Annotated in this window: 51 protein-coding genes, 1 tRNA gene and 1 riboswitch (1 of these 53 running past the window's edge); of the genes, 24 read left to right on the top strand and 28 right to left on the bottom strand. The window is 68.3% G+C overall.

Features of this window, described 5'->3' with window-relative positions; translation table 11 throughout:
* Together NQ034_RS13245 and ribD are read right to left on the bottom strand one after the other, a co-directional pair.
* Positions 1–367 carry the start of a riboflavin synthase gene (locus tag NQ034_RS13245; RefSeq protein WP_257049397.1) on the bottom strand. 380 nt of this gene lie to the left of the window's left edge, so only the first 367 of its 747 coding nucleotides appear in the window; it begins with the start codon at positions 365–367; the stop codon falls past the left edge of the window.
* Positions 367–1563, bottom strand: a complete 1197-nt coding sequence (gene ribD, locus NQ034_RS13240; RefSeq protein ID WP_257049396.1) for a bifunctional diaminohydroxyphosphoribosylaminopyrimidine deaminase/5-amino-6-(5-phosphoribosylamino)uracil reductase RibD — start codon at positions 1561–1563, stop codon at positions 367–369. The genes NQ034_RS13245 and ribD overlap by 1 nt, the downstream gene beginning before the upstream one ends.
* Before the next feature lie 192 nt (positions 1564–1755).
* Positions 1756–1898, bottom strand: a riboswitch (FMN riboswitch).
* A 65-nt stretch (positions 1899–1963) separates the two neighbouring features.
* Here ribD and NQ034_RS13235 point away from each other — a divergent pair.
* The 4 genes from NQ034_RS13235 (at position 1964) to NQ034_RS13220 (ending at position 4713) form a co-directional block, all read left to right on the top strand.
* The gene (locus NQ034_RS13235) at positions 1964–2371 is read left to right on the top strand and encodes a hypothetical protein (protein ID WP_257049395.1); all 408 of its coding nucleotides are present in this window, start codon (positions 1964–1966) and stop codon (positions 2369–2371) included.
* Positions 2372–2403: 32 nt separating this feature from the next.
* Complete coding sequence (locus tag NQ034_RS13230; protein ID WP_257049393.1) at positions 2404–2898, top strand: nucleoside deaminase; 495 nt, start codon at positions 2404–2406, stop codon at positions 2896–2898.
* On the top strand, positions 2895–4187 hold the full coding sequence (codB, locus tag NQ034_RS13225; protein WP_257049392.1) for a cytosine permease: 1293 nt from the start codon (positions 2895–2897) through the stop codon (positions 4185–4187). The genes NQ034_RS13230 and codB overlap by 4 nt, the downstream gene beginning before the upstream one ends.
* Positions 4188–4266: 79 nt before the next feature.
* Entirely contained in the window at positions 4267–4713 is a 447-nt protein-coding gene (locus tag NQ034_RS13220; protein WP_257049390.1) for a MarR family winged helix-turn-helix transcriptional regulator, read from the top strand.
* Positions 4714–4734: 21 nt separating this feature from the next.
* Here NQ034_RS13220 and NQ034_RS13215 read toward each other — a convergent pair whose 3' ends face one another.
* The 3 genes from NQ034_RS13215 to NQ034_RS13205 all read right to left on the bottom strand — a co-directional run bounded on the left by NQ034_RS13215 (position 4735) and on the right by NQ034_RS13205 (position 7576).
* Positions 4735–5202: a DUF2218 domain-containing protein gene (locus NQ034_RS13215; protein WP_257049388.1), complete on the bottom strand. Its 468-nt coding sequence runs from the start codon at positions 5200–5202 to the stop codon at positions 4735–4737.
* Between the two features lie 43 nt (positions 5203–5245).
* Entirely contained in the window at positions 5246–6589 is a 1344-nt protein-coding gene (gene mgtE, locus NQ034_RS13210) for a magnesium transporter (RefSeq protein ID WP_257049387.1), read from the bottom strand.
* A 201-nt stretch (positions 6590–6790) separates the two neighbouring features.
* Positions 6791–7576 carry a LysE/ArgO family amino acid transporter gene (locus NQ034_RS13205; protein WP_257049386.1) on the bottom strand — a complete coding sequence of 262 codons (786 nt, stop codon included), beginning with the start codon at positions 7574–7576 and terminating at the stop codon, positions 6791–6793.
* A gap of 101 nt (positions 7577–7677) precedes the next feature.
* On the opposite strand from NQ034_RS13205, the gene NQ034_RS13200 reads away from it, so the two are divergent.
* Positions 7678–8664: an ArgP/LysG family DNA-binding transcriptional regulator gene (locus tag NQ034_RS13200; RefSeq protein WP_257049385.1), complete on the top strand. Its 987-nt coding sequence runs from the start codon at positions 7678–7680 to the stop codon at positions 8662–8664.
* A gap of 112 nt (positions 8665–8776) precedes the next feature.
* Here the strand turns inward: NQ034_RS13200 and NQ034_RS13195 are convergent, their stop codons facing one another.
* Positions 8777–9901, bottom strand: a complete 1125-nt coding sequence (locus NQ034_RS13195) for a DmpA family aminopeptidase (RefSeq protein WP_257049384.1) — start codon at positions 9899–9901, stop codon at positions 8777–8779.
* Between the two features lie 278 nt (positions 9902–10179).
* Here NQ034_RS13195 and NQ034_RS13190 point away from each other — a divergent pair, with 278 nt between their 5' ends.
* Together NQ034_RS13190 and NQ034_RS13185 are read left to right on the top strand one after the other, a co-directional pair.
* A complete protein-coding gene (locus NQ034_RS13190; protein WP_257049383.1) occupies positions 10180–10413 on the top strand; it encodes a TM2 domain-containing protein in 234 nt (77 codons plus the stop codon).
* Positions 10414–10528: 115 nt separating this feature from the next.
* Positions 10529–12760, top strand: a complete 2232-nt coding sequence (locus NQ034_RS13185) for a RecQ family ATP-dependent DNA helicase (protein ID WP_257049406.1) — start codon at positions 10529–10531, stop codon at positions 12758–12760.
* A 176-nt stretch (positions 12761–12936) separates the two neighbouring features.
* Here NQ034_RS13185 and NQ034_RS13180 read toward each other — a convergent pair whose 3' ends face one another.
* Together NQ034_RS13180 and NQ034_RS13175 are read right to left on the bottom strand one after the other, a co-directional pair.
* Positions 12937–13305: a hypothetical protein gene (locus NQ034_RS13180; protein WP_257049382.1), complete on the bottom strand. Its 369-nt coding sequence runs from the start codon at positions 13303–13305 to the stop codon at positions 12937–12939.
* 286 nt (positions 13306–13591) lie between these two features.
* Positions 13592–13795: a cold-shock protein gene (locus tag NQ034_RS13175; RefSeq protein ID WP_257049381.1), complete on the bottom strand. Its 204-nt coding sequence runs from the start codon at positions 13793–13795 to the stop codon at positions 13592–13594.
* Between the two features lie 403 nt (positions 13796–14198).
* On the opposite strand from NQ034_RS13175, the gene NQ034_RS13170 reads away from it, so the two are divergent.
* The gene (locus NQ034_RS13170; protein ID WP_257049380.1) at positions 14199–15599 is read left to right on the top strand and encodes an MFS transporter; all 1401 of its coding nucleotides are present in this window, start codon (positions 14199–14201) and stop codon (positions 15597–15599) included.
* A 77-nt stretch (positions 15600–15676) separates the two neighbouring features.
* On the opposite strand, the gene NQ034_RS13165 is transcribed toward NQ034_RS13170, so the two are convergent.
* From NQ034_RS13165 to NQ034_RS13150, 4 genes are all read right to left on the bottom strand, one after another.
* A complete protein-coding gene (locus NQ034_RS13165) occupies positions 15677–17026 on the bottom strand; it encodes an MFS transporter (protein ID WP_257049378.1) in 1350 nt (449 codons plus the stop codon).
* 67 nt (positions 17027–17093) lie between these two features.
* Entirely contained in the window at positions 17094–17918 is an 825-nt protein-coding gene (locus NQ034_RS13160) for a DedA family protein (protein WP_257049377.1), read from the bottom strand.
* Positions 17919–18026: 108 nt separating this feature from the next.
* Entirely contained in the window at positions 18027–19832 is a 1806-nt protein-coding gene (locus NQ034_RS13155; RefSeq protein WP_257049376.1) for a carboxylesterase/lipase family protein, read from the bottom strand.
* Positions 19833–19873: 41 nt separating this feature from the next.
* Positions 19874–21349: an MFS transporter gene (locus NQ034_RS13150; protein ID WP_257049375.1), complete on the bottom strand. Its 1476-nt coding sequence runs from the start codon at positions 21347–21349 to the stop codon at positions 19874–19876.
* A gap of 398 nt (positions 21350–21747) precedes the next feature.
* On the opposite strand from NQ034_RS13150, the gene dnaK reads away from it, so the two are divergent.
* From dnaK to NQ034_RS13130, 4 genes are all read left to right on the top strand, one after another.
* Complete coding sequence (gene dnaK / locus NQ034_RS13145; RefSeq protein WP_257049374.1) at positions 21748–23601, top strand: molecular chaperone DnaK; 1854 nt, start codon at positions 21748–21750, stop codon at positions 23599–23601.
* Positions 23601–24302, top strand: coding sequence for a nucleotide exchange factor GrpE (locus tag NQ034_RS13140; protein ID WP_257049373.1), 702 nt, complete (start codon positions 23601–23603; stop codon positions 24300–24302). Before dnaK ends, NQ034_RS13140 begins: the two co-directional genes overlap by 1 nt.
* Before the next feature lie 159 nt (positions 24303–24461).
* A complete protein-coding gene (locus tag NQ034_RS13135) occupies positions 24462–25481 on the top strand; it encodes a DnaJ C-terminal domain-containing protein (RefSeq protein ID WP_257049372.1) in 1020 nt (339 codons plus the stop codon).
* A 128-nt stretch (positions 25482–25609) separates the two neighbouring features.
* Entirely contained in the window at positions 25610–26107 is a 498-nt protein-coding gene (locus NQ034_RS13130; protein ID WP_257049405.1) for a heat shock protein transcriptional repressor HspR, read from the top strand.
* Between the two features lie 96 nt (positions 26108–26203).
* Here NQ034_RS13130 and NQ034_RS13125 read toward each other — a convergent pair whose 3' ends face one another.
* The 8 genes from NQ034_RS13125 to NQ034_RS13090 form a co-directional block, all read right to left on the bottom strand.
* Complete coding sequence (locus tag NQ034_RS13125; RefSeq protein ID WP_257049371.1) at positions 26204–26965, bottom strand: maleylpyruvate isomerase family mycothiol-dependent enzyme; 762 nt, start codon at positions 26963–26965, stop codon at positions 26204–26206.
* 151 nt (positions 26966–27116) lie between these two features.
* The gene (locus NQ034_RS13120; RefSeq protein WP_257049370.1) at positions 27117–27428 is read right to left on the bottom strand and encodes a hypothetical protein; all 312 of its coding nucleotides are present in this window, start codon (positions 27426–27428) and stop codon (positions 27117–27119) included.
* 11 nt (positions 27429–27439) lie between these two features.
* The gene (locus NQ034_RS13115; RefSeq protein WP_257049369.1) at positions 27440–29020 is read right to left on the bottom strand and encodes a DASS family sodium-coupled anion symporter; all 1581 of its coding nucleotides are present in this window, start codon (positions 29018–29020) and stop codon (positions 27440–27442) included.
* A gap of 152 nt (positions 29021–29172) precedes the next feature.
* Entirely contained in the window at positions 29173–30078 is a 906-nt protein-coding gene (locus tag NQ034_RS13110) for a hypothetical protein (protein ID WP_257049368.1), read from the bottom strand.
* Between the two features lie 156 nt (positions 30079–30234).
* A complete protein-coding gene (locus tag NQ034_RS13105; RefSeq protein WP_257049367.1) occupies positions 30235–31410 on the bottom strand; it encodes a diacylglycerol/lipid kinase family protein in 1176 nt (391 codons plus the stop codon).
* Between the two features lie 18 nt (positions 31411–31428).
* A complete protein-coding gene (locus NQ034_RS13100; RefSeq protein ID WP_257049366.1) occupies positions 31429–33636 on the bottom strand; it encodes a YhgE/Pip domain-containing protein in 2208 nt (735 codons plus the stop codon).
* A 45-nt stretch (positions 33637–33681) separates the two neighbouring features.
* Positions 33682–34653 carry an ATP-binding cassette domain-containing protein gene (locus NQ034_RS13095; protein ID WP_257049364.1) on the bottom strand — a complete coding sequence of 324 codons (972 nt, stop codon included), beginning with the start codon at positions 34651–34653 and terminating at the stop codon, positions 33682–33684.
* A gap of 186 nt (positions 34654–34839) precedes the next feature.
* Positions 34840–36045 carry an LPXTG cell wall anchor domain-containing protein gene (locus NQ034_RS13090; protein ID WP_257049363.1) on the bottom strand — a complete coding sequence of 402 codons (1206 nt, stop codon included), beginning with the start codon at positions 36043–36045 and terminating at the stop codon, positions 34840–34842.
* A 182-nt stretch (positions 36046–36227) separates the two neighbouring features.
* On the opposite strand from NQ034_RS13090, the gene serS reads away from it, so the two are divergent.
* Entirely contained in the window at positions 36228–37514 is a 1287-nt protein-coding gene (serS, locus tag NQ034_RS13085) for a serine--tRNA ligase (protein ID WP_257049362.1), read from the top strand.
* Positions 37515–37599: 85 nt separating this feature from the next.
* Entirely contained in the window at positions 37600–38442 is an 843-nt protein-coding gene (locus tag NQ034_RS13080; protein WP_257049361.1) for an HAD family hydrolase, read from the top strand.
* A gap of 30 nt (positions 38443–38472) precedes the next feature.
* On the opposite strand, the gene NQ034_RS13075 is transcribed toward NQ034_RS13080, so the two are convergent.
* The 5 genes from NQ034_RS13075 to NQ034_RS13055 all read right to left on the bottom strand — a co-directional run bounded on the left by NQ034_RS13075 (position 38473) and on the right by NQ034_RS13055 (position 42156).
* Positions 38473–38781: a hypothetical protein gene (locus tag NQ034_RS13075; protein ID WP_257049360.1), complete on the bottom strand. Its 309-nt coding sequence runs from the start codon at positions 38779–38781 to the stop codon at positions 38473–38475.
* Positions 38782–38860: 79 nt separating this feature from the next.
* Positions 38861–39709, bottom strand: a complete 849-nt coding sequence (locus NQ034_RS13070) for an HAD-IIB family hydrolase (RefSeq protein ID WP_257049359.1) — start codon at positions 39707–39709, stop codon at positions 38861–38863.
* Between the two features lies 1 nt (position 39710).
* Complete coding sequence (locus tag NQ034_RS13065) at positions 39711–40301, bottom strand: hypothetical protein (protein WP_257049358.1); 591 nt, start codon at positions 40299–40301, stop codon at positions 39711–39713.
* Positions 40301–41404, bottom strand: a complete 1104-nt coding sequence (locus NQ034_RS13060) for an NAD(P)H-quinone oxidoreductase (protein ID WP_257049357.1) — start codon at positions 41402–41404, stop codon at positions 40301–40303. Before NQ034_RS13060 ends, NQ034_RS13065 begins: the two co-directional genes overlap by 1 nt.
* A 143-nt stretch (positions 41405–41547) precedes the next feature.
* Entirely contained in the window at positions 41548–42156 is a 609-nt protein-coding gene (locus NQ034_RS13055; RefSeq protein ID WP_257049355.1) for a GNAT family N-acetyltransferase, read from the bottom strand.
* 192 nt (positions 42157–42348) lie between these two features.
* Between NQ034_RS13055 and NQ034_RS13050 the strand changes: the two genes are divergently transcribed.
* Positions 42349–43287, top strand: a complete 939-nt coding sequence (locus tag NQ034_RS13050; protein WP_257049354.1) for a thioesterase family protein — start codon at positions 42349–42351, stop codon at positions 43285–43287.
* Positions 43288–43373: 86 nt separating this feature from the next.
* Here NQ034_RS13050 and ilvA read toward each other — a convergent pair whose 3' ends face one another.
* On the bottom strand, positions 43374–44669 hold the full coding sequence (gene ilvA / locus NQ034_RS13045; protein WP_257049353.1) for a threonine ammonia-lyase IlvA: 1296 nt from the start codon (positions 44667–44669) through the stop codon (positions 43374–43376).
* A gap of 243 nt (positions 44670–44912) precedes the next feature.
* On the opposite strand from ilvA, the gene NQ034_RS13040 reads away from it, so the two are divergent.
* From NQ034_RS13040 to NQ034_RS13010, 7 genes are all read left to right on the top strand, one after another.
* A complete protein-coding gene (locus NQ034_RS13040; RefSeq protein WP_257049352.1) occupies positions 44913–46802 on the top strand; it encodes a maltokinase N-terminal cap-like domain-containing protein in 1890 nt (629 codons plus the stop codon).
* Positions 46803–46812: 10 nt separating this feature from the next.
* A complete protein-coding gene (locus tag NQ034_RS13035) occupies positions 46813–47826 on the top strand; it encodes a DUF1707 SHOCT-like domain-containing protein (protein ID WP_257049351.1) in 1014 nt (337 codons plus the stop codon).
* A complete protein-coding gene (locus NQ034_RS13030; RefSeq protein ID WP_257049350.1) occupies positions 47823–48797 on the top strand; it encodes a DUF1707 SHOCT-like domain-containing protein in 975 nt (324 codons plus the stop codon). The genes NQ034_RS13035 and NQ034_RS13030 overlap by 4 nt, the downstream gene beginning before the upstream one ends.
* Positions 48798–48806: 9 nt before the next feature.
* Complete coding sequence (locus tag NQ034_RS13025) at positions 48807–49958, top strand: DUF1707 domain-containing protein (protein ID WP_257049348.1); 1152 nt, start codon at positions 48807–48809, stop codon at positions 49956–49958.
* Positions 49955–50647, top strand: coding sequence for a hypothetical protein (locus NQ034_RS13020; RefSeq protein WP_257049346.1), 693 nt, complete (start codon positions 49955–49957; stop codon positions 50645–50647). Before NQ034_RS13025 ends, NQ034_RS13020 begins: the two co-directional genes overlap by 4 nt.
* A gap of 99 nt (positions 50648–50746) precedes the next feature.
* Positions 50747–50835 (top strand) — tRNA-Ser (locus tag NQ034_RS13015).
* Between the two features lie 182 nt (positions 50836–51017).
* The gene (locus tag NQ034_RS13010) at positions 51018–52214 is read left to right on the top strand and encodes a pyridoxal phosphate-dependent aminotransferase (RefSeq protein WP_257049344.1); all 1197 of its coding nucleotides are present in this window, start codon (positions 51018–51020) and stop codon (positions 52212–52214) included.
* Here NQ034_RS13010 and NQ034_RS13005 read toward each other — a convergent pair.
* The gene (locus NQ034_RS13005; RefSeq protein ID WP_257049342.1) at positions 52142–53194 is read right to left on the bottom strand and encodes a PrsW family glutamic-type intramembrane protease; all 1053 of its coding nucleotides are present in this window, start codon (positions 53192–53194) and stop codon (positions 52142–52144) included. The genes NQ034_RS13010 and NQ034_RS13005 overlap by 73 nt on opposite strands.
* A gap of 139 nt (positions 53195–53333) precedes the next feature.
* Between NQ034_RS13005 and NQ034_RS13000 the strand changes: the two genes are divergently transcribed.
* On the top strand, positions 53334–53858 hold the full coding sequence (locus NQ034_RS13000) for an OsmC family protein (RefSeq protein WP_257049341.1): 525 nt from the start codon (positions 53334–53336) through the stop codon (positions 53856–53858).
* A 134-nt stretch (positions 53859–53992) separates the two neighbouring features.
* Here the strand turns inward: NQ034_RS13000 and NQ034_RS12995 are convergent, their stop codons facing one another.
* Positions 53993–54622, bottom strand: a complete 630-nt coding sequence (locus NQ034_RS12995) for a TetR/AcrR family transcriptional regulator (RefSeq protein WP_257049340.1) — start codon at positions 54620–54622, stop codon at positions 53993–53995.
* Positions 54623–54683: 61 nt separating this feature from the next.
* On the opposite strand from NQ034_RS12995, the gene NQ034_RS12990 reads away from it, so the two are divergent.
* The gene (locus tag NQ034_RS12990; protein WP_257049338.1) at positions 54684–55979 is read left to right on the top strand and encodes an FAD-dependent monooxygenase; all 1296 of its coding nucleotides are present in this window, start codon (positions 54684–54686) and stop codon (positions 55977–55979) included.
* Positions 55980–56144 lie beyond the last annotated feature (165 nt).

The following is a 56144-nucleotide window of genomic DNA, read 5'->3' as shown; positions in this document are numbered from 1 at the left end:
CGATGTGCCCGTCGAAGCGCCCGGAGGGGCTCAGACACCGCTCCAGATTGACCCGGCTGCCCGGAGCCAGGTCCCCCAACGAGGTCAACCGCAGGGTCTCGCCCATGACATCGGCGGTGAAGACTCCGTCCGCCCCCCGCCGAGTCGTCATGAATGTGCGTTCGGCGGAGGTTTCGTCGCACTTTTGTGACGACTCGGCGCGGGGTGCGGGGACCGCGGTGAGGCAGACGCCGTTGACCGCCAGCGAGCCCCCGCGCGGCAGGTCCTCGATCAGCCGGCCCGCGTCGATCGTGATGCGGGCACTGCCGTCGGGCAGGGACTCCAGGGCGGTGACGGTGCCGAGGGCCTCGATGATTCCGGTGAACACTATGCGTCTCCTTGAGAGTTGTCGGTGGAAGTCTGTGGTGCCGAGTCGGCGGGTGGCTGCCCGGAGCTGGGACCGGGGCCCGCCGAGCCCGGCCCGTCTGCCTCTACGGGCACCAGGCGGGTCAGCATGTCGGGCCCCAAGCGGACTGGGGCAGAGGCCGGTGCCGAGGCCGGGTCCGGGGTGAAGGCCAGGGCATCGCGCAGGGTTCCGATGCCGGGCAGGCGAACACTGGGCGTGCCCGCGCCCAGGAGCAGGGGAGCGGTATAGACCAGCAGCTCGTCGACCAGTCCCGCCTGCAGGAACGAGCCGACCAGGCCTGGCCCGCCCTCAACCAGCACATGGTCGCAGCCGTCTGCCTTGAGATCCCGCAGGACCCGGAGCAAGAATTCCGGCTCGGCTGCACCTTCGCCGGCACCGCCCGCGGCCTCGGACCGCAACCCCGAGCCCGCTGGCCGGTACTGCCGCAGGCCCGGATTTGCGCGCAGCTGTGCATCTGCGGGCACGTCCCGGGAGCCGATGACCACCGGTACCGGCTGGCGCTCGGCCGGCTCGCCCGTGGGCAGGCGCGCGCTCAACCGTGGGTCGTCGGCCAGCACCGTGCCGGTGCCCACCAGGATCGCATCGACCCGGCCGCGCACCCCGTGGGCGTGCTCGCGGGCCTGCGCCGAGGTGATCCACTGGCTCGTGCCATCGGCCGCCGCCGAGAACCCGTCCAGGGACTGCGCGATCTTGGCGGTGACGAAGGGTCGCGCGCCCCGAGCGGCGGCGAACCACCGCGCGTTCAGCGCGCCGGCGGCGGCGCCGCGCAGACCGGAGCGAACCTCGACGCCGGCGTCGAGCAGGGTTTCGGCGCCGCCGCCGTGACCGGGTACCGGGTCGGCCTGGGCGAAGATCACCCGGGGGATGCCGGCGGCGATGATGGCCCGGGCGCAGGGGCCGGTGCGGCCGGTGTGATTGCAGGGCTCCAGCGTCACCAGCAGCGTCGCCGTGCCCAGGTCGATGCCCGCCGCCCGGGCGCGCGCCAGTGCGTCGATCTCCGCATGCGGGGTGCCGGCTCCCCGGTGGTAGCCGGTCACGCAGTCACCGTCGGCGCCCAGGACCGAGGCCCCCACCAGCGGGTTCGCCCCGCGGACTCCGAGTGCTGCTGCCGCCAGGGCGGCGTCCATCGCCGCGGCCTCGGCGGCTGTGAAGCCCATGGCCCCGGGGGACGAAAAAACCGTCCGGTTCACTCTCAACCTCACCTTCTACCCGAGGTGAGGGAGGTACGCCGAACGGTGCGAGTGCTGTGACGGTATGCGCCGCCACCCGGGCCATCCACATGCGGCGGTACCGGACTTCGAGGAGGACTCGAGGAACCAGGGCGTCGCGAATGCGAACAGGCACGGTGCCTGTTGTTCCTCCCATCCAGACTTTCACTGTCGGTCTCGGAATCCCACCGAGTCAACCGGACGCGCGGGCCCCGTTCGGGACACGGCGTTCGGGTCGCGGACTATACCGCCGGTACGGAATCTCACCGTCCCCGGAACACGTATTCAAAAGTAAACCCTGGAATCGAGTTCCGCAAGGGCGTCTCGCCGTCGGGTTAAGCTGGCGGGCATGCGCAATGAGAAGCACACATCCGGTCCGGCGCGGGTCTGCGCCACCTTCGGGGTGCTCTGCCTGCTGCTGACCTACCCGATGCTGTTGCTCCAGTCGAGGCAAGCCGAACACTCCGCCGAGAGCTGGAACGGGTGCGATCCGGGCGCGGCGCTCGGTGAAACGTCCTCATCTATGATCGAACTCCGCTTCTTCCCGCCCGTTCTCGTCTGCCGGCAGTCCGGGGGAGGAGACCCCGGCGGCGGACCCGCCGGCGCCCCGGCCTGGGAGACCACGACCGTGCAGTGGATCGGCCCGGCGCACGTGCTGTTCTGGATCGGCGTCGCCCTGCTGCTCACCGGCGTGGTCCTCGGGTGGTTCCACTGGCGCGGGCACGCGGCGCGCTCCGGTGGCAAACCCGTGCTGTAGCCGAACACTCAGCTTCCTCTAAAGTTGTGGGTATGACTGCAACAGCACCCAGCGCGCTTGGCGCCGACGATCAGAAGTACCTGGACCTGGCGATCGAACAGGCCGAGATCAGCTGGAACGAGGGCGGCGTGCCGATCGGCGCGGCCCTGGTCCACAAGAGCGGCAAGGTCCTGGCGGTGGGCCACAACCAGCGCGTGCAGATGGACAGCGCGACCCGCCATGGCGAAACCGACTGCCTGGAGAACGCCGGCCGTCTGCCCGCCAATGTCTATCGTGAATCCACCCTCTACACGACCCTGTCCCCGTGTACCATGTGCGCCGGCTCCGCCATCCTCTACGACATCCCGCGCGTGGTCATGGGCGAGAACCGCGCCTTCGAGGCCTCCGAGGACTGGCTGCGTGCCAACGGCGTCGAGGTCATCAACGCCGACGACGCCCGCTGCGTGGCGCTGATGCAGAAAATGCTCGACGAGCGCCCGCAGATCTGGGCCGAGGACATCGGCGTGGAAACCGCAGAACTCGCATGAGCGCGGAGCAGGTTCCCGTCGACCCGGACTACCCCGTCACCCCCGTGCCCCGGCACGCCCGCAAGGGGTTCTTCTCGCTCATGGTCGTGCTGCTGGGCTTCACGATCTTCACCCCCACGATGCTGGCCGGCGCCAGCCTGGGCGAGTCCTTCGACCTGTCCGGCCTGCTCATGGTCATCCTGGTGGGCTCCGTGGTGCTGGGCGCCTATGTCGCGACCCTGGGCTGGATCGGCGCGCGGACCGGCCTGACCACCGTCGTCATGTCCCGCTATACCTTGGGCACCAAGGGGTCGAAACTGGCCTCGGTGCTGCTGGGCGGCACGCAGATCGGCTGGTACGGGGTGGTCGTCGGCACGATCGGCGACCTGACGTCCCAGGCCTTCGGCTGGGAGTCCTACGCCGCGCGCGCCGCGGTCATGGTGGTCGTCAGCGTGCTCATGTGCGCCACCGCCTGCTATGGCTACCACGGCATGTACTGGGTGTCGCTGGTGTCGACCCCGCTCATCCTGATCCTGGCCTTCTGGGTCATGTTCCGCTCACTGGAGGAGGTCGGCGGCTGGTCCGGCCTGGCCGCGATCGACCCGCCGGGGCACATGACCCTGGCCGTGGCCGTGACGACCGTGGTGGGCACCTTCGTGTCCGCCGGCACCCAGGCTCCCAACTGGACGCGCTTCGGCAAGTCAGGGGCACCGGCCGTCTGGGCATGCGTGATCGGCTTCCTGATCGGCAACGGGCTGATGATCTTCTTCGGTGCTATCGGCGCGATCACCTTCGGCGAGGGCGACTTCGTGCTCGTGTTGTTCAATCTGGGCCTGATCGGCTGGGGGCTGTTCCTGCTGTTCGGCAACCTGTGGAAGTCCAACGCAGACGCGGCATACGCCTTCGGGGTGGCCGGCGCCGAACTGTTCTCCAAGCGCTCGAAGACCCCGTTCGTCATCGCCGGCTCCGTTATCGGCACAGTGCTTGCGCTGGTGGGCGTGAACGAGCACCTGCCGGACTACCTGGGCCTGCTGGGCACCTTCATCCCGCCGCTGGGCGGCGTGATCATCGGCGACTACCTGGCACGCTGGCGGCGCACCCAGATGCCCGAGGGCGAATCCCTGCCGGGCGTGAACTGGGTGAACCTGGGCATCTACGTGGTGGCCTGCGTGCTGGCCTATGTGCTGGGCGCCCTGGGGATCGGCATCCCGCCGGTCATCGGCATCCTGGTCGCGCTGGTGGGCTCGATCGTCTGCGCACCGCTGTCCAAGCGGTCCGCGCAGTCCCAGCAGTCCGTGCACCGGAACTGAGAGTTCACATAGTGGACGTCTGCGGCCTGTCCCGTGGTTGACCGGGACAGGCCGCGGACTGCCCGGGTAGACTGACCCCGTGGAAGACGATCGTTTGCTGACCGACCTGACCATTGTTGCGGGCCGCTTCGTCCGCCGGGTGACACGCGAGGTCAACCCACCCGAAGATGTCGCCGACTGGCGTGGACTGGCCATTGTCGACCAGTACCAACCCGTGACGATCGGTGGCCTGGCCCGCGCCTACGGGTGTTCGCAGCCGGCCGCTACGAAGATCGTGAACCGGCTGGCCGCCAAGGGTGCGGTGCAGCGCGCGGCCTCGGCCTCCGACGGCCGGGTATCGAAGGTGTCGCTGACCGATGAGGGGCGTGAGCGCCTCATCCATCTGCGCGATATGGCGGAGACCGCCCTGGAACCGCACGCCAAGAGCTGGAGCGACGCGGACAAGGAAGCCGTGCGCCGCACCATCGAGCTGCTCACCGATATGGTCGAGGAAGCCGCCGAGCAGGGCGCTCGGCGCCGGGGCTGAGTCGCACCCGGCCCGCGCGCCTCAGCTCTCCTGCTGCTGCGCGGCCTCCTTCTGCGCGGCCTTCTCCTTGGCGCGCTCCTCGAGATCATGCGGGGTCTGCGAAGTCCCCGGTGCGCCATCGGAGCGGATCCAGTGGCACTCCATGTCCTCGCGTGCGCCGAAGCGGATCAGGTGGATCCCCAGTACCCACTCGAACCTGTCGAGGGCGGCCGCGTCGATCGCGGTCATCGTCATGTCCAGGCCGTCGTCGGTAGCGGCCAGGCGGGCGCGGGCGGCCTCGTCGAAGAACGTGATCACCCCGGTCTGCGTGACCTCGTCCCAGGTGGCGGGGACCTTGCGGCCCATATGCGCTGCGAGCTGCTTGCCGTAGCGGCCAGGGCGCTCGGTGGGGACCAGAGCGCGGGATTCCACAGTGTGCGGAATGTGGTGGTTCACGGGCGAAGTCGGGGTCTCAGGGGTCTGGGCGACGGCTGCGTTGTCTTCGGTCATGGAAGCCAGCCTAGCGGTTTTGTTTAGGTGTGGCTAAGAGGTCTCAGCTCAAGCCCAGTACCGCCGTCGCGATGCCGAAGTACAGCAGCAGTCCGGTGGCATCGCAGAAGGTGGAGATGAACGGATTGGAGAACACTGCGGGATCGGCACCCACGGCCTTGGCCACCAGCGGCATCAAGCCGCCCACGGTCGCAGCCATTGTGCAGATGCCCAGCAGGGTCAGGCCGATCACCGCTCCGATCGCAAAACCATAAACCAGGCCGGCGACCAACCAGCCCAGGCAGCCGAGGACCAGGCCCAGGATCGCCCCGACCCGCACCTCGCGCCAGACGACGCGCAGCAGATCCCGGGACCTGACCTCGCCCACGGCCAGGGCGCGGGTGACCGTCGTGGCCGCTTGGTTTCCGGTGTTGCCGCCGGTGCCGGTGAGCAGCGGGACGAACAGCGCCAGGGCCACGACCTGGTGCAGCTTGTCCTCGAACAGGTCCAGCACCTGCACCGTCAGGATGGCCGATACCGCCAGCACGACCAACCACACGATGCGCGAGCGCACCAACCGCAGGATCGGGGTGGACAGGTAGGAGCCGGCCAGGGGCTCGGAGCCGCCGGAGCGCGCGGCGTCCTGTGCGTCCTCGGCGGCGATGATGTCGATCGCGTCGTCGACCGTCAGGATCCCGACGACCCGGTCCTCGCCGTCGACGATCGGCATCGCGATGAGCTTCTCGCGCAGGAACAGTCGGGCCACGGGCTCCCTGTCATCCGTGGCCGAGGCCGCGACCGGTTCCTGCATGAGTTCGCGCAGCGGTGTTTCCGGGTCGGCGGCGAGCAGCCGGCGCAGGCCGAGGACGCCCACCAGCCTCCGGTTGGCCGCGACCACCGGCAGCAGGTAGACGGTCTCGGGCTCGGCGATGCGCTCGCGGACCCGCGCGAGGGCCCGCCCGGCGGTGGAATCCGCGCGCAGCAGGAGGACCTCGGGTGACATATGGCGGCCGATCGAGTCCTTCGGATACCCCAGCACCACCGAGGTGTTCGCGCGTTCCTGCGGGTCCAGGCCGGCCAGCAGCCGGTCTGCCACCTTGGCGGGCAGCTCGTCGAGCAGCCGGGCACGGTCGTCGGGGTCCAGGTTGCCGATCAGCTCGGCGATCTCGTCGGTGCGCAGCCCGCCGATCAGCTCGGCCTGGTCGGCGGCGCTGAGCTGGTCGAACACGTCCAGGGCGGTGTCCTTCTCCAGGACCCGGTAGAGGATTGCGGCGCGGGCGGGTGGCAGTGAGCGCATGACGTAGAGGAGCTCGGCCACGGGCAGCGCCTGGGCGGCCCGGGCCAGGGCGGGCAGATGAGCCCGGGTGGGTGCGCCGGAGCACAACAGTTCGTGCAATGTGTCCGACATGGGGTCTCCTCTTCTTGCGTACAGATCATTGGGCCGTTTGTTTCAGATTGGGCCGTTCGTCCGGCCCAATCTGAAACAAATGACCCAACGATCTGCGGGCCGCGCAAAGCTCCCAGTCTAGCCCGGATCGATTCGGCGGGTCCCGCTCAGCCCACCCGGCCACCCCGCCTAGCCGGTCACCCTGCCTAGCCGGTCCCCTGCCTAGCCGGCCAACAGCAGGCGGAGCGCCAGGAACAGGATCAACAGCCCGATCCCCACATCGATGCAGCGCCAGACGGCGGGCTTGGCAACCAGCGGCGCCAGGGCCCGTGCGCCCAGGCCCAGGAAGATGAACCAGCTGATGGAGCCGAACATCGCGCCGACGGAGAACCACCAGGAGTCACCGGGGTATTGATGGGACAGGGTTCCCAACAGGGCGACGGTGTCGAGGTAGACGCCGGGGTTGAGGAAGGTGATCGCCAGAGTCGTCAGCATGACCGGGCGCAGCGTCGAACGGGCACGGGTGCTGCGGGGGCTTTCGGAGCTTTCGGAGTCGAGGCGCCGAGCGCCGGAGTCTGTGGGCGCGGCGGCGCCTGCGTCCTCGGTCCGGGCTTTGGCGCCGAGGCCGCCCTCACCACCAGTTCCGGGGTGGCCTGCGTTACCCGCGCCGGGGTCGCCCTTGGCAACGGGCGCGGAATCGGCGTCCAATCCCTGTGCCCGCGCTGCCGAGCGGAATGACTGGATCGCGAAGTAGATCAGGTAGGCGGCGCCCAGCCAGCGCAGGGCGGTGGTGAACCACGGGGCCGCGGCGATGAGCGCGCCGATCCCCAGATTGCCCGCGGCGATGAGCACGCAGTCGGCCAGGGCGCACACTGCGATCACGGCGCCGATGTGTGAGCGCTTCAGGCCCTGGCGCAGGAGGAAGGCGTTCTGCGGTCCGACCGCCACGATGAGGGACCAGCCTGCCAGGCAGCCGGCCACGGCGGAGCTGATGAGAAGAGGGGACATGCCTGCAAGCCTAGGGTCGGCGGCGGCCTGTGGAGGCCGTTTCGGGGCCAGATCGTGATGCAGGTATATGAAAGTTTCTTCTTCTGGTGAAGAATTTCTGTATGAACATCGAACGCCTGCGGGCATTGGCGACTGCTGTGGACACCGGAGCGCTGGATACGGCTGCCCGCCGCCTGCACATCACGCCCTCGGCCATGAGCCAGCGCATCCGCGCACTGGAGGCCGAAGTCGGGACGGTTCTGCTGCGCCGGTCGGCCCCGGTCGCCCCCACCGAGGCGGGTCAGGTGGTGTTGCGCGCCGCGCGGCAGATGCTGTTGATCGAAGCCGACACCCTGGCCCGGATCGGCGCGGGCGCACCGGATACCGGCGGAGATGCCGGGGGCGCGGGCCGCCCGTCCGGCGCCGAGGCCCCGGTGCGGATTCGTCTCGCCGTCAACGCCGACTCCCTGTCGACGTGGATGGGGCCGTTGTTCGCTTCGGCCGCGGCCTGGCCGGACGTGCTGATCCATCTGGAGGTGGTCGATCAGGCGCTGGCCCACGAGTACCTCGCAGCGGGCAGGGTAATGGCCGCGATCAGTTCGCGGCGGGCCGCCGGCGCCGGATGCCGCTCGATCCCCCTGGGCGCGATGCGCTATCGGGCCATGGCCAGGGTGGATCTGCTCCGGGCTCACGACGTTGAGGTTGGGCCGGTGGGAGGCGTTGAGTCCGGGCCGGCGGTGCGCCCGGCCGATTGGCTGCGGCGCCTGCCCATGGTGAACTTCGGCAGTGATGACGACCTGCAGTGGGAGTTCCTCCGGCGCAACGGGATCCGCACCGAGCCGCCCGTGCACCAGATCCCCAGTTCGCGCGAGTTCACCGGGGCGGTCATCGCGGGTCTGGGCTGGGGAATGGTGCCCGAGGCCCACCTCGGCGCCGGAGACGCACCCGGCGCGGGTGAGCCGGGAGGCGGCGATGCCCTGCACGACCTGCCGGTCGCCGACCCGATCACCGATGTGCCGCTGTATCTGCACAGGTGGAAGGTCGGGACCCCGCGACTGGACCGGGTGTGCCAGGCGATCACCGACTTGGCCGCGACCGCGCTGCGGTGACGCTCCCGTGCGCCAATCAGTGGGCCATCTGTTTCAGATTGGGCCGTTCGTCCGGCCCAATCTGAAACAAACGGCCCAAAGATTTCATCCCCTCGGCCGCGGGCCCCGGCGCTCAGGCCCCCATGAACTTCTGGAACTGGTCGTGGGGCAGGGCGTAGGCGGTGTTGCCGTCGCGGCCGGTCATGGTCTCGGCGCTGAGCAGCGCGTTCACGATCGCCTCCTCGGTGCACTCCGCCGTCGCCCAGTACAGCGGGTTGATGCTGCGATCCGTGAGCATCCGGATGTCGTCGAAGTAGGCGGCCCGCTCCGGGTACCGGGTGGCCTCGGACAGGCGGTTGCCGGTGGAGAAGGACACGATGAAGTCCCCGGACGTGTACTCGCCGGTGCCGCCCAGGCGCGCGATGCCCAGACCCGCGCGCTGCGCGATCCGATTCAGCTGATGGGGCAGCAGCGGGGCGTCGGTGGCGACCGTGACGATGATGGACCCATCCCCGGGCGGGGGCGGGGCGACGCGGGAATCCGTGGGCCCCTTGACCGGTTTGGGCGCGTCGATGAGCCGGCCCAGCGGCACGCCGTTCACCGCGAAGCGCTCGCGGTTGCCGTGGTTCGCCTGGACCAGCACGCCCACCGTGAACTGGCCGGCGCCGGTCTCGACGACGCGGCTGGCCGAACCGATCCCGCCCTTGAAGTCGTGGCAGATCATCCCGGTGCCGCCGCCCACATTGCCCATTTCCACCGGGCCGGAATGCGCGGCGGCCAGCGCCTGCGCCACATGGTCCTCCGTGATGTGGAAGCCGGCGATGTCGTTGAGCGTGGAGTCGTTGGTCTCGCCGCACACCGGCTGGCCGGAGAACACCGCATTGTGTTCCTCATTCGTCGCCGCGAGTGCCGCGCGCGCCCGGATCAGCCCGGTGCGGATGGTGCCCAGCGCATTGGTGTTGGACAGGGCGATGGGCGTCGAGAGCATCCCCGATTCCTGCAACCACTGGATGCCGGTCATATCGCCCTTGCCGTTGAGGCGGTGGAAACCGGCGAACACGGGCGCCGTCCAGATGTCGTCGGGGACGGGGTCGATGACGGTGACGCCGGTGCGCACCGGGCCGCGGCCGGCCGTCAGCGGGCCCTCGCCCTCGATCAGGGTCGTGTGTCCCACCGACACCCCCGCCACATCGGTGATCGCGTTGTACTCTCCGGGCGTGCCGGTTCCGATCGCGACGCCGAGGTCCCGTGCCTGCATGTGCTCCCCTTGCCTGTGTGCCCCTGCGGCTCCGTGTCCGCGGGCGGTGTTGGAATAGACCCCGCAAATCTACCAAGGATCGCGGGCCCGGACACGCGCTGGCCAAGGGGATGCGGCAGCGGCGCGGCCGAGGGCGCGACAGAGGGGCGCGGGCCGATGGCCGTCTGGCCTGCGGCTCGCGCTGCGGCAGGGCCAGGGGGGCAGCCCCAGTGCGCGGTGGGCGCGAACCTGGAAGAATCGAGTCAACGACACTTGTATCCGTCTTCTCAGGAGGAACGATGGCCTACAACCCGTACCAGCCCGCCGAACCGCTGAAGGATCCGGGTATCGCGCTGATCCTGACGATCGTCGGCTTCTTCTTCATCGCCGGCCTGCAGTACTTCTACATCGGCAAGTACCTCAAGGGAATTCTGTTCCTGCTGACCCTGGGATTCCTCTACATCGGCACGATCATCAGCCTGTTCACGATACGTGGGGAGACCATCCGGAAGAACCGCCGCGCCATGCGATAGGTTCCTCATGCGATAGGTTCCCGCAGAGGCCCGCACGTCCTGGATGGGGTGCCGCTGGAATGTGCAGAGGACAGCCGTGTCAGTGCCTCAGCCTAGAGTGGATGGCATGGATGAGATGAACGGTTCAGGCGCGGAATCCGCGGGGCCCGCCGCCGACCCCGCCCTGCACGCGGCGGCGGTGGAGATCCTGCGCGAACTCACGGGTCGGCCGGATGCGCAGTTCCGTGACGGCCAGTTCGAGGCGATCGCGGCCCTGGTCGCGGACCATAAACGGGTGCTGGTCGTGCAGCGCACCGGCTGGGGCAAGTCGGCGGTGTACTTCGTCGCGGCCCGGCTGATCCGCATGGGCTGGGGCGGCCAGAGCACCGGTATGCCGGGTACTGCGGCTTCCGGCAACACCGGGCCAACGCTCATCATCTCGCCGCTGCTGGCGCTGATGCGCGACCAAGTCGCAGCTGCGGCGCGCGCAGGCGTGCACGCGGTGACGATCAACTCCTCGAACGCCACCGAATGGGACGAAGTCCTGGCGGACCTGGACGCGGGCAACGTCGACGTCCTGCTGATCTCGCCCGAACGCCTGACGAACCCCAAGTTCCGCGAACGTGTGCTGGGTCGGCTGCTGGGCGGCGTGGGCATGATCGTCGTGGACGAGGCCCACTGCATCTCCGACTGGGGCCATGACTTCCGCCCCGACTACCGGCGCATCGGCGCGCTGTTGGAAACTCTGCCCGGCGATCTGCCGGTCCTGGCGACCACTGCAACGGCCAATACCCGCGTGGTCGAGGACGTGGCCGCTCAGCTGGGCCGCGACACCCTGGTGGTTCGCGGCGCCCTGTCGCGGGACTCCCTGCGCCTGGGCGTCGCCGCCACCTGGCCCGCGGCCAAGCGCATCGCCTGGCTGTGTGAACACTTGGGGGACTTCACCGGATCCGGGATCGTCTACACGTTGACGGTTTCCGCGGCCCAGGACACCACGCGCGCGCTGCGCCAGGCCGGCTGGGATGTCGCCACGTACACGGGCGGCACGGACACCGACGAACGCGTCCGCCTGGAACAGGCTCTCAAGGACAACGAGCTCAAGGCCCTGGTCGCGACCAGCGCCCTGGGCATGGGCTTCGACAAACCCGATCTGGGATTCGTCATCCACCTGGGCGCGCCCAGCTCCGCCGTCGCCTACTACCAGCAGGTGGGCCGTGCCGGCCGTGCGACGGATTCCGCCGACGTGCTGCTGTTGCCGGGTAATGAGGACCCTGACATCTGGGAGTACTTCGCAACCGCCTCGATGCCGGACGAGGATGAGGCCAGGGCGGTGCTGGCGGCCCTGGACGACGCCGCGCCGGCCGGGGAGGAATACGGTGCAGACGACTACGGCCCCGGCGGTGGACCGATCGGCGCATTGCCGCTGTCCGTGCCGGCGCTCGAACCGCTGGTGGGCATCAAGCGCTCCCGTCTGGAACTGCTGTTGAAGACCCTGCAGGTCGACGGGGCAGTGGACCGGGTGGCCGGCGGCTATGTGTCGACCGGGCGCGGGTGGACCTATGACGCACCTCGCTACGCGGCGGTGGCGCAGGCTCGCCGCGACGAGGCGCAGGGCATGCTCGAATACGAGGTCGGGCGGATCTGCCGGATGCGCTTCCTGGCGCAGGCGCTGGACGACCCGACGGCGCACGACTGCGGCCGCTGCGATATCTGCGCTGGGGTGTGGTGGAATCAGGAGGTCAGCGATGCCGGCGCCCAGTCCGCCAGGCAGATGCTTGCGGGAGTCGGGGTGCCCTTGGACCCGCGGGCTTCGTGGCCCTCGGGCATGGCCAAGGTCGGGGTGGACCTCAAGGGTCGGATCCCGCAGGAGGAACGGGTGGAGCCCGGCCGGGTCATCGCCCGTCTGACGGACCTGGGGCCCGGTCAGATGCTGCGCGAATTCCTGTCGCCTGCGGCCGGGGACCAGCCGGTGCCCGCGAACATCGGGAAGTACTGCATCCAGGTGCTGGGGGAATGGGACTGGCAGGCGCGTCCGCAGGTGGTGGTCGGCATGCCCAGTGTGAACCGGCCAGGCACGGTGCGCTCCCTGGCCCATGAACTGGCGCAGGTGGGGCGGATGACGGATGCCGGTGACCTGGACCTGAAGCACGATCCTGGCAGCCCGGACGTCAACAGCGCCTTCCGGGTGCGCGGTCTGGACCAGGCCTTCGGCGTCTCTCCGGAACTGGCGCAGGCGGTCGCGGGCCAGGTGGTGCTCCTCGTCGACGCCGAGGTCGTCTCCCGCTGGTCGCTGACCATGGCCGGCCGCGAACTCAGGCGTGCCGGTGCCGCAGCGGTGTTGCCCTTCGCCCTGGCCCTGCGGGCCTGAAGGCCTTCCGGCCCCGCGGGCCCGAGGCCGCCCGAAGACGCCGGCCGCCTTTGAATGCGAAACGCCCCGAACCCGGGATGCCACCCCTGTATGCGGGGTAGTGCTCGGGTTTCGGGGCGTTTTACTTGCGAGCCGGGCCGGTCGGTGCCGCAAGTGGCCTGGGGATCGGCTTACGATCAGTCGATGCCGACGCGGACCAAAACGGTGCCGGTGTAGGAACCGTCCTCGGACTGGAAGGACCAGTGGTAGTAGCCGGCGCTGGGATAGGTGACCTTGCCGTCGTGGACCTGCAGGCCCTGCTGGGACTCGACCTGCACGGGCGAACCGTTGGGGGCCTTGGGTGCGGGCGCGGCGACGGCTTCACCGGGATCGACGGATTCTCCGACGATGTTGACCGGCATGGAGCTCTGGCCGCTACCCGGTGCGACTGCGCCGCCGCCGTAGTCGGGGCCCGCTGCCATGGCTGCAGTTCCGCCCAGGAACGATGCGCCGACCAGTGCCGCCGTCGCGCCGCCGAGCGTCAGTGCCTTGCGAATGTTGATCATGTGGTTCAGCTCCTTCATGTACTCCGGTAAGTCCGGAGGTCGATGGTGGTTCTGCAGAACCGAGGCTACCGAAGTATAGTTGAAAACGCAACCATTCTTGGCATGAAGGTGTGCAGGCATGAAGGTACGTTGCGCGCGCCGCATACAAAAATGCCCCGAAACCGGAACGCCGACCCTGTATACAGGGGTGTCGCTCCGGTTTCGGGGCATTGAGTCGCGGTAGGGCTCTGCACTATGGCAGTGCCGCACCGCGGCGGATGATCAGCGGGCTAGAGGCCCGCAGAGATCACAGTCCGCGGATGCTGGTGGCCTGCGGGCCCTTGGGGCCGACCTCGGACTCGAATTCGACGGCCTGGCCCTCTTCGAGGTTGCGGTAGCCCGAGCCCTCGATCGCGGAGAAGTGCGCGAAGACGTCAGCGGATCCGTCGGACGGTTCGATGAAGCCGAAGCCCTTTTCCGAGCTGAACCACTTCACAGTTCCATTGGCCATGTGTTTATTCCTCACTGTTTGACCACCGGACCATTTGCCCGGCAGGCGTTGAGTCGACTCACTGCGAGCCGGCTGTTTAGGTGCGGAAAGCAATACTTGGTCGACATGGACCGAACGGAGAAGTTCCGAAAGGGTGACGCCAATGGGTGCGTTCCGCGGAAGTCGCAGCGCGGAAGGTAGACACGCGCTGAAGTTAAGCCATAATGACGGCGGACGCAACTACCCAATCCGGATCGCCAGAAACGCTACGCATGATCGCGTAGCAACGTAACCAGCATAACCGGTTCTGAGGCGAGTTCCTAATGTGAGTTTCGCCGGATTCGACGGAGAACCCGAAAATCATCCATTGACCACATTGCGATACGTTACGTCTTGCAATCCGGCGGCGGGGTAGAACGGTGGCATGCACAGCCCAGAGTCGAGAGCCGATCGGACCGGTGCCGCCGATCCCTGGGTGCGGAATCTGGTCGTCGCGACCTTCGGCACCTTCACGACGATCGTCGGCATGACTATGCTCATTCCGTTCCTGCCCGTCTACATCCGCGCCCTGGGCGTGACCGACGATGCAGCGGTGGTGACCTGGTCCGCGGTGTGCTTCGGCGCTACCTTCCTCGTCGCGGCGGTGACCGCCCCGCTGTGGGGGTGGATGGGCGACCGTTGGGGCCGCAAGTCGATGCTCGTGCGATCGAGCCTGGGCATGGCCGTGGCGATCGGCATCACCGGGTTGGCCGGCGACGTGTGGTGGCTGCTGGCCTTCCGCGTGCTGACCGGGCTGCTGGGCGGCTTCGCCTCGGGGGCCTCGATCCTGGTGGCCGACCAGACCCCGCCGGGCCGCCGGGCCTTCGCCCTGGGCGTGCTGACCAGCGGGAACATGGCAGGCAGCCTGCTGGGCCCGGTGCTCGGCGGGATCCTGCCGGAATCGATCGGTCCCCGCGCCTGCTTCGCTGTTGTCGGCGGCCTGATCTTCGTGGCGTTCCTGGGCGTCGTGCTGTTCATGCGCAATCCGCCCGCGCTCGCCGAAGCACCGCCCGGGGTACCGGCCAAGGCCCCGGCCGCCACGTCCGCAGTGCCCGGTGGCGGCACTCAGGTCGTCGATCGCGCGGCGAACCAGCCCACAGCACAGCTGCCCCGGGTGGCGCTGCCCGTTGTGCTCACGGTGCTGGTCGCGGTCTCCGGGCTCATCACCTTCGCGCAGCTGGCCGTGGAGCCGTTCATCACCGTCTATATGGGCGAACTGCTGACCAATGCAGGCGCGATAACCAAGGCGGGCGCGACAGCCGGTGCCGAGGCGACGGGTGCCTCGGGTGCCACCGCGGCCCTGGGAGCGGGAGCCGTGGGCTCCGCCGGGCTCGCGAATCCGACCCTGTGGGGCGGGATCGCCCTGGCGGCGACCGCCGCGGGCACCATGGTCGCGGGGCCCTTCCTGGGCCTGGCCGCCGACCGCTATGGGAACACGCGCATGCTGATCTGGTCCCTGCTGGCAGGCGCCGTGGTGTCCCTGGTCCAACCGCTGACCGGCTCCGTATGGGTCTTCACCGGCCTGCGCTTCGTGCTGGGCCTGGCGATGGGCGGCCTGATGCCCGCGCTGACCGCCGGCATCCGCGATATGCTGCCGGCCAATCGCGTGGGCCGCGTACTGGGGCTGACGGTTGCAGCGCAGCACGCCGGTCGCGTCTTCGGGCCGGTGCTGGCCGCAGTGGTGGCGAACCTGTGGGGGATGCCGGCCGCGCTGGTGGCCTCGGGACTGGTGTTGGCCATCGCCGCGGTGGCCGTGTGGGGCGTGCGGCCGGCCGCCGCGCGGTGACCTCGGCCGCGGTCCTGAGCCCGGCCGCTGCGCGCAACGCGCCGTGCCCGGCCGGCGGTGTCCTCGGCCCGAATCGGTCAGAGGTTGCTGCGCGCGCCACCCGAACGATAGCGGGCGAAGGACGGGACCAGGACGGCCGCGATCACGATGCCGAGGACGACCAGGATGCCGCCGCCGGCGCTCGCCCAGGCGGTGCCCACCGTATTAGCCGCATAGCCGTGCAGCACATCGGCCAGGCGCGGGCCACCGGCCACCACGACGGTGAACACGCCCTGTAGGCGGCCCCGCACGCGGTCGTCGGCGGCCTCGAGCAGAATGGTGTTGCGGAATGAGGCGCTGATGACGTCGGCGCCGCCGCCGACCATGAGGAAGAGCATCGCGCCGAGCAGCGCCAGCCACCAGAACGACCCGGCCAGCGGCAGCACGGCGCCGAACAGCGCCATCGCCGCACCCCAGATGATGATCGCCACCAGCACGGCCAGGCCATGCCTCTGCACTTTTGACACCCAGCCGGAGAACAGCCCGCCCAGCACGGATCCGATCGCGATCCCGGCCGACAACAGCGCGAAGACGAAGCCGCCGTCGGTCGGGCCGCCGAAGGACTCGTGTGCGATCTGCGGGAACAGGGCGCGCGGCATGCCGAAGAGCATCGCGATGATGTCGACCAAGAAGCTCATCATCAGGATCGGGCTGCGCGACAGGTAGACCAGGCCCTCCCAGACGCTGCGGAATCCGGCCCTCGGCCGGGCGGGCGGCTCCGGGGTTGGAACTGCGGCTTCCGGGGCCGAGGCATCAGCCACTGCGGAGCCGGGCAGACCGTGGCCGCCCGGGGGAAGGGCCGGCAGGCGCCAGACGGCCCACATGCTCACCAGGATGCCGATCGTATCGATCAGGTAGAGCAGCGGGAAGCCGATCAGCGGGATCAGCATGCCGCCGGCCAGCGGGCCGACGATCGCGCCGAACTGGCCCACCGTCATGTTCAGGGTGGTCGCCGCCGCCAGTACCTCGGTGGGCAGGAGCGAGGGCAGGATCGCCGTGCGCGCCGGCTGGTTGACCGCGAAGAACGCCTGCTGGAATGCCAGGGTGAACAGGATCAGCCACACATTGTGTGTGCCGATCAGTGCCCACAGGAACAGCAGGAAGCTGGCGATCGTCAGGCCCGTGCTGCTCACCAGCAGCAGCTTGCGGCGGTCCATCGAATCCGACAGGGACCCGCCGTACAGGCCGAACAGGACCAACGGCACCAGTCCGAAGATCCCGGCCAGGCCCACATACCCGGAGTCCTGGGTGATGGCGTAGATCTGCGCCGGCACCACGACGATCGACATCTGCGCGCCGATCGTCGTGACGATATTCGCGTAGAACATCCGTTTGAACGTCGGGACCCGCAGTGGGCGGGTGTCGGCGAAGAGATCCCTCAGGGCCAAGGCTGGGCCTTTCTGGCTGTACCGGTTGTTCGGCTGTGACTGGTGTTCTGTGGTTCCGGCGTTCGGTTCAGGTGTCCTGCTGGGGCGAATCCGGGGGCCCGGCGTCGGGGCGCGCGGTCTTGGGATCGTCGGAGCCCTCGGATTTGAGGGTGCCGCGGGCCGACCAGAGGGCCACGCCCACGATGATCGCCAGCGAGATCCAGATCGCGTACTTGTCGACCAACTTGAGGAAGTCGACGGCGGGCTGCCCGATCTCATAGCCGATGACCGCGACCAGGACCGCCAACAGCAGGTTGCCCAGCAGGTTCATGGTGAAGAACAGCGCGAAGCTCACGCGCGACCAGCCGGTGACCAGCCAGGTGATGGTACCCGGCACTCCGGGCCAACGGCCGAAGAACACAAGGGTGAGCAGGACCCAGCGCGGCAGGCGTTTGAGCCGGTGGAAGCGCTTACGCGACTTCTCGTCCTGCGCGAACATGTTGACGACTCGATCGCCCCAGCGCCTGCCCGCGTACCACCACAGCCAGTCGAACTTCATCATGCCGATCAGTCCAGCGCCGATCACCAGCCACAGCGGGAAGCCCTCGACCGCGGCGAATGCGCCGGCGCCTGCGACGACGGTTTTGGCGCCGGTGACCATGGAGAACACCACGGGGATCTTCGCGATGAGCATCGGCCGCAGGGGCCACATGATGAGGTAGAAGATCGGGATGCCGATGAGGAAGCCCAGCAACACCTTGTCCCCGGTGCGTGCCTTGCCCTCCCAGGGGAGGATGTCGCGCAGGCTGGGGGCCTGCGGTTCGGTTGTGCCGGGTTCGGAAGCGCCGGATTCCGTGGTGTCGTCTGGGTCCGTGGGCTCGGGGTGGTCGGGGTCGCGCATGCGTTTCAGCATATCCGCAGTCGGGTACGCCACATCATTGGACTGTTTATTTCAGAATTCACTGGATGAACGGTGGATTCTGAAACAGGACGTGGAACGATCGGGCGGCCCCGGCCGAGGTCAGTCGAGCAGGTCGAGCGACCGTGCGCCGTCGGCGGCGAAGGCCCTCCAGCGCTGCAGGAGCGGGTGTTCGGCATTGCGGGGCGCATAGTCCCAGATGCGGACGACGGCTCCGGCGGCATCTGTGGGTGCAGCGGCTGGGTTCGAGGCCGAATCCGAGGTCGCAGTCCACTCCGGCCAGGCACCGGATTCCGCGGTGGCCGGGTCGCCGGTGGTGGCGAAGGCCAGCCAGGATCGGCGCATCCGCAGGCTCAGGGTATGGTCGGCCGCGGTCGCTTCCGGATAGAACCGCCGGCCCATGTCCGTGTCGAACCGGTCGAAGATCAGTGGGACATCGGCGGCGTGTGGGGCGCCATGGCCCCCGGCCGGCTCCGGGTCGAAGAAGTACACGAAGGTCCTGCCGGTCTGCTGCGTCGCCTCGGCCCGGCCCGCGGCGGCGTCCAGGGCCGCGATCGTGAAGACACGATCGGACTGCACTGCCTCGAAGACCTTTTCTGCGGTGGCACCGGGAAGCAAGGACGTGTAGGACTCGACGGCGGGAGTACCTGTATTCCCCGGGTATTCCGCGGGTCCCATGAGCGCGACGCGGCGGGCGGCGCGCTCCGCGTCGATCGGCTGCGGGTCATCCAGCATGAAGAGGGTGAACTCGTTGCCGTTGTGCCCGATGATCACGTCGACGCCGGAACCGGCGCCGTCGCGCACGGCTTGCCACGGATCGGTGGGCAGGACCTCGCCGTCGACCACAGGCACCAGTGGTGGGGTGAAGCCCACCGCCCGGCCCCAGTGCGGTGCCCGGCTCTGTTGTCCCGCGACCACTCGGCCCATCAGGTCCAGGCACTGGGTGGGGGACAGGCGGGCGAAGGACGCTGCGGTTGCGGCGTCCGGAACCGGGCCCGAGGCGTCCGGAACCGGGCCCGCAGTGTCCGGAACCAGCCCCGCGGCCGCGGCGACGCGGGCGAATTCGGCGGTGACGTCCTCGGCCAGCGTGCGGGTGACCACCATGGTCGGTGGGCTGTGCAGGATGGCGCGGTGGAACAGGTCGCGGGAGCCGGGCATAGACAGGTGACACAGGATGGAGCCGGCGCCGGCCGATTCGCCGAACACCGTCACATTGTCCGGGTCGCCGCCGAAGTTCACGATATTGTCGCGCACCCAGCGCAGGGCGGCCGCCTGGTCCAGCAGGCCGCGGTTGGCCGGCGCATCGGGGAACTGCGCGAAGCCCTCCATGCCCAGGCGGTAGTTGAGGCTGACGAACACACAGCCCAGCCGGGCGAATTCGGCACCGTCGTAGACCGGCTCGGCGGATGCGCCCATGACATAGGCGCCGCCGTGAATCCACACCATGACCGGCAGGAGAGCCTGCGGCGGGGCCTGGGCTGGCGAGGGGGCCTGGGCAGGTGTGCCGGAATGCTCCGCCTGAGGCAGGTGCCCCGCCTGCGGCAAATGCGGCGTCCAGATGTTCAGCGTCAGCCAGTCTTCGCCCTCACGGTGCGCGGCCGGAGCCCCCGGGGCGCCGAACTGCGGTGGGACGGGACCGAAGAGCTCGGCGTTCAGGGGCTCGGTGTGAACGGGTGCGGGTTGCGGCGCGCGGAATCGGTTCTCACCCACTGGAGATGCGGCATAGGGGATGCCCAGGAACCGGTGCAGGGGAACACCGGGCTCCGGGGCGGATGCCGCCGTCGGTGGGGCCGGCGTGGTGGATGGCGGCGCCTGTTCGGCCGTGGACCCCGCGGCGCCGGCGATGGTCAGTCCCAGCACTGGGCCCTCGGCGGTGAGGACTGTGGGACGCGGTGTGCTCTGTTCCATAGGCCGAGCCTACGCGCTGAGCCTCGAACCAGCGCCGCACCTCAGTCGCGCAGGGCCTGGCCTGTCTGCTCGCTGAGGAACAGGGCCGCAACCGCCGCCACCAGGAACGACAGTGCGAAGACCGTGAACAGCACGCCCGCCCCGCCCCATGCCGCGGCCAGGACCGCGGGGACCAGCAGCGGTGCGATGATCGAGGCGATCCGCCCGAACCCCGCCGCCCAGCCGGTGCCGGTGCCGCGCAGATGGGTGGGGAAGACCTCGGGCGAAATCGCGTACAGTGCACCCCAGGCGCCCAGGTTGAAGAAGCTGAGCAGGCAGCCGGTGATGAGGATCCACGCCACCGAGTGCGCATTGCCGAAGGCCAGGGCGCTGCCGGCCGAACCGAGCAGGAACACCGCCAGCGTCCAGCGGCGCCCCCACTGCTCCACCAGCCAGGCGGCCACCGCATAGCCGGGCAGCTGGGCCAGGGTGATGATGAGGGTGAAGCCGAATGACTTCACGATGTCGTAGCCCTGCGCGTGCAGAATGCTGGGGATCCAGATGAACGCGCCGTAGTAGCTGAAGTTCACGAAGAACCACACCAGGCTCAACGCAGTGGAGTTCCGCGCCTGGCCACTGGCCCACAGATCGGCGAACCGGGTCTTGACAGCGGGGGCTTGAGCGCCGGATTCCGCCGCCGAGGCCGCGGTGGGGCGGGCGGTCGCGCTCGCCTTGGCCTCGGCAGCGGAGTGATCGGCGGGAGCAGTGGCCGTCAGCAGGCGGGTGCCCGACTGCCCGCTCCGCTGTGGCCCGGCGGCCCTGCGCAGCGGCGCCGAGGCCTCGAAGGCGGTGACGACCCGGGTCGCCTCGTCGACGCGGCCGCGGCCGGCCAGGAAACGGATCGACTCCGGCAGGCCCGCGCGGACGAAGGCCGCGTAGAGCGCGGGCAGCGCGCCCACCAGCAACGCCAGGCGCCAGCCCCAGTCGCCGAAGTGCGGGACGACGTAGTAGCCCAGGAGCGCTGCGCCCAGCCAGCCCACGGCCCAGAAGGCCTCGAGAATGACGACGATGCGCCCGCGGATGCGCGGGGGTGCGAACTCGCTGACATAGGTGCTGGCCACGGGCAGCTCCGCGCCGATGCCGAAGCCCACGAACAGGCGCATGATGAGGAACAGGGTGAGGCCGGGGGCGAACGCCGCCACGGCCGAGGCGATGCCGAAGACCAACAGGGTGACGGCGAAGATGGTGCGGCGGCCGAAGCGGTCGGCCATGCGCCCGCCGAAGATCGCGCCCAGGGTCATGCCGATGAAGCCCAGGGAGACGATCCAGCTCTGCGCGGAGGCGCTGAGGTCCCAGTGGACCTTGAGCACGACGACGACATAGGAGATCAGTGCCACGTCCAGCGCGTCCAGGGCCCAACCGATACCCGAGGAGGTCAGGATATGCAGATGTTTGCGGGTGAACGGCAGGCGGTCCATGCGGGTGGACAGCTCGGTGCCTGTGGTGGGTGGGGCGCCGGCGGGGTTCTCTGTGGTCATGCCGTTAGTGTGGCACAGGTTCAGGTGTATATGACTTAAAGTCAATTTTCTGTTGTGAGGGTCACCTTGGTCCGGCGGTGTTTCCCACTCGATACGCCCTTGACTCATCCACCGGCCGGTTCATGCAGTCCCCGGACCTGCAGGGCTACATGAACCGGCCAGTCGATGAAGCACGCTTTCATCGACTGGGAAACGCCCCTCCGGAAAACTTTTTCACCCGCTCGGAATAAACCCCGCGCCCCTATAGTTGAGTCAGGTGTACGCAAGTTTACTGACAAGCAGTTTGACTGGTTCGGTCCGATGCAGAAGGATTGAGCCGGAGGCGCTCAGGAGGCCCCGCACAGCGGGACCGGCCCCGGGCGCAACAGACAGCGATAGTCAAGGGAAGGATTCAACATATGTCTCGTGCAGTGGGTATCGACCTCGGAACCACGAACTCGGTCGTCGCCGTTCTGGAAGGCGGCGAGCCGAAGGTCATCGCGAACGCGGAGGGTGGCCGCACCACCCCGTCGGTCGTCGCGGTGAACAAGAACGGCGACTCCCTGGTCGGCGAAATCGCCAAGCGCCAGGCCGTCACCAACGTCAAGAACACGGTCGCCTCCGTCAAGCGCCACATGGGCACCGACTGGACCACCGAACTGGGTGGCAAGTCCATGACCGCACCGGAGGTCTCCGCCCGCATCCTGCAGAAGCTCAAGCACGATGCTGAGGAATACCTGCAGGACACGGTGACCGACGCGGTCATCACCGTCCCCGCCTACTTCAACGACGCGGAACGCCAGGCGACCAAGGACGCCGGCCAGATCGCCGGCCTGAACGTCCTGCGCATCATCAACGAACCGACCGCAGCGGCCCTGGCCTACGGCCTGGAGCGCGGCAAGGAAGACGAACTCATCCTGGTCTTCGACCTCGGTGGCGGCACCTTCGATGTGTCCCTGCTGGAAGTCGGCAAGGACGAAGACGACTTCTCCACCATTCAGGTGCGCGCCACCTCGGGCGATAACCGCTTGGGCGGCGACGACTGGGATCAGCGGATCGTCGACTACCTGATCAAGCAGGTCAAGAACAAGGACGGCGTGGACCTGGCAAAGGACACCACCGCCCTGCAGCGCCTGAAGGAGGCCGCGGAACAGGCCAAGAAGGAACTGTCCTCGGCGACCAGCACCAACATCAGCCTGCAGTACCTGTCGATGAGCGAGAACGGCCCGATCCACCTGGACGAGTCGCTGACCCGCGCGAAGTTCGAAGAACTGACCTCGGATCTGCTGGAGCGCACCCGCAAGCCCTTCGAAACCGTCATCAAGGACGCCGGCGTCAAGGTCTCCGAGATCGACCACGTCGTGCTGGTCGGCGGTTCGACCCGTATGCCCGCCGTGTCCGACATGGTCAAGAAGCTGACCGACGGCCGTGAGCCCAACAAGGGCGTCAACCCGGACGAGGTCGTCGCCATCGGCGCCGCCGTCCAGGCCGGCGTGCTCAAGGGTGAACGCAAGGACGTGCTGCTGATCGACGTGACCCCGCTGTCGCTGGGTCTGGAGACCAAGGGCGGCGTGATGACCAAGCTGATCGAGCGCAACACCCCGATTCCCACCAAGAAGTCGGAGACCTTCACCACGGCCGAGGACAATCAGCCCTCCGTGTCGATCCAGGTGTACCAGGGCGAGCGCGAGTTCACCTCGGACAACAAGCTGCTGGGCAACTTCGAACTGTCCGGCATCGCCCCGGCCCCCCGTGGCGTGCCGCAGATCGAGGTGTCCTTCGACATCGACGCCAACGGCATCGTGCACGTGTCCGCTAAGGACAAGGGCACCGGCAAGGAGGCGTCCGTGACGCTGACCGGCGGCCAGGGCCTGGACCAGAGCGACATCGATCGCATGGTCAAGGAAGCCGAAGAGCACGCCAATGAGGACAAGGCGCGCCGTGAGGCCGCCGATAAGCGCAACCAGGCGGAGAACCTGGCCTACTCCACGGAGAAGGTCATCAAGGACAACGAGGACAAGCTGCCCGAAGATGTCCGCACCGAGGTCCAGGCCGACGTCGACGCGCTGAAGGAAGCCCTCAAGGGCGACGACGATTCCGCTGTGGAATCCGCGCTGGAGAAGCTGACCGCCTCGCAGACCAAGCTGGGCGAGGCCCTGTACGCGAACGCCGCTCCGGAGGCGGGCGCCGAGGGTGCCGAGTCCACCGGTTCCGCCGATGACGATGTCGTCGACGCCGAGGTCGTGGAAGACGATGACGAGGAGAAGAAGTAATGACTACTCCTGATCAGGGCGGCGCTTCGGGCGAGTCCCAGGAACAGTCGTTCACCTTCGCCGACAAGCGCCGCATCGACCCGGAGACGGGCGAGGTGCGCGAGCCGCAGGAACAGACCGCGGAGGAATCCGCAGCCGAGCGGGCGGCCGCCGACGGCAACGCCGCAGCAGCTGCCGAGGCCGCGGAGGAATCCGCGGCCTCGGCCCCGACGGACGGTGCGTCGGCAGACGCCACGGCCGGCCAGGGCTCGGACGCCACGGCAGGGACCGCCGAGGCCCCGGTGGCCGATGAGGCCGCGAAGTACCTGGATGACCTGCAGCGTCTGAACGCCGAGTACGCGGCCTACCGCCGCCGCTCGGAGCGCGATCAGGCCAAGGCCAAGGAGGCCGGTTCGGCTGCCCTGGTCGAGGCGCTCATCCCGGTGCTCGACGAGGTTAAGCTGGCCGCCGACGCCGGCGATGTCACGGGGCCCTTCGAGACCCATGTGAACAAGCTGCTCGAGGCGCTGTCCAAGGTGGGCGTCGAACAGTATGGCGCGGTGGGCGACGAGTTCGACCCCGCTCTGCACGAGGCTCTGATGCAGCAGCCCAACGGCGCAGTCGAGGAGCCCACCGTGTTCCTCGTCATGCAGCCGGGTTACAAGCTGGGCGAGCGCGTGATCCGCGCGGCCCGCGTAGGCGTGCACCTGCCGGAGGAGTGACCTCCGACTGAGTCGGCGCATACATGATCGGTGGCGGTCGATTCCCGGGACAAGCCGGGGGATCGGCCGCCACCGCCATAAGATTTTGGAAACGATGAAGACAATCAGCGGGAGTGATCCCGCAAGCGGGAATGACGTCCTGCGGAAAGGAGGTGCCAGATGAACGCCGGGCCTCAGAATGAGTGGTTCGAGAAGGACTACTACAAGGTCCTCGGGGTCGACAAGGACGCCTCCGACGCGGACATCAAAAAGGCCTATCGGAAGCTGGCTCGCAAGTACCATCCGGATGCGAATCCTGGTGATAAGAAGGCCGAGGAGAAGTTCAAGGAGATCAGCGCGGCCCACCAGGTGCTGGCCGACAAGGAGACCCGCAAGCAGTATGACCAGGTCCGCGCGATGGGCTCGGGCGCGCGTTTCACCGCGGGCGCCGGTGGTCCAGGTGGCGCCGGTGGCGGTTTCGAGGACGTGTTCTCCGGGCTGTTCAACTCCGGCGGCGGCCGCGGCCAGTACAGTGGCGGTCCCGGTGGCTTCGGCGGTGCCGGTGGCCCGGACCTGTCCGATCTGTTCGGCGGGGCCTTCGGCGGTGGCGGCTTTGGCGGTGGCCGGGGCTATCAGCCCGGCCCTGTCAAGGGCGGGGACATCAAGGCGTCTACGCGCCTGTCCTTCACGGAGGCCGCCAAAGGCGCCACGGTCAAGCTCAAGATGCCCAACGGTTCGCCGCTGAACGTGCGCACGCCGATCGGCGTCAAGGACGGCCAGAAGGTCCGCCTGCGCGGCAAGGGCAAGGCCAGTCCCAACGGCGGCGAGGCCGGCGATGTGGTGCTGACGGTCAACGTCGAACCGCATCCTGTGTTCACCCGTGACGGTGACAACCTGCGGGTGACCGTGCCGGTGACATTCGCCGAGGCCGCCCTGGGCGCAGAGGTCCAGGTTCCCACTCTGTCCGGCTTCCCCGTACGGCTCAAGGTGCCTGCCGGCACCCCGTCGGGGCGCGTGCTGCGCGTGCGCGGCAAGGGGATCGAGACGAAGAAGCACACCGGCGATCTGCTGGTCACCGTCGAGGTCCACGTGCCGCAGCGGATGAGCAAGGACGCGAAGCAGGCGGTCGAGGCCTTCGCCAAGGCCACCGAGGGCGAGGACCCGCGCGCCGATCTGTACGCGAAGGCGAAGAACAGCTGAGTTGCGCTGGCGCCGGCGCGGCACCGAACACGGCGCCGGCGCGGCACCGAACACGGCGCCGGCCGGCACCGTGCCGGTGCCGGTCGGCGCACTGATGCATGATCGAATCAAGGAGGAGGTGAGTGGCCATGGAGATCGACCCACATGCCGCGGTCTACGTGATATCCGTGGCCGCAGAGCTTGCGGGCATGCACCCGCAGACCCTACGGCAATACGACCGTATGGGTCTGGTCACGCCCAAACGCACTCCCGGTCGCGGCCGCAGGTATTCGGCCAGTGACATCGAGAAGCTGCGCCTGGTGCAGAGCCTGAGCCAGGACGAGGGCGTCAGTCTGGCCGGGATCAAGCGAATCCTGCAGCTGCGCGAGGAGGTCGCAGACGCGCATTCGCAGCTGCAGAGCCTCGGCGTGCAACTGGATGCGGCGCTGAGCCGGCTGGCCCAGGCGAATCGGATCTTCGCCGCAGGAATGGGCGGGGACGTGACGGTGGCCGATCCCTACCAGCGCAGCCGGGCGCGGCGGATGTCGCACGCGATCGCGGAACTGCCCGCGGCCTCGGTGACGGGGACCGTGGTGGGCGTGCGGACCGCGGGACCGCGGTCCAAACAGGGCCCCCGCCGCGGCTGAGGCGGACGCTCCCGGAAAGTCAGTCGTGGTTCCCGCTTGGGGCCGTCGTTTCGAAGCGACGGCCCCAAACGGGAACCACAACGCGTTTGGCCTCCTCTACAGCCAGGCGGGTGGTTGCGGCACCGACGCCGAGGTCCCGGCCGGGGCCTGCCCGCGGGGCCAGCCCCTGCCCAGCAGGAACGAGACGAGCTCTGCGGCCTCGCCCGTCAGTTCGACCGGTTCGGCGCTGAAAGCCGCGGCATCGCCGCAGGCCAGGAGGTAGTTCGCCAGTTCGGGGCGATCCGGTCGGTCGGTGATGTGCAGGAGGAAGTTCGCAGGTTCGGCGCGGGCCGCCCACACCGTTTCCACGTCGGTCAGCAGCCGGTCGATGGCGGCTGTGGGGAAGTCCAGGGCGGTCATCCCGATGTTGAGGTCAAGGGCATGCAGCAGGGCCTCGCGCGCCCGCATCCACGGAATCGCGGCTGCCATGATCGGCTCACCACGGCCGTTGAGCACCTGAGCATCCCAGGCGGGGGATTCGGGCTCGGGCAGGGCGGCGGCGAGTTCCACTGCGACCTCGTGGCTGATGCCGCGGACGTCCGAGACCTCGATCGTCGCCACACCCTCTTCGATCTCTGCATCGCGAACCGTGCGGGAGGGGTACATGGGGTTCTCCACACCCGTAGTCGCCCAATCGAGCAGCCGCATCAGGGCCTCGGCGTTGTTGATCATGTGCACGGCCACGTGCTTGCGGGTCCAGCCGGGTAGACCGGATTCGCCGTCCAAGACGTTGACCGTCAACTGGTCCAGGGTGCGCAGATAGAAGATCTCCCCGACTGCTCGCAGGTCCAGATCCCGCCGAATGTCCTCAATGCTCATGGGTCACAACTCTACGCCGACTGACTCAGTTCATCCTCCTCGATGAGCAGTCAAGTTGGTCTGATTCTAGGCGGGATTCTCGGACCAAATCGCCTGCGAATCGTGCGGGCGCCAGACCAAAATGACTGCTCACCCGCAGCCGCCGTCTGTCTCAGTTCATCCCGCCGGCGAGCGGCAGATAGTAGGCGGGGCTGAGGATCGCCACGATCGCCCAGGCCAGCAGCCAGAGGTTCCGAGCCCGCAGCACGGTGATCACCGCGGCACCGGCGCCCAGCACCGGAGCCAGGACCCACAGGGTCGTGTCGTGTGACAGCGCGGCGATCCAGACGACCGTGGCGCCCAGCAGCACCAGCATTGTGCAGATGCTCGAGGCCCCACGCGAATCGTGCAGCTTCCAACTCCACGCGGGATCGGGAACCGGCGCGGACCCGGGCGGGGTCACATCGGGAGCGGGCTCACTCATGGTCATCCTCCTCAGACCAGGCCGATCCACTTCCAGTAGGTGGCCGACAACACCACGACCAGCACATAGCCGATCACGGTCAGCGGGATGCCCGTCTTGAGGAACTGCTTGGCGGTGAAGGCGCCAGTGCCGTAGCCCAGCATGTTCTGCGGGGCGGACACCGGCAGCAGGAAGCCGAAGCTGATGACGAACTGCTGGATGATGACGAAGCCCAGCCCGCCCTGCGCACCGCCCGGGATCGAGGTGGCCAGCGCGATGAACACCGGGATCAGGGCCGAGCTCAGCGATGTGGCGGAGGCGAAGCCCAGGTGGATGAGGATCGTGAACAGGCTGACCAGTGCGATCATCGCCAGCATCGGCATGTTCGAGATCCCCAGTGCGCCGAAGGTCTTCTCCGACAGCCAGGTCGCGGCTCCCGTGTTCAGCAGCAGGCTGCCCAGCGAGATGCCGATCGCGAACACGATGAGCGTGCCCCAGTTGATGAGCTTCTCCACGGTCTTCCAGCTGAATACGCCGATCCGCGGGGTCAGCAGGATGCCGATGGCGATGAGCGTGGTGGTCGTCGAGTCGATGCCGTGCAGGTCCTCGGTCGCCCAGCAGGCCAGCAGCAGCACGGCCACGATGATCAGCCGGATCTCCTTGGCGCTCAGCGGTCCCAGTTCCTTCAGGTTCGCATCGATGACGGCGCGTCCGCCCTCGATCCGGTCGGTCTCGGGCTTAATCGCCCAGCGCATGACGAAGAACAGTGCGATCGACATGAGGATCGACCAGGGGGCGGCCCACAACAGCCACTGGCCCCAGGACACATTCGTGTGCATCTGATCCTGGATGAAGCCGATCGCCACCTGGTTCTGCGCGGCGGCGGTCTTGATGCCGACGTTCCAGATCGACACGGCCTGGACCGCCGTGATGATGAGCAGGGCGCCCAGTTTCGAGTTGGTGGCCATTCCGAAGGCCGCGACCATGCCGAGGAGAATCGGCACCACGGCGCCGGCGCGGGCGGTGGCGGACGGCACGAAGAAGGCCAGGATGATGGAGATGACGATCGCGCCGACCACGATGTGGCTGGTCTTCTCGCCGGCGAACTTGAGCACCAGCAGGGCCAGCCTCTTGTGCAGCCCGGTGGCCTGCATGGCGGCTGCCAGGGCCAGGGCGGCTGCGACCAGTGCCACGGCCGAGGACGCGAATCCTCCCAGCGCCAGTTTCAGCGAGGCAGCGGTTCCCATGGCGCCGGCACCCGGGTCGTCAACGGGTGGGGCGAAGGACACCATGATCGCGATCAGTCCCAGCACCATCACCGACGACACCGGGTAGCTCACGGCCTCGGTCACCCACATGATGACGGCGAAGGCCAGGATCGCCAGAGCCTGCTTGCCGGCCAGGGGCAGGTCGTCGCCGGTGGGCAGCAACAGGACTGCGATGAGTGCGGCGAAGGCCAGGAAGAACCAGCCGGTCTTGATATTCAGATGGGCCAGGAAACCCTCATGGTGGGAGGATTCCCTTCCCGCCAGTTCGCTGGCGACCGTTCCGCGTTCGTGCAGTGCCTGTTCCGCAAGCTTGCGGCCTCGTGCGATCTTCTTCAGCTTCGCCATGGGACTCTTCCTTTGTAGGGATGTTCGGCGCGTGTCCGGCGCCGGGGATGGCTGGTCTTCCGCCCACCAGCCTAGACGCGAAACGGGCGCCCCGAGGATATCGGAGCGCCCGTGGAACGGACCGTCTCAGCCGCAGCCGGACTCAGCCGAGCTCAGCCGACGACGGTGAGGATCTGTTCGTACAGGATCGTGCCCGCGTCGTTGTACACGACCACCGAGTACTGGCCCGGGTCGATGTTGAGCGCCTTGAGATTCATATCGGCCAGACCGTCATCGCCGGCGGCGGCCGAGGTCCCGGCCATGGGCTCGGGATCGCTCTGTGCGCTGCCCGGTGCGAAGTGCTCCAGCAGGCTGACGGTCAGGTGGTCGTCGTCCCCGCCGGCGGCCTGCGCCTTGACGTTGACGCCCTTGACGGCCAGGTCGTTCGTGGAGATCCGCGTGGTGTCCAGTGTGAACCGCGGGTCGGGCAGCGGCGAGGTCACCTCGAAGGAGGCCAGCTCGTGCCGGGTCCCGGAGGCGTCCTCGACGTAGACGTGGTTCTCGCCCCCGGAGATACCCGCGGCGTGCGGCGCATAGGTCACGGTCTTGGTGGGGGCGTCGGCGGTGAAGGTCACGGGGGTGGCGCTGTCAAGTGAGGTGGGCCCGGCAGCCACCGTGGTGAAGTAGGTGGCCCCGCGTTCGAGCCCGGAGAACGTCACCTTGAGCCCCTTGGCGGATTCCTCGCCGGTGAGTTTCGCGGTGGCGGGCACTGCCTTGACGCCCGAGACGTCGACCGCCGTCGTATCGTCGTGTCCGTCGGTGGCACCTGCGCTGGTCCCCGCCGGCGAGGTCGCATCCCCGGAGGCGCCGTCCGTCGGCTGGGCGGAGGGCTGGTCCGCCGGCGTCGTCGCCAGGTCCGAGTCACCCGCGGAGATGTCCACGGAGGCGGCTTTCTGTGCCGCGCTCTGTCCGGTCTGAGAGGTCAGCGCGGCGTCCGCCTGCGCGTTCGTGACCTGAGTGGTGGCCATGATGAGGCCCACGGCCAGAACGGCCGGTGCCAGAAGAACCCTTGCCCGCATGGATCTGCCTGCCTTCGTTCCGATGAGGAAGTCGAACGATGTACTGTGGATCTTCCAGACTACGCAGTCGTTCGGGGATCACAAGGATTTTTGTCGGCGTGTCCGAAGACTCCGCTCAGCGTGCATCACAGGAGCCCGCGGCAGGGCGTCCGCCGGCTATAGAATCCGCCAGTCCTCCAAGCGGATCTGGTGCTGCTGCTCGGCGGTCGGCACACGGATCGTGATTCCGGCCGGGACGACCTGCATCTTCAGATAGTCCGAGGCCCCCAGTGCGTCGCCGTCGACCTGCACCTCGATCTCCTCGTTCGCTTCGATCTCCACGGTCTTGCACCGCACGATCTCCGTGTGGATGCCCTTCTTCTGCTTGCCGGTGCCGATCGAGGCGAACACGCCCATCCACTGTGCCAGGTTCTTCGGCGTGATGAGCAGGACGTCCATCAGGCCGTCGGACAGGCTGGCGCCGGGCAGCAGTTCGATCCCGGCCTGCAGTTTGCCGGCGTTGCCGCCGACGATCGAGCGCACCCGGTAGGTTTTCGCGGGATTGTCGTCGAAGCTCACGGACACCTTGGTCCGGTCGCCGCCGAGCTTGCGGGAGCCCGCCTCCACATAGGCCAGCCAGCCGACCTTGGATTTCAGCGCCGGGTTCGTATCGGCCATAACCGCAGCGTCATAGCCCATCCCGGCCATCACCATGAACACGTGCTGTTTGGCATCCTCGTCCGGGCTGATCTGCGCGACCGCCACGTCCGTGGGCGCGTCCCCACCCCACAGAGCGATCCGCAGAGCCCATTCGGGGCGCTCCAGCACGATGTGCAGATTGCGCGCCAGCAGATTCCCCGTGCCCAGCGGAACGATCCCCATGGCGGGCCTGGTCTGCCCGTCCGCGAGCCCCGCGGTCACCAGGCCCTGCGCCACCGCGCGCACGGTGCCGTCGCCGCCCGCTGCGATCACCACGTCCACCCCGGCGGCCACAGCGGTGCGCGCCATGGCCGAACCGGAATCGTCGATCCGCGTCTCGATGATGAGCGGCGGCGCCCAGCCCTCCTGCCGGCAGATCGCGAAGGCGGTCGCCCGGAACGCCCGTGCGGCTGGCTTGGACGGGTTGAGGATGATCGCCGCCCGCTTGACGGGGATCGCCAATTCGGCCGAGGCCGTGGGACCGGCCGGGGCCTCGGCCTCGGAACCGTCTGCGCCGGGGGTGGTGCCCGGCTCGTGTCCGAGCACGGCACGGCGCGTGCGCGCGGTGCCGATCGCGACCCCAATGGCGATGCCGATGAGGAAGACGACCAGCAGCGCCACCGCGGTCAGCAGGAAGTTCTCGCCGAAGTCCATGGATCTCATTCTATGCGGTCACAGTGTGAAGCTGGGGTGGAGGTCCTTGAGCTTGATCATCCGCTTGGCGTTGCAGGCGATGACGCTGACGAGCATGCCCACGACACCGATCACCACCAGGCCCAGCAGGGCACTGGCGACCTGTCCCGGATCGCCGCCGGAGATCAGCGCGCGCAGGCCCTTGATCGCGTAGGTCATCGGCAGATAGGGCGCGATCGCCTGGAAGAAGCCCGGTCCCAGTTCCACCGGATAGGAGCCGGATCCCGCGCCCAGCTGCAGGATCAGCAGCACCAGGGCGAGCAGACGGCCGATCCCGCCGAACAGGATCACGCACATCTGGTGGATCGCATGGAAGGACGCCGTGACGATGATGCTGAACAGCAGGGTGGCGATCCAGCTGGCCGCCGTGAAGTCGAGGACGAACACCAGGAAGGCGTAGAGCACCGCGACCTGCAGACAGCCGAAGATCACCGCCGGCCACCAGCCCGACAGTGCGATCCGGTAGGACTTCGCGCTGGTCGCCAGGGCCCGGTAGGGGATCGCGCCCAGAACCATATAGGTGATCATGCCGCCGATCCACAGGCCGATGCTGATGAACATGGGGGCCATGCCCTCGCCGTAGAAGGCCACATGGTTCTTCGGCGTGTCATCGCCGGTCACCGGCAGGGCAACGGCCTTGGAGTGCGCATCGCGGGAGTCCTTATCGTAGGTCGGGACCTCTTTGGCGCCGTCGCGGATGCTCGTGGCCAGTTTCCCCGTGCCGTCGTCGATCTTGGTCGCGCCGTCGTGCAGTTGCCCCGCCCCGTCGGCCAGTTTGCCCGATGCCGTGTTCAGCTTGCCGGCGGCTGTATCGATCTTGCCGGCGGCCGCGTCGAGCTGGACCGAGCCCGAGGCCAGGGTCTGCGCGCCGTCTGCCGCGGTGCCGGTGGCGGTGTGCAGCTTGTCGGCCCCCTTGGCCAGGGTCACGGTGTTGGTGTGCAGTTTGCCGGCGCCGTCGGCTACGGTCCGTGCGCCGCCGGCCAGGGTGCCGATGCTCTTATCGGCGGCGTGGACCTTCCCGATCAGCTCATCGGCTTTGGCTGTGGTGTCCTTGCGTGCCTGCTTGGCCTTCTCGAAGCCCTTGGTCGCCCGGTCGTGGGCGTCGTCCAGGTCCTTGCCCACGCTCTGGGCGCTCTCCACAAGTTTCTTGACCTGGGGGTCGTCCGGGTACTTCTTCTGCAGGGCCCGCAGCTGCTCGGTGATATCGCCCTTGACCTTGTGGTGGGCGTCGTCCAGGTCGTCGGCCGCCCGGTCGATCACCGGCACGGTATTGTCCACCAGGGTGTCGGCGCGGTCCTTGAACTCATCGGCCTTCTGCGTCGCGGCATCCGCGGTGTCGCTGAGCTTGTCGGCGCCCGAGGCGACCTTCTTAGCTCCCGTGGTCAGGTCACCTGCGCCATCGGCCAGCTTGCCCGAGCCGTCGGCCAGGGTGCCGGATGCATCGTCGATCTTGCCGATCCCGGTCGCCAGACTCTTGGCCCCGGTGACCGCCTTGCCGGTCGCATCGTGCAGCTGACCGGTGCCGTCGACCAGTTGCCCCGCGCCATCGTGCAGCTGGCCCGCCCCATCGGCCAGGGTGTCCGAGGACGTGGCCAGCTTGGCCGCGCCTTCATGGACGGTGTCCGCCCCGTCCGCGGCCTTGACCATGTTCTTGTGGATGTCGTTGAAGCCCACATAGACCTGGTCGACGTACTTGGCGGTGGTCGTCTCGTTGAGGTTCTCACGCACCTGGCCCAGCACCACCGAGGCGATCTTGCCGGTCAGATAGTTGTTCGCGTCATTGGTCTGGATCTTCAGCTCTGTGCGCTCGGGATCGTCGCCGGCTGTCGACGTCAGTTCGCGCGAGAAGTTCGCGGGGATGGTCAGCACCGCAGCGTACTTCCCGGAGTCGAGGCCGTCCGCGGCCCTGTCCACATCGGTGGTCTTCCAGGTGAATCCGGCATCGGCGTCCTCACCGGTGAGTTTTTCGGTCAGCTCCCGGCCGGCGTCCAGCTTGGGGTCCTGCGCGCCCTCGTCCAGGTTCACCACGGCGGCGTCCAAGCGGTCGGAGTTGCCCGTGGGGTCCCAGTTGGCCCACAGGTAGATGCCGCCGTAGACGGTCGGGATGAGGATGACGGTCAGCAGCGCCAACTGGGTGAGCAAGTGGCGGCGGAACCGGGTGATTTCCAGCAGTGGCAATGAGAACATAAGGGCTCTTCGGTGTTTTCTCGGTGTTTCGAGGCTGTGCGGGGGTCAGTCGGCGCTTAGGCGGACGGGGACCAGGGGCGGCGGGGTCAGGCCCTGGGCGAGGACGCGCTCGCGCGCCTCGGCCAGTTCCGAGGCGTCCTCGCAACTGACGATGAAGGTGGGCGCCGGAAGTGCTGTTCGGTCCGTGGGAGAGGTGGCGTCCGGATCCGCGATGCCCAGCAATTCCATTCCGGCCAGCACGTACATCCAGGCGCGCTGGCGGTCTTCGCGCCGCCGCAGCAGATCGATGTCGTCGACTGCGACGACCTGTGGATGGGCGAACAGGGCCAGCGCCAGGCCCAGCAGGAAGCGGTCCAGATCGGACAGGTCTCCCACATAGGACTTGGCGGGGAAGGTGCCGGTGGCCACGCGCGAGGCCGTGCGCGCCTCGGGTGTCCCGGGTTCCGGTTGGATTGCCGCGGACACCCGGGCCGAGACCCTGCGCATCACCTCGAGTGCCCTGGCCACGTGTTGTTTGGAGGCGAAGGGCTTGTACCAGGGCTGGTACATGATGATGCGTTCTGCCACGTGGTGTTCGATCGTCAGGTTGTCGTCGAGGTCGGTGACGTCCTTGACCGGTCCCAGGGACGCGATGCTGCGGACCCGCCGGGGCTGCTTGGCCACGTCGATGCCGGCTACGGTGGCGTGGCCGTGGGTGAACTTCATCCGTCCGGTCAGGGACAGCAACAACGCGGTCTTGCCAGTGCCCTCGGGGCCGATGATGACGAGCATGCCGCCGGCCGGGACCTGCGCGTCGACGTGTTCGAACACGGGGGACTTGCCCCGCATGCCCAGGTCCTCGGCGTTGATCATGGGTTCGGGTTCCGGTGAGCCCTGTGGTTCCGGGCCCGCCTGCGATTCCGTGGCGACTGGGTCGGGGCCGGGCGCCGTGGCCTCCACGGTGGGCAGGGGTTCGGTGTGATCCGACACGGTGGGCATCTCCTCGGAACGGTCGGCGGCAGGGGCATTCATCATCATAACCGGTGCTTTACAAATGTAAAGAGTGTTTTTGTGCACGTCCGGGTGTCCGCGTGTCGGTGCTCGCGTTCGTCCCACCGGCCCGCATCAAGTCGGATAGTCCGAGGGCCCGCAACCTTTCGGTTGCGGGCCCTCGGCTCAAACCCCGTCAGGGCGCGCTGCCCGGCACGGGTGCTGTTGGTGTGCTCAGTGCTGCGTCTTGCGGCGCCGGGTCACCATGATGCTCGCCCCGCCGACCAACAGCAGGATGGAACCCGCGACCACTGCGCCCAGCTCGGCGCCACCGGTCTGCGGCAGTTCCGAGCCGCCATTGCCCGAACCGTTGTCATTCGAACCGTTATCGCCCGAGCCGGTGCCGTTGTCGCCAGGGCCGTTGTCGTCTGAATCGTCTCCGCCACCGGCATTGGGATCACCGGCGGTTACGGTGAAGCCGGATTTCAGTGCCTTGCCGTGTTCGGGGACGGCCTTGACGGTGTATTCGCCGACATAGGCGCTGGGGTTGCTTGCGCTGACACCGTAGACGACCCAGCGGGCCGTGCCGTTCTCATCGGCGGCCACTGTGCGGTCCAGGCCGGTGACGCTGCCGCCCTTGGGAGTGACCGTGAACTTCACGTCGGTGCCCGGCTTCAGGTTCGTGACCGACAGGTGGACGCCCTTCTTCTCGTTGACGAAGTTCTTCGCGGAGATCTTCTTGGGCTCGACTCCCAGCTTGGCGACTTTCACGGGGGCCTGCGTGGTTTCCGTGGGGGTGGCCGTCGCCGTCTGCGTGGGGGTCCCGGTGGCGGTCTGCGAGGGTGTCGCCGAGTCCGTGGGGGTCGCAGTGTCCGTCGGGGAGGCGGTGTCCGAAGGAGTCTCCGTAGCCGTCTCCGTTTCGGTGGCCGTCGCCGAGGCGCTGGGGTCCGTGTCGCCGTTGTCCGTGGTGATCTTGAACGAGCCGCTCAGGGTCTGCAAGGCTCCCTCATAGGTGGCGGTGACGGTGTAGGAACCGACGTAGTCATCCGAGTCCGCCGAGGCGTCGCCCTTGACTAGGTCGAAGCCGGCCTTGCCGTCCTCGACCCCGGTGCTGGTCTCGTAGGGCTCGATATCCTTGTCGCCGACCTTCTGCGTGACCTTGAAGTTCACCTTGGTGACGCCGGCGGGCAGGCCGCTGACCTGGATGCTCACACCCTTGTCGGTGGTCAGTTCGCTGGCCTTGATCGACTGCGGGGTGATGCTCAGAATGGCCTTGGCCTGGGGCGCGGCGGATTCCGTTTCATCCTGTGCCCTGGGCTGGCCATGTGTCTTATCCGTGCCGGAGAAGGATGCACCCGTCGCAGCGAAGGCGGAGGTGCCGGAAAGGGCGATGGCGCCGGCCGCGAGAACTGCTGCGGGAGCGAGGATCAGGTTCTTCATGCCAGGTGACTTCCTTCAAAACAGCGCGGAACGGTTGACCCGCCCCACATTGGCCTTCAAGTTTGCCTCATACGAACCTGTGTGTCAACTGAGTTCGCTCTATCAAGTTGCTGATTGGTGGTGGCCTCGGGCCCCAGGATCCGGAGTCCCCATGTGTCGGAGCCACCGGCTACTCTGTATATGTGATCGATCTACAGCAGTTGCGTGAGTTCCCGGACAAGTTCAAGGCCAGCCAGCGTGCCCGCGGGGCAGACGAATCGCTGGTCGATCAGATCCTCGCGGCCGATTCGGCCAAGCGTGCGACCCTGACCGAATTCGAAGCGGCCCGTGCCGGACAGAAGGCCTTCGGCAAGACGGTCGCCCAGGAGAAGGACAAGGCGAAGAAGGCCGAACTGGTCAAGGAAGCCAAGGGCCTGTCCGACCGGGTCAAGGCCCTGCAGGCGGATTCCGACGATGCCGCCAACACCTTCGACGCGCTCATCGCCAAGCTGCCCAACCTGATCGTCGACGGAGTCCCCTCCGGCGGTGAGGAGATGTCGGTGACCCTGCGGCTGGAGGGCACCCCGCGTGACTTCGCAGCCGAGGGCTTCACTCCGGCCGACCACCTGGAGATCGGCGAACGCCTGCACGCGATCGACACCCAGCGCGGCGCCAAGGTATCCGGCGCCCGCTTCCACTATCTGACCGGTTTCGGTGCACGGCTCGAACTGGCACTGCTGACCATGGCCTGGGACGTGGCCCAGAAGGCGGGCTTCACTCCCGTCATCACCCCCACCCTGGTCAAGCCGGAGATCATGGCCGGTACCGGGTTCATGGGCGAACACGCGGATGAGATCTACCGTCTGGAGGCCGACGACCTGTACCTGGTCGGCACCTCCGAAGTAGCCCTGGCCGGCTACTACAAGGACGAGATCATCGACCTGTCCGGCGGCCCCATCCGGATGGGAGGCTGGTCCAGCTGCTACCGCCGCGAGGCCGGTTCCTACGGCAAGGACACCCGTGGCATCATCCGCGTCCACCAGTTCCAGAAGGTGGAGATGTTCGCCTATGTCCACCAGGACCAGGCGGAGGCCGAACACGCGCGCATGCTCGGCCTGCAGGAGGAAATGCTCAACAAGTGCGAGCTGCCCTACCGGGTGCTCGACATCGCCGCCGGCGATCTGGGCGATTCCGCGGCCCGCAAGTTCGACTGCGAGGCCTGGGTCCCCACACAGGACACCTACCGCGAACTGACCTCGACCTCGAACTGCACCACCTTCCAGGCCCGACGCCTGCACATTCGCGAACGCGATGCCGAAGGCCGCACGACCCCGGTCGCCACGCTCAACGGCACAATGGCCAACACCCGCTGGCTGGTTGCGATCCTGGAGAACCACCAGCAGGCCGACGGCTCCGTCCGCATTCCCGCGGCCCTGCAGCCGTACCTGGGCGGGATGACCGCCTATGGCCCGGAGGGTCCGCGCTACTGAACCGAACCGGTTCCGGACCGTGGCCGGAATGCCGGCCACGGCCTCGGCGTCGGTACCCCATGCCATGAACGAAACCGGAGGTTCCATGACCACGACGAGCACGGCCGCGGCCCAGGCCGCTGATGCAACCGCCCGATACCTGATCGGCCTGGACCTCGACGGGACCGTCGTCGACTACGACGGCGTTCTGCACGAAGAGGTCCGCGACTATCTGATGGGCCTGGCCGACGCCGGGCAGCACGTGGTGATCGCGACGGGGCGGGCGCCCGTTGGCGCTCTGGAGGTGGCCAACCGTCTGGAACAGACGCGCGGCTACGTCATCAGCTCCAACGGCGCGGTCATCATGGAATTGGACCCGGCCACGGAGTTGGGCTGGAAGCCCGTGCACGTGGAGACCTTCGACCCGGCCAGCGCTCTGGAGCAGATGGAATCCGTCATGCCGACGGCCCTGTACATGGTCGAGGACGAGAACCTGGTGCGCTGGGCGTCCGAGGACTTCCCACGCGGCGACCTGACCGCCGGGGGCGACTACAACGTGGTGTCCTTCGAGGAGCTCAAAGCGAAGAAGGCCACCCGCATCGTGATGCGGGAACTGGGCGGGAGCCAGCCGGAGTTCGCGGAGGCGGTCAAGCGGATCGGCCTGCACGGGGTGACGTATTCGGTGGGCTGGAGCAACTGGCTGGACATCTCGCCGGAGGGGATCTCCAAGGCCTCGGCCCTGCAACGGGTCGCTGACCTGCTCGGCGTGGACCGGGCACACACCGTGGCCGCGGGCGACGGTTCGAACGACGCCGAGATGCTCGACTGGGCCGGCCATGCGATCGTCATGGGCCAGGCCCGCGACGAGTTGAAGGAACTGGCCGATTTCGTCGCGCCCCCGGTGGAGGAACACGGCCTGGTCGCCGGCCTGCGGAGCTTCCTGGGGTGATCAGGGCCGGAGCGACCTCCGGCCTCCGGTTCAGATCCGGGTGCCGGAGATCTTCATCTGCCCCATGGAGGTCTTCGCCGATGCGCTGAGCACATCGCCCTCGACCCGGCCGGTGATCTCGTACTCCAATGAGAACACGACGACCTTCTGCTTGCCGGAGATCGAGAAGTCGTCCCCGTCGAAGCGCCCGCCGGTGAAGGGCAGATCCATGGACTTGCCCGACTTGTTGCTGAAGGTGAGCTCGCCGCTGAGCTCTGTGCCCTCACTGGTCAGCGTCAGGACTCCGCGCTTGGGTCCCATCGGGGTGTCAGCGGTCAGCGTGTACTTGCCGTCGATCATGAGTGTGGGGGCTCCTTGTCTGTGGATCGTGTCCGTGGTCCGGATAGGGTCGATGTTTGCAGGCGCGTCCGCAGCGGGGTTACCGGGTGGCCTGCGCTGAAAGGATACGCCGAATCGGTTCGGCCACGCCGCCCGCGTCCAGTTCCGGGCAAGCGCCGGTCGCCGCGGCCAGCGCATCCGGGTGGCCGCCGGTCATGGCGAAGCTGGTGCCGGCCCAGCGCAGCATCTCGATGTCATTGGGCATATCGCCGAAGGCCACGACCTGTTCCGGGGTGAGCTGGAGGGACCTGGTGTAGAGCTCCAGCGTATGGGCCTTCGTGACTCCCGCGGGGGACAGCTCGAGCAGCCCGTTGTGCGGATCGGAATAGGTTCCGTGCAGGGCGCCGGAATCCAGCCGGGTCAGCGGGGCGATGGCGTCCTGCAGCTTCGCGGAGTCGGTGTTGCCGGGGATCCGTACCAGGATTTTGATGACATCGGCCAGGGATTCCGGTGTGGTGTCGCCGGACACGACCTCGGCACGGGTGACGACGGAGGCGTTGCGGGGCGTGCGGCCCTTGAAAGAGGGCTCGACCACGGAACCCGCCAGGGTTTCGAAGGCCAGGACCGCGTCGGGGACCCGTTCGTCCAGAAGCCGGGCGAATGCGCCGGTCAGGGCGGGTGTGATCGTGGACTTCCACAGCACCTGCTCTTGGTGGAGGTCGTAGACCACGGTGCCGTTGGCCGCGATCACGCGGTCGAGTTCGGGCAGGTCGGTGCGCAGGATGTCCAGCCAGTGCAGGGGCCGGCCGGTCACAGGCAGGACGGCGATCCCGGCATCCAGGGCTGCGCGGACGGCGGCCACCGTGGCCGGGGCGATCGGTTGGCCGTGGCGCAGCAGGGTACCGTCGAGGTCTGTTGCGATCAGGCGGATCCCGCTGAGGTCATTCACCCTATGAGTTTAACGGTTCGGAGTTCTCGCCCCACCCGGAGGCGATCGCCGAGCACTGCCCGACGAGTTCTGCGGCATCGGCGACGTAGCGGTGCGCTGCCGCCGCGGCCTCGAGCCCATCGCCGCCGGTGCGCAGCGCCACCCGGCTCATAGCGGCGGCCTGGGCGGCCTCGGCGACCTTGGCGGCAGCGCGCGAGAGCAGCTCCGGCAGGCGGCCCACCCGGGCGCGGGCGGGCGCGGGCAGGACCATGCCATCGATCGGGAAGGACTCCTGCGCTGCCTGCGCGACGGCATCGACTGCGGCGCTCGCTTCGCCCAGGGTATGGGTGAGTTGTGCCAGGGTCTCCGCCGGGGGTTCCGGGGCCGAGGTGCCTGCTGTGGCCGTGGCTTGTCCGTGTGCGCTTCCCTGAGTCGCGGCCGGTCCGGTCCCGTCCGACTCCGCCGGGTGCTCCCGGTGGACGGCGAGGGCGGTGTCGTAGAAGCGGTCCACCGCACGGTTGAAGCGGTCGCGGTGCTGACGCCACAGGCCGGTGCCGTAGAGGTCGTCGGCGGTGGGGGCCTTCGGCTTGCGGAATCTGTCGAGCAGGCCCATCAGGCGTGAGCGTCCGCGACGTCGAGCACGACCTTGCCGATGCTGGTCCCGTCCTCCAGCAGGGTCTGAGCGGCGCCGGCCTCGCCCAGGGGGAGGACCCGGTGGACGATGGGCCGGATCGCCCCGGCGAGCACCTGCGGCCAGACCCGGCGACGGACCTCGGAGACGATCGCGGCCTTCTGGCCGGCCGGGCGGGCGCGCAGGGTCGTGCCCATCACGGATTTGCGCCCGGTCATCAGGGCGTTGAGGTTGATCTCAGCCTTGACCCCGCCCTGCAGGCCGATGATGCTCAGGCGCCCGCCAGTGGTCAGTGCCCGGATATTGCGCTCCAGATACTTCGCGCCGATCACGTCGAAGATGACATCGGCCCCGGGCTTGCGGGGCTCGCCGAAGGCATCGGTCGGGGAGGCCGCCGCGGTGACCTCCTTGATGCGTGTCACGAAGTCCTCGGTCTTGTAGTCGATGACAGCGTCGGCGCCCAGCTCGCGGCAGAACTCGGCCTTGCGGGCGCTGCCCACGGTGACGGCGACCTTGGCACCGAAGACCCGGGCCATCTGGATCGCACAGGTGCCGATTCCGGAGCCGCCGCCGTGGACCAGCAGCCACTGGCCCGCCGCCAGATGGGCGCCCGAACCGGGTTCGGGACCCGCGAAGACATTGGAGTAGACGGTGGACAGGACCTCGGGCAGGGCGGCGGCGTCAGTGAAGGACATGTCATCGGGCAGCGGGATCAGCTGGCCGGCCGGCACCGTCACATACTCCGCATAGCCACCGCCGGACAGCAGGGCCGCGACCCGATCGCCGAGGGCGGGAGCGTATTCCGGGGCATCGGCTGGGGTGGTGCCGGTTGACACGGGTGTTGCGGCAGGGACGGGCGCAGGCGTACCCAGCGCCTCGACGGTGCCGGCGACCTCCAGGCCGGGGATGTCGGTGGCTCCGGGTGGGGGATTGTAGAAGCCCTGACGCTGCAGTACGTCCGCGCGGTTGACGCCCGCGGCGGCCACGCGCACCAGGACCTCGCCGGGGCCGGGCACGGGTTTCGGACGGTCGGTCAGGCGGAGCTGCTCCGGTCCGCCCGGTTCACTGATCTCGATTGCACGCATGCCCCCAGGGTAGCGGGGCGTCCCGGGCGGCGTCTCAGCTCACTCAGATCAGCAGTCACTTTGGTCGGTTCTCCCCTCGATTGGCAGTCATTTTGGTCCGAGAGTTCGCCGCCGTTTTTTCGGACCAAAGTGACTGCCGAAGGTCAGGCCACCACATCCTCGCCCAGCCGGAAGCGGAGCATGGAACGTACCTGGGGCCATTCGTCCGCCGTGATCGAGTAGACGCAGGTGTCCCGTAGTGAGCCGTCCCGGGTGTAGGAGTGGCGCCGCAGCACGCCGTCCAGTTTGGCGCCCAGACGTTCGATGGCCCGCCGCGACTGGGTATTGATCCAGGCCGTGCGCAGCTCGACGGCCGGACACCCCAAGGTGTCGAAGGCGTAGCCGAGCAATGCCAGTTTCGAGTCGGCGTTGGTCCCCGTGCCCTGAGCGGAGGCCGAGTTCCACGTGGACCCGATCTCCACGCGCGGGATCGTGGGGTCGATGTTCATGTAGGAGGTCATGCCGATCACGCGGTCGTCTGCCAGGCGGCGGGTGGCGAAGGGCAACATGCTCCCGGCCTCCTGAAGTCCGAGCCGTCGGTCGATCTCCGCCGCCATGCCGTCCGGGGTGGGAACGGTGGTGTACCAGAGCCTCCACAGCTCACCATCGCGCACCGCTTCGCACAGCTCGTCGTGGTGCTCGTGCGACAGGGGTTCCAGCCGAACCAGCCGTCCGGTGAGTGTGACGGGTTTCAGTGGGGTGCTCTGAGTCATGCGGCCATCCTACTCACGACATACTCACACCCAGCCCTGGCGACTAGTTCACTCGATTCACAGTCACTTTGGTCCGAGAATTCGCCGTTTTTCCAGACCAAAGTGACTGCCGATCAGGGGAGATCGGACCAAAGTGACTGCTAATGTGGGGAGGGCGATCTGACTTAACGTTTGTTCAGTAGAGAGGTTTCAATGACGAACCCGACCGAGCCCGGTATGCGGCCCTCCGATCCCGCGGAGATGCTCCCCGCAGACCTGCCGCCGCACCTCATGGCGCAACTTCCCCCGGCCTATTACCTCCCCACAGATGACACGCCCGTCGGCCCCGACGCCGCGGGCCGGGCCATCGCACACTTCGAATCGACGCGCGCCACCACCAGCCCCTGGGATGCGCGCGCTCAGCACGGGGGGCCGCCGGCCGGCCTGTTGGCCCGCGCGGTGGAGGCCCTGCGCCCGGATCCGGACATGCCGATCGCGCGGCTGACCATCGACATGCTCGGCCCCATGCCGCAGGGGCTCATCCGCACCGAGGCCCAGATCGTGCGCCCCGGCAAGCGCATCGAGATGTCCACGGCCCAGATGTACGTGGACGACCGACTGGCGGCCAGTGCCACGGTGTGGCGCAAGCGCTGGGAGCCCGGTGCGACCTCGGCCCCGGATCTGTCCACGGATACCGGCCGCGATGTCCCACCGGCCATCGGCCCCCAGCCGCAGTCCTATTTCCCCGGAATCGGCGAGGACTGGGGCTACGGGAACTCGATCGAATGGCGCCACGTCGACGGGGATTTCGGGACTCCGCCGCCGGCCGGCGAACCGGGCCAGTCCAATGTCTGGACCCGGCAGCGGATCCCGCTGGTGGCCGGAGAGGAGACCGGCCCGGTGCAGCGGATGGCCATCGTCGCCGACTCGGCCAATGGCGTCTCCGGTGCGCTGGACTTCACGAAGTGGATGTTCATCCCGCCCACCATGACGCTGACGGTGCTGCGCCCGGCCCGCGGGCCGTGGCTCAACCTGAGCGCGCAGACTTTCATCAGCGACTCCAGTACGGGCCTGACCACGGGCCGGATCTACGACGAACAGGGCCTGGCCGCCACGGTGGAACAGCCACTACTGGTCGCCCCGCAGCGGTAGCGGGCGACGAACAAAGCGATCCTTGCATTCCAAAGCGAAGATGCGCTTTGGAATGCAGGGATCGCTTTGGAGAACGTTTCCGACAGTTAGACGAACATCCGGAACAGCGGGGAGTCCTGCCCCACCTGTTCGATCTCTAGGGGTGAGGCGTCCATCCGCTGCAGCAGCCCCGGCAGGTCCGAGGCCGCCCCCAGGGTGATGCCCACGAACGCCGGGCCGGTCTCCCGGTCGGAGCGCTTCATGTACTCGAACAGCGCGATGTCGTCATCGGGCCCCAGCACATCGTTGAGGAACCGGCGCAGGGCACCGGGCTCCTGCGGGAAGTTCACGATGAAGTAGTGCTTGAGTCCCTCCCACACCAGCGCCCGTTCGATCACTTCGGAGTAGCGCGAGATGTCGTTGTTGCCGCCGGAGACCAGGCACACCACCGTCGTCCCGGGTTCGACCTCGACCGGGGTGCCGGAACCCACCGGTCCGATCGCGGCCGATGCCAGGGCGCCGGACGGTTCGGCGATGATGCCATCGACCTGGTACAGGTCCAGCATCTCGTGGGCGTCGCGGCCCTCCTCGACCAAGTGCATGGGCACGCGCAGCCGGCTGATGATCTCGAAGGTGACATCGCCTGCGCGCCGGACCGCGGTGCCGTCGGCGAAGCTGTCGATCGAGTCCAGGGCCACGGGCCGCCCGGATGCCAGGGCCGCCGTCATCGAGGCCGCACCCGCCGGTTCGACTCCCACCACGCGGGTGCCTGGCATGTTCTCGGCGGCATAGGTCGCGATCCCGGCGACCACCCCGCCGCCGCCCACGGGCACCACGATGACGTCGGGATCGAGGTCGAGCTGGGAGTGGATCTCCGTGGCGATAGTGCCCTGGCCCGCGATCGTCCGGGGGTCGTCGAAGGCCGAGATCAGCAGTGCCCCGGTCAGGTCGGCGTGCTTGTGCGCCAGATCGGATGCGTCGTCATAGGTGGATCCGTCGATCACGACGTCCACGGAAGGCCCGCCGAAATGACGGATCCGGTCGATCTTCTGCCGCGGCGTGGTCTTGGGGACGAAGATGGTCCCCTGAATGCCCAGATCGGCGCAGGCCCGGGCGAAGCCCTGCGCGTGATTGCCGGCCGATGCGCACACGACCCCGCAGGCGCGCTGGGCGGCGTTGAGCTGCAACATGAAGTTGAAGGCGCCGCGGATCTTGTAGCTGCGCACCGTCTGCAGGTCCTCGCGCTTGAGGTAGACGGTGGCGCCCGTCGCGGCCGAGAGCCGCTCGGAAATGTGCAGGGGAGAGGTGATCACAGAGCTGCTAATTCGCTCAGCGGCGGCCTCGACGTCGATGGCGGTGGGGGGCGTCTGTTTCTTCTGTCCTTCTACCAACACGTTCCCCATTGTGCTCCCGCACCCACGGCTGTCCATATTCCTGGAGGTTGAGTATCGGAATATGAGATTTCCGGTAATCTTCCGGAGACTGAAGTACCGGCGCCCGGTTCCCCAGCGATGTCCCCGCAGGCCATATCCCACATATCCGCCGCCGGTTCGTTAACCTGGGAGGGGCGACTGCGCCCAACAGCACGTACAGTGCGAACAGCAACTTGAACAGCATCGCGAGCTTTCCGATCCGGGGGATACACAGTGGCAATCAGCAGTGATCTCGAACGCCTTCTGTCGTCCTGGCTGCCACGCCAGGACTGGTTCCCTCTGCCGCGGGGCCTGGGCAGCGACCCCGATGTCACCCCCATGTCGACCACCCGGCTGTTCGAATTCGAAGTCGAAGACCAGATCATCCAGGGCCTGCAGGTCATCGTCTCCGTGTCCTTGGAGACCACGGGGCGCACACTGTTGGGAGCGCCGCAGGGACCTGCGACCCGCCGGCTGAGCCTGCCACTGACCCTGCACACCACGGAGAACTTCCCGCTGCGCCCCCACCTGCTGGGCCGTGTCGAGGACCTGGTGCTGGGCCATGTGTGGGTCTACGACGGAACCGCGGACCCGGTGTTCGTCCAGGCCGTCGCGGCCTCCCTGCACACGGGACGCAAATGGGACGACGGCCAGGTGCTGGCCCAGCCCGTGCGCCGAGGCGCCCTGCTGGTCGCCCAGCAACAGGCCGCGATGCTGCCCACCTCGTCCCCTGCGGGTTCCGCTTCCACCGGGGAATCCATCGATGCGCAGGCATCCGGTACGGCACACGCCCCGGCGCCCGCGGCATTGGCCGGGGCCGCCGGCGGCCCCGACGCCGCGGCGGCCCCCGGACAGTGGGATGCGGGCGCGCTGGCGCCGGCCGACTCCGCCGATCCGTCCACAAGCGCAGCGGACGCCGATGCCATCTCCTCCGAGGTGCCCATCCCCACCGCCCTGCGCGCAGACCTGGCAGACGACCCGGCCGACTCCGTGCTCCCCGATCCCGCGACCACCGGCGGTCAGGGACTGGCGGGGGCCGCGGCGGGCGCGGGGCGCAGCGCCGCACAGATCATGGCCGATGCCCAGACGGTGCAGCTCTCACCCCTGGACGCCCAGCCCTATGAGACCTCGGTGGTCATCGCCGACCCCGCCCAGCCGGCCATCCTGACCTTCTACCGTGCGCTAGACGAGGGTCTGGGGGGCAATGTCCAGGTGCCGTTGATCCTGACACGGCGCGGTTGCGAGGCGGTCAGCCCGGTGCTCGGCTGGTTGTCGGGCCGCTGGTTCGACGGCGAGGACCTGCGCACCGAATCGGCCCCGCTGGCCATGCTCACCGCCACCGAACGCGGGGCCCGGCCGGCCTGGCGCGAGGCCGTGGACGTGGCGAGCCGGGTCGACTCGGGGGCGATCGGCAGCTGGAATCGGCAGGCCACCGCCCTGGGCCGCAGGGTGGGCGCCCTGCACCTGGACCTGGCACACGAATTCGACGTGCTCAAGAGCGAGGGCGAACCGACCCTGGAACTCGTGTCGAAGTGGAAGGACCGGATCGACTGGGCGCTGGCGCGCGCACCCCTGGCCCTGGGCGACCTGGGCCGGGCCCTGCGCACGCACAAGAAGCAGCTGGACTCGGTGTCGTCCGTGGGCCCGCTGCAGCGGATCCACGGCGCGCTGACGCTGAACCAGGTATCCAGCGGCCGGACCACAGGGTTCACCGTCGGCAGCTTCCCGGCCAAGGGCAGTGAGAAGCTCCAACCGGCCTCGGTCGATTTGGTCGGCCTGCTGCGCAGCATCGACTACGCGGCCGGCTATGCGCGGCTGAACCGCACCGGGCGCCTGGAACAGGGCGCGCTGCCCACCGGTCTGAGCCTGCGGGGCTTGAAACAATCGCGCAAGGAGGTCGAGGAGGTCCTCGAATCCCCCGAACACCTGTGGTCCTCGCAGGCGCAGAACGCCCTGCTCTCCGGTTATTCGCACGTTGTGGGCGCCGGCCTGGGCTACGACGATCCGACCCTGCGCGCCGTGCTCATCGACCGCCTGCTCGTCGAAGTCGTGACCGAACTGCGCAATCGTCCGCCCTACCTGTCCGTTCCGCTCATCGCCCTGGCCCAAGTCCTCCAGGGGTGAGGCGGGGCAGATGAACACCGCGCCCCGACCAGGGAACGCCACGACCGGGCCGGTCAGCAGCCACCGGCCCTCCTACGCCCAGCGCGAGGCCTACCGCGATGCCCTGGCACAGGCCTACGCGGCGGGCCGGCTGGACGACACGGACTTCGAGGACCGGCTGAACCTGTTGGCCATGGCCGAATCCCTGGCCGATCTCGAGGACCTGGTCGTCGACGTGCCGCGCGCCGACATCGAGGTGCCGGCCGCACCCGCCGCCCGGTCGGCGGGTTCCCGAGGCCGTACCGGCGGTTCCCGCTCTCGCGGATCCAGCGGTTCCAGCCAACCGGGGCAACCGAACGGACGCCACACCGACCAGGGCGCCAAGGCCAGGGCAGCCCGACTCAAACGCGGCAAGCTGTTGATGACCGGCACCATCATCGTCGGACTCATCATCGGGGCGGGCCTGGGCCGGGAACTGGTGGGACCGCCGGGCCCCGGCGCCGGAACACCGGATTCGGTCCAGGCGGCAGGCGGCGCCGAGCTGCCAGTGGCGGTCAGCCGTGGCCGCATGTCCTACGGATACATCGCCCGGATCGTGGAGAACCTGAACTCACGCAAGGCCGAGAGCCTCAGATTCAACCCCTATTCGGCGGGTGCGGAGCTGCTCAGCGCCGACAAACGCAAACTGCAGACCATCTCCCTGGACGACGCCGGTGAGCAGGAAGAAGTCGAGAGCGAAGAGGACTACTCACCGGCCAAGGGCAGCGCCGGGCTGTTCACCGTGGAGGAAGTCGACCCCGCAGCGGTCTACGCGGCAATCCTGGCGGCGCCGGGGGTCGCACACGCCCGCACCGGCCTCGACGGTGAGGAGGGCCTGGAAGTCAACGCGGTGCGGATCGACCGGCTGGCCGGCACCCCGTTCGCCGGGCAGCGGGCCGGGGCCCTGACGATCAGCGTGACCGTCAACCCGCGCGGAACATCGGGCCAGTACGCCAATCTGCGCTGGTCCGGCGATGGGAAACACCTGTTGGAGGCCCGCCGATGAGGCCATCACACGCCGAACGCGCCCCCTATATCGCGGCGCTGCAAGAATCCCTGGTCGACGGGCGCCTGACCCAGGGACTCTACGAGGAACGCCTGGCCGCTGCGGAATCCGCCCAGAGCTTCGACGCCCTCGACAAGCTGTTCACCGACCTGCCCTACGATCCCCGCGCACTGCGCCCGGCCTCGGCGGGCGGAACCGCTGATGGGGCCGCTGCGGATACGGCCGCGAGCCGCCGGAGGGCGAAGAAGAAGGCCGCCAAACGGCGTCGGCGGGAGGCCTCCCGCGGGGCGCGGCGTGACACCGCGGCCCAGGCGCCGCCTGGCACCCACGTCCGCAAACTCCTCGGCCGCCTGGTGGTGCTAGTGGTGACGGTCGCCATCGGCGCCGGTGGCTACACCGGAGTGCACATGATTGCCTCCGCCGCGGCGAATCAGGACTCGGCTACCGGCAGGGACATGAGCACCGAGGCCGGTCGGCAACAGCCGGCCCCGGACGATCTGCCGGTCGTCGGGCAGGACTTCGCCAATGTCCCCGCCCTGACCCCCGACACGGTCGCCCGGGTGCTCGACTACGTGGCGGACAAGGGCCCCAAGGGCACGGTGACGAGCCTGCAGGCCTATGACGACTACACGACGGTGGACGTGCAGGGCAAGGGGAAGGGCTCGACCTATCTGGTGTTCCGCGCGGGGGAGGCCCCGCGCTCGCAGGCCCGCAAGGACGTGCGGTTCGAGCCGCTGCACGATCAGGCGGCCCTCAAGCGGATCGACCTGCAGCAGATCATGGAGCGGGCCAGGGCGGATCTGGGGCAGGACGGGGAGATGCGCAGCATCGACATCTCGTACAGCAACCTCGACAAGGACTATCGGAAGATGGGCGACCGGATCGAGGTGGAGTTCGAGCCGAGCGGTTCGGGGGAGCCCTCGACCATCGCCTACGACCTCAAGGGCAAGAAACTGTACACGGACGATTGAAGGGAATCGATGACGCGGAATCCACAGGCGGGTCACCGGCCGTCATTCCTGCAGCGCGAGTCATATCGCCAGGCGATCACCGAAGCCTATGCGGATGGGCGGCTGGACGATGACACCTTCGCCGAGCGGATCCGCGCGGTGGACGGGGCACGGAGCCTGGCCCGGCTCGAGGAGTTGATCGCGGATCTGCCGCGGCAGGGGATTCCGCTGCCCGAGGGCATGCCGACCCCGGGCAACGCGGCCAGATCAGACGGGACTCCTATGTCGGATGGGACTCCCGGGTCAGACGGGAAGTCGGCCGAGGTCGAGCCTCCGTGGGCGGGCAAGCACGGCGCCGCGCCGCGCTTCGTACCCGAGGGGCGCCGGCGGGCATCGAGTCCGGAAGACGATCGCAGCGCCCCGGACGGCGGTGCATCGGACAGCGGCGCGCCGGAGCGCAGGCCGCTGCGGCACCGCCTGGCGGTCGCCGGCGCTATGGTCGCCTGTCTGGTGGCGGGATTCGCGGCTGGTGGGATCGGGATGACGTTGGTGACCGGGACCCAGGACGATCCCGCGGCCGAGGCCGGCGAGGCTCCGGACGGTGAAGCCGGGCGGGCCGCTGCGCGCGGCGCGCTGGCCGATGGCTTCCTGTCATATGGATACCTGCACGGTCTGCTCACCGCCCTGGATGGGAGGTCGGTGGGGCGGGTGGTCGTCACGGACGCCTCGGCCGAGGCCATGGTCGCCCGCGGGTCCGATTCCGGTGCCGGCGACTCGGGCGCCGGCGGGGCCGGTTCGGGTGGGTCCGATTTCGATCCCGTCGGTTTCGACGAGGAACTGCACGAGGTCGATCCGGCCGCTCCGCTGCCCTGGCTGCCCGAGGGCAAGCGCCCCGGATTCGACACCGGGGATATGAGCGCACAGACCGTATTCGCGGCGGTGAGCCGGGCCTCGGAGGTCCTGGGCCGACACACGGACAGGTCGACGGAAGGCCTGCAGGTGTCGAGCCTGACCCTGGTGAAGGACCCCGCAGCGGGCAGACCGGTGGGCGGTTCGGCCGACGAGGTCCGGATCCAGGTGGAACTGCGCCGCACCCCAGGGTCCGACCCGCAGGGACCGGCCGGCGGCATGTTGGTCTGGAACACCGACGGATCGCAGTTGTTGGAGGCGAGGTTCCTGTGAGCGACGAATCGCGGGCCGGCCGGGGACTGTGGGCCCGGTGGGTGCGCTTTGCCAATAGCGGGCCGTTCATCGGCGGCGCCGTCCTGCTGGTGCTCGGCTCGGTGGCGGGGGTGTACGCAGCCCGGCCGGTCGACCCGCCCGAGCCCGAACAGCAGACGCACCAGATCACGCAGGCGGGACGGAACGAGCCCGCGCCAAAGGACTTGCCGCACCTGGCCGGGGACTTCACCGATGTGCGCACCCTGGATGCGACGACCATGCGCCGGGTCGTGGATTTCGCCGGGCAGCAGAAGCTCGGTCGGATCCTCGCGATTACCGCGTCCCCGGAATCCACGGAACTGGTCACGGGTCCCAGCGGCGGGTTGCCGGGGGACCGCCAGGTGGAATTCCGCCCCGGCCGGGCGCCGGCCTATACGGAGGCGACACAGGTCGAGCGCGACCCGCTCGACGATGTCCGGACGGCGGGGGACCTCGACGTCGGAGAGGTTGTCGAGCGGGCCCGGAAGGATCTGGGGACCAAGGCCGAGTTGTCGTTCCTGCAGGTCGAACACGGGCCGGTGAAGGGTCGGGCGGAGCGGGGCCCCCAATCGGATGTCGTGCGGGTCCGGTTCGAAGCGGATGCGAAGTCCGACCCCCAGGTGATCGTGTATCGCCTGCGGGATCTGCGGAAACTGTACACGGAGGGCTGAGTGGGCGCGCGGCTTCGATGGTGGAGCGGCGCGTCCCCGGGCGGGACCGGGTCGGGTGAATTTGTCCGGTGCCGGGGATATGGAAGAATGGTCGGGCATGGTGAGTTGACAGAGCGGCCGAATGTGACGGTCTTGAAAACCGTTGAAGGCAACCCCTTCCCCGGGTTCGAATCCCGGACTCACCGCCAGATCATGTGCGCACGCGCATGAACACCAGATAAGCGCGGGAACGACCTGCTGTAACAGGTCGTTCCCGCGCTTATCTGGTGTTTGAGGGGTTGAGTGGCTCGCTAAGCTGGGAGGCGACAGCGACACGGTGGTCCGCCCCGGCCTCGGCCACCGTATCCGGACCGACGAAGGGGAGCCAACCATGGAACTCGCACAGCGCCTGACCCGACTGGGCACGGAGACCTCGTTCTCGGTGGCCCAGGCCGCCGCGGACTGGAAGGCCCGCGGCAATACCGTCTACCCCTTCCACCTGGGCGATATCGACATCCCGACCGCCGGCCACATCGTCGAGGCCCTGGACAGGGCGATCGCCGACGGCCACACCGGCTACTGCCCCGGCGCGGGCATTCCCGAACTGCGCGAGGCCCTGGCCGCCGACATCGGCACCGCCCGCGGGATGGACCTGAACGCCGAGAACATCGTGGTGACCACCGGCGGCAAGCCCGTCATCACGAAGTTCCTGCAGTCCGTGATGAACCCGGGCCAGGAGGTCCTCTACCCCAATCCCGGCTTCCCGATCTACGAATCGCAGATCGAATACCTGGGCGGCACCGCGGTGCCCTACCGCTACGAATCGACCCCGGACGGCTTCGCACTGGACCTCGACCAGATCCGCTCGCTCATCACCGATAACACGGTGGCCATCATCTACAACGACCTGCAGAACCCGATCTCCGCGGAATCGACCCCGGAAGAGCGCCGCGCGCTCGCGGAACTGGCCCAGGAGTTCGACCTGTGGGTGCTCTCCGACGAGGCATATTTCGACACCCGCTACGAGGGCCGGTCCGAATCGATCGCCTCGCTGCCCGGCATGGCCGAACGCACCGTCATCCTCTACACCTTTTCCAAGAAGTACGCGATGACGGGCTCTCGGCTGGGCTGCGCAGCGGCGCCCAAGCAGATCGCGGACGTCATCTCCACCCTGAACACGAACGACGAATCGTGCACGAACCACTATGTGCAGTGGGCCGGCGTGGCCGCGCTGACCGGGCCGCAGGATTCGGTCGCGGATATGCTCGGGATCCTGCGCGAGCGCCGGGACGTGGCAGCCGGCCTGGTCAACCAGGTGCCCGGCATGCACGTGGCCGTGCCGCAGTCGACCTTCTACCTGTTCCCCGATGTGACGGACGCGGTGGCACGGGTCGGCGCGAGCTCGGTGGGCGAGTTCGCGACGGCCGCCCTGCACAATACCGGGGTGTCCTTCTGCACCCGCGAGCACTTCGGCCGCCGCCAGCCCGGTGAGGACCGCGAGTACATCCGCCTGGCCTACTCCGGGATCAGCGCCGAGGACATTGGCGCGGGCCTGGGCCGGTTGCGCGACTGGGTCGCCTCGTACTGAAGCACCGAGGCCGTCAACCACACGACGCCCAGCACGGTCACGACGATCACGCCGGCCAGGTAGAGCCCGTTTGCCAGGTTCTGCGCCTCGGCGACTACGGCTTCGGGTGTGAACCCGTAGGTGGCCTGGTAGCGGCCGGCACCGGTGACCGCCACCGCGATGTAACCCGCGATATTGCCGGCGAGGTCCCAGGCCGCGTGTAACACGGCCACGCCCAGGTAGGTCAGCGCCAGCGGGATCCACGCGGCGATGGGGGCGGTACTCGGGGCCCGCCCGGGTCCCGCCGCGGCGGCACGGCGGGCGTCGAGGCGGCCGAGCACGGCGAACAGGGCTGCGCCGACGATCGCGGTCCACAGGATGTGGCCGGCCGGTGCCAGCAGGCCGCGCAGGGCCTCGGTCTCCAACAGTGCCAGCAGATCGATCCCGCCACCGTCCAGCGAGGAGTTCAGCGCGTAGCCCGCAGACTCGAAGGCCGCGAAGCCGGCGCCCACGACGACGCCCAGCCAGGCGCCGAGCCCCGGCGTCCTGCGCACGATGTGGCGGGCCGCGCAGGCCAGCACCGTCAGCTTGACCGCTTCTTCGATGAACCCGGCGGCCAGTAGCGAGGTCAGAGTGCCGGAGACTTTGGCCTCGAAGATGGAGGCCGCCAGCACGCCGAAGATGCCACCGACGAAGAAGGCCATGAGCAGCCTCGTCGGGTTGATCCGGCCCCGCGTCTTCTCGATGGCCAGCAGACTGGCCGAGAACGGCACGAGGAAACTGCCCACCAGGATCAGGGTGGGCACGAGGTTGGCATTGCGGGTGAGGATCGTGACGATGACCGTCAGCACCCACAGACCCAGACCGCCCAGCATTGCCTTCCACCAGTAGCCCCGGCGGAAGCCTGCTGTGGTCGAACCTGCTGTGGTCGGACCGGTCGCGGTTGGACCGGTCGCAGGGACCCTGGGTGCGTATTTCGGGTATTCCGGTATAAGAGTCATGGTCGCACTCCTTGCAGCGTCGGGGCCGTCTGCCCCATGTCGTTCATGGAACGCTCCACCGCTTGCCGCCGGCTGTTGCGAATCTATGTCGCAGCTGTGAAAGCGCCCGTGTGTCGTGCATGCCGATTAGCCTGGGGCCATGGACACGTCTCACCTTGAACCGTTGAGCGAGCCGGCCGGGGTCGCCGGACAGACTGGACAGGCCGGACAGGCCGGACAGGCCGAGTCGGGAGAACCGGCGGCGTCCCTGTACGAAACCGTTGTGAGCAATCGGGGCGGCACCTCGGGCTGGGTCGACGTTGCCGGCGGGATGCGCCTGCCGACGGGTCAGCCCGAGGCCGGTGCGGCCGGGGCCAACCCCGAGCAGTTCCTCGGGATGGCCTGGAGCACGTGCCTGAACTCCGCCGTGGCCAAGGTGCTCGCGCAACGGGGCCTGGACCCGGCACTGCACGCGTCCACAGTGACCGTCACCGTCCGGCTGTTCGGCGAGGCGGACGGCGAATTCCGGTTCGCGCCCCACGCCGCCGTGCACGTGCCGGGCCTGCCAGCCGAGCAAGTGCGCGAGGTCGTGACGGCCGCGCATGCGCGCTGCCCCATGTCGAAGCTGCTGACCGGCCGGGGCACCGCCACCGTCGAGGCTCTCGCCTCTGATGAGGTGAGCTGACCGGGCCGGGGGCGCTGACCGGCCGGTCGGGCTGAATTGGCTGGTCGAGCTGACCGGGCCGGGTCCCGCTGGAGCAGCCAGCCCCTAGCCACGGCCGGCCCCGCTGGAGCCGGCCCCGGCCCCGGCCGCCCGACCTACCCCTGCGCGGTGACCCGGTACAGGGGGATGGCGATGTCGTCGACGATGCGCGCGAGTTCCGCATCGTCGACCTCGCGCTCGAGCACCGCGAACCTGAGGACGGCCAAAGGTGCGGTGAGAACGTGGGCGGGGATGTCCCGGGGTCCGAGTTCGCCGCGCGCGCGGGCGGCCGTGGTGATGTCGCGGAGGAATGATTCGACCCTGGTGGCCAGTTCGGCGTCGCCCGGCAGCCCGGCCATGAGTTCGTCCAGCAGTTCCTGATCCGCCTCGCCCAGCAGTGCCCGGCTGGTCTGGGGGCCGAGGCGCCGGCTGGGGGCCGAGATCGCAGTGAAGAGGTCGATGAGCTCGGTTCGCAAAGTGGCCGCGGCCGGACCGGCGCCGCCGGGTTCCGGCGGCTCGAAATTCGAGGTGAAGGCCGCCGCGACCATCTGGGCGCGGGAGGCGTACCGCCGGGCCAGGACGGGCCGGCTGGTCCGCGCGCGCTTGGCGACGCCGGCGAAGCCGACTCCCGCATAGCCGTGCTCGCGCAGTTCGGCCAGAACGGCCTCGTGGATCGCGTCTTCCAATTCGGTGCCGCGTCTGCGGGTCCGGGGTGCCGTGCCCGCATCCCTGCTCTGCTCACTCACATTCTGTATTCTCCCAGGAAAATTCGCCTTCGCAATAAGATGCAGGGTGTATCTTATTTACATGAGCACAGAAAAGGGCCTCGCGGGGCAGACGAACCAGCAGGACACTGCGAACCGGAGCGCAAAGAACCAGAGCGCCACAGGCAGGCGCGCCCTGGTGGTGGGGCTGGGTATCAGCGGCATCGCCTCGGCGATCGCGCTCAAGCAGTCGGGCTGGGAGCCCGTGATCGTGGAGAAGGCCCCGGCGCGCCGCCGCGGCGGATACTTCATCGGCCTGTTCGGCCTGGGGTGGATCGCAGCGGACCATCTGGGCGCGCTGCCCGGTCTGCACGACCGGCGCAGCCCGGCCTCGCAGAACTTCGCGATCGACCGCACCGGGATCATCGGCGACACCCTGGGGTTCGCCGATGCCCCGGCGGACTTCGGGCCGTGGATGATGCTGCGCGGCGATGTGGAACAGGCGACCTTCGACGCCCTGCCCGACGATGTGGAGATCCGCTACAACACCCGTCCTGTCGATATCTGGCAGAACGCCTCAGGGGTGCGCGTGACTCTGGAGGACTCCACGACGGGGGAGAGGACCCAGGAGGAGTACGAGCTGCTGGTGGGAGCCGACGGCATCCACTCCCAGGTCCGCGAAATGGTCTTCGGGCCTGCACAGAAGTATCTGCACGAACTCGGCACCATGATCTGCGCCTTCGAACTGCCGGAGAACCCGCCGGGGCTCAAGCCCGATCAGGGCGTCATCCTGACCGAGGTGGGCAAGGCGTTCTGGGTCTTCCCCTTCGCCGACCACCCCGCCACCGTGCTGTTCACCTGGGCCTCGGACGATCCCGGAGCGGAACGGAAGCTCGATCCCAAACAGCACATCAGAGAGGTCTTCGGCGATCAGCCGTACGGCACGTACATGGAGTACGCCCTGGACCAGCTGGATCGGGCCGATGAGTTCCTCTACGACACCACCGAACAGGTGAAAATGGACAGCTGGCACCGCGGCCGCGTCGTCCTGGTGGGCGATTCCGCCTGGTGCCCCACCCTGTACTCGGGGATGGGCGCGACCTCCGGGATCGGCGGGGCCGATCTGCTGGGCGCGGCCCTGCGCAAGCACCCCGACGACCTGGATGCGGCGCTGGACGGCTGGGAGAAGGTCATGCGGCCCAAGATCGCGAACTTCCAGAAGGAGGGGGCGACTCAGGGCCGGAAGAACTTCGTATCGCTGACTCAGGCGGAACTGGACAAGCGGAACAAGAGCGTCGGCCAGCGCCGCAAGATGATCAAGAACCCGATCGTCGGCAGGCTGCTCAAGCACGTGCCGATGATCAGGAACCGCAACGCGGATCTGACCGCACTGCTCTAGCCGCCTGCCCGCCACATCACATGCGCAAACCTGCAGTACCCCTCTTTGCCAAGCTGGTTGTGAGTCAGTCACGATCAAGCAAAGGAGAGTGATCTCGCATGGTCAGCGTTGTGGGATTCACCGTCGAAGAGGTCCGTGAGTTCGTTCGCGAGTACGAGCGTCAGC

It is taken from the genome of Brevibacterium moorei, assembly GCF_024580735.1.
Classification (GTDB): Bacteria; Actinomycetota; Actinomycetes; order Actinomycetales; family Brevibacteriaceae; genus Brevibacterium; species Brevibacterium moorei.
This window is presented reverse-complemented; position numbering and strand designations above follow the sequence as displayed.

What these genes read in the sequence shown, in the direction of transcription:
- NQ034_RS13105 (WP_257049367.1), bottom strand. Translation starts at nt 31,410, where the DNA reads ATGGACTTCGGCGAGAACTTCCTGCTGACCGCGGTGGCGCTGCTGGTC.
- NQ034_RS13185 (WP_257049406.1), top strand. Translation starts at nt 10,529, where the DNA reads ATGAACGGTTCAGGCGCGGAATCCGCGGGGCCCGCCGCCGACCCCGCC.
- NQ034_RS12990 (WP_257049338.1), top strand. Translation starts at nt 54,684, where the DNA reads ATGAGCACAGAAAAGGGCCTCGCGGGGCAGACGAACCAGCAGGACACT.
- NQ034_RS13120 (WP_257049370.1), bottom strand. Translation starts at nt 27,428, where the DNA reads ATGAGTGAGCCCGCTCCCGATGTGACCCCGCCCGGGTCCGCGCCGGTT.
- NQ034_RS13030 (WP_257049350.1), top strand. Translation starts at nt 47,823, where the DNA reads ATGAGGCCATCACACGCCGAACGCGCCCCCTATATCGCGGCGCTGCAA.
- NQ034_RS13170 (WP_257049380.1), top strand. Translation starts at nt 14,199, where the DNA reads ATGCACAGCCCAGAGTCGAGAGCCGATCGGACCGGTGCCGCCGATCCC.
- NQ034_RS13125 (WP_257049371.1), bottom strand. Translation starts at nt 26,965, where the DNA reads ATGAGCATTGAGGACATTCGGCGGGATCTGGACCTGCGAGCAGTCGGG.
- NQ034_RS13175 (WP_257049381.1), bottom strand. Translation starts at nt 13,795, where the DNA reads ATGGCCAATGGAACTGTGAAGTGGTTCAGCTCGGAAAAGGGCTTCGGC.
- NQ034_RS13050 (WP_257049354.1), top strand. Translation starts at nt 42,349, where the DNA reads ATGACGAACCCGACCGAGCCCGGTATGCGGCCCTCCGATCCCGCGGAG.
- NQ034_RS13100 (WP_257049366.1), bottom strand. Translation starts at nt 33,636, where the DNA reads ATGTTCTCATTGCCACTGCTGGAAATCACCCGGTTCCGCCGCCACTTG.
- codB (WP_257049392.1), top strand. Translation starts at nt 2,895, where the DNA reads ATGAGCGCGGAGCAGGTTCCCGTCGACCCGGACTACCCCGTCACCCCC.
- NQ034_RS13110 (WP_257049368.1), bottom strand. Translation starts at nt 30,078, where the DNA reads ATGCGGGCAAGGGTTCTTCTGGCACCGGCCGTTCTGGCCGTGGGCCTC.
- NQ034_RS13205 (WP_257049386.1), bottom strand. Translation starts at nt 7,576, where the DNA reads ATGTCCCCTCTTCTCATCAGCTCCGCCGTGGCCGGCTGCCTGGCAGGC.
- NQ034_RS13090 (WP_257049363.1), bottom strand. Translation starts at nt 36,045, where the DNA reads ATGAAGAACCTGATCCTCGCTCCCGCAGCAGTTCTCGCGGCCGGCGCC.
- NQ034_RS13130 (WP_257049405.1), top strand. Translation starts at nt 25,610, where the DNA reads ATGGAGATCGACCCACATGCCGCGGTCTACGTGATATCCGTGGCCGCA.
- NQ034_RS13215 (WP_257049388.1), bottom strand. Translation starts at nt 5,202, where the DNA reads ATGACCGAAGACAACGCAGCCGTCGCCCAGACCCCTGAGACCCCGACT.
- NQ034_RS13080 (WP_257049361.1), top strand. Translation starts at nt 37,600, where the DNA reads ATGACCACGACGAGCACGGCCGCGGCCCAGGCCGCTGATGCAACCGCC.
- NQ034_RS13025 (WP_257049348.1), top strand. Translation starts at nt 48,807, where the DNA reads ATGACGCGGAATCCACAGGCGGGTCACCGGCCGTCATTCCTGCAGCGC.
- dnaK (WP_257049374.1), top strand. Translation starts at nt 21,748, where the DNA reads ATGTCTCGTGCAGTGGGTATCGACCTCGGAACCACGAACTCGGTCGTC.
- NQ034_RS13230 (WP_257049393.1), top strand. Translation starts at nt 2,404, where the DNA reads ATGACTGCAACAGCACCCAGCGCGCTTGGCGCCGACGATCAGAAGTAC.
- NQ034_RS13055 (WP_257049355.1), bottom strand. Translation starts at nt 42,156, where the DNA reads ATGACTCAGAGCACCCCACTGAAACCCGTCACACTCACCGGACGGCTG.
- NQ034_RS13060 (WP_257049357.1), bottom strand. Translation starts at nt 41,404, where the DNA reads ATGCGTGCAATCGAGATCAGTGAACCGGGCGGACCGGAGCAGCTCCGC.
- NQ034_RS13195 (WP_257049384.1), bottom strand. Translation starts at nt 9,901, where the DNA reads ATGCAGGCACGGGACCTCGGCGTCGCGATCGGAACCGGCACGCCCGGA.
- NQ034_RS13065 (WP_257049358.1), bottom strand. Translation starts at nt 40,301, where the DNA reads ATGGGCCTGCTCGACAGATTCCGCAAGCCGAAGGCCCCCACCGCCGAC.
- NQ034_RS13075 (WP_257049360.1), bottom strand. Translation starts at nt 38,781, where the DNA reads ATGATCGACGGCAAGTACACGCTGACCGCTGACACCCCGATGGGACCC.
- NQ034_RS13235 (WP_257049395.1), top strand. Translation starts at nt 1,964, where the DNA reads ATGCGCAATGAGAAGCACACATCCGGTCCGGCGCGGGTCTGCGCCACC.
- NQ034_RS13140 (WP_257049373.1), top strand. Translation starts at nt 23,601, where the DNA reads ATGACTACTCCTGATCAGGGCGGCGCTTCGGGCGAGTCCCAGGAACAG.
- NQ034_RS13010 (WP_257049344.1), top strand. Translation starts at nt 51,018, where the DNA reads ATGGAACTCGCACAGCGCCTGACCCGACTGGGCACGGAGACCTCGTTC.
- NQ034_RS13150 (WP_257049375.1), bottom strand. Translation starts at nt 21,349, where the DNA reads ATGACCACAGAGAACCCCGCCGGCGCCCCACCCACCACAGGCACCGAG.
- NQ034_RS13000 (WP_257049341.1), top strand. Translation starts at nt 53,334, where the DNA reads ATGGACACGTCTCACCTTGAACCGTTGAGCGAGCCGGCCGGGGTCGCC.
- NQ034_RS13095 (WP_257049364.1), bottom strand. Translation starts at nt 34,653, where the DNA reads ATGATGATGAATGCCCCTGCCGCCGACCGTTCCGAGGAGATGCCCACC.
- NQ034_RS13155 (WP_257049376.1), bottom strand. Translation starts at nt 19,832, where the DNA reads ATGGAACAGAGCACACCGCGTCCCACAGTCCTCACCGCCGAGGGCCCA.
- NQ034_RS13200 (WP_257049385.1), top strand. Translation starts at nt 7,678, where the DNA reads ATGAACATCGAACGCCTGCGGGCATTGGCGACTGCTGTGGACACCGGA.
- NQ034_RS13180 (WP_257049382.1), bottom strand. Translation starts at nt 13,305, where the DNA reads ATGATCAACATTCGCAAGGCACTGACGCTCGGCGGCGCGACGGCGGCA.
- NQ034_RS13005 (WP_257049342.1), bottom strand. Translation starts at nt 53,194, where the DNA reads ATGACTCTTATACCGGAATACCCGAAATACGCACCCAGGGTCCCTGCG.
- ribD (WP_257049396.1), bottom strand. Translation starts at nt 1,563, where the DNA reads ATGGGCTTCACAGCCGCCGAGGCCGCGGCGATGGACGCCGCCCTGGCG.
- mgtE (WP_257049387.1), bottom strand. Translation starts at nt 6,589, where the DNA reads ATGTCGGACACATTGCACGAACTGTTGTGCTCCGGCGCACCCACCCGG.
- NQ034_RS13160 (WP_257049377.1), bottom strand. Translation starts at nt 17,918, where the DNA reads ATGCTGAAACGCATGCGCGACCCCGACCACCCCGAGCCCACGGACCCA.
- NQ034_RS13135 (WP_257049372.1), top strand. Translation starts at nt 24,462, where the DNA reads ATGAACGCCGGGCCTCAGAATGAGTGGTTCGAGAAGGACTACTACAAG.
- ilvA (WP_257049353.1), bottom strand. Translation starts at nt 44,669, where the DNA reads ATGGGGAACGTGTTGGTAGAAGGACAGAAGAAACAGACGCCCCCCACC.
- NQ034_RS13190 (WP_257049383.1), top strand. Translation starts at nt 10,180, where the DNA reads ATGGCCTACAACCCGTACCAGCCCGCCGAACCGCTGAAGGATCCGGGT.
- NQ034_RS13115 (WP_257049369.1), bottom strand. Translation starts at nt 29,020, where the DNA reads ATGGCGAAGCTGAAGAAGATCGCACGAGGCCGCAAGCTTGCGGAACAG.
- NQ034_RS13035 (WP_257049351.1), top strand. Translation starts at nt 46,813, where the DNA reads ATGAACACCGCGCCCCGACCAGGGAACGCCACGACCGGGCCGGTCAGC.